Raw genomic sequence first — 56,101 nt, 5'->3', positions numbered from 1 at the left:
GTTATTAAAGAGGAGTATGCTAAGATTGCATTGCCTTGAATATTTATCACTGTAAAATACATAATAATCAAAAGCTCAGTTATGCTGCTCTTATATAGAGAGCATGGCTGAGCTTAGGTGGGCTAGTTTAATGACGCTTTGTAGTTAAGATTTTTTTCGACTAGACGAGATCAATGCTATGTTTCATATAAATAATTATTTTTTTTTGCATAAAATTATCTAAATTCTAATAATAAAAGACATTTGATTACTTATATATCTTCTTTCAAGGTAACCGTGAGGAATATCTTTCATCTTTAAAAAATCCTAAGCAGGAGATGCAGATCCAGCCTGGCGCATGGCTGGAGCAGGCACGCATCAGCCACGCGCGGGCTTTGCTGGATGCCGGTGAGCTGCCGCTCAAAGCGATCCCGGCGGCCTGCGGTTATCACAGTGCCGATGTGATGCGCCGCGCGTTTGTCAAAGTGACCGGCATGACGCCGTCGCTGTATCGCAAAATGTTCCCGCCGCCGCGCTGAGTGTGCCCCACTGTCTGCATTCTCGCCCGGCTGCGCCATCCAGCCGCTTATTCCAGCGTGTTGCTTTCCAGCTTATGCGTTGCAGTCCCGCGCGTTGACCACCAGCAGAGCAGCGAACCGAGACAAACCATCGCCGTGCCTTGCCAGAAGGAGAAGGTCAGGCTGGAGTCAAGGATAAAAGCGGCTATCAGCGATGAAATGATAGGGATAAAGTAGGAGGCTGCGGCTAACAGCGTGACATTGCCGTGCAGAATACCGACGTTCCACGCCGCATAGCCAAGCCCCATCGCCATCGCTGCCAGTGCCAGGCTGATGCACGCCTGCAGCGAAAACACCACGGGTGGCTGCGGTGATAGCAGCGATTTCAGCCACAGCGTCAGCGCAGTTAAGATGAAAAACAGCGTGATGCCGTTACTGCCTTTAGCGCTATTTTTTGTCACCACACAATAAACCGCCCAAATCATCGCACCGCCCAATGCCAGACCATAACTGAGCGGATTATCCATCACGTTGTCGATCATTTCGCCCAGTGAAAATCCCCGATCGCCGCTCAGTACCCGACAAATACCGGCGACGGCCAGCAGGAGGCCGGGAATAATCAACGGGCTGGTCTTTTGCCGGTTAACCATCACCGTTAAAACGATAGTCATCGCCGGCCACAGGTAATTAACCATGCCGACTTCAATCGCCTGATGGCCGCTATGAGTAAAACCCAGCGACAGCGACAGGCAGAGCTCATAGCAGACAAACAGCAGGCTGCCGATCAGCAAATAGCGTCGGGGAAACTGGCGCAGGTCAGGAAAACCCACGGTGAGCAGTAACAGCAGGGCGCTGGCGCTATAAATCAGCGCGGCACCGGTTACCGGACCGAAACTTTCACTGACGCTTTTTATTAATCCTACAATCGTGCTCCACAGCAGAATGGCCAGCAGACCAGTCAGGGTAGCTTTACTCTGCGGCATTACCCGTTACCTCAATGTGTGAAAAATCGCGGCGTGCTCGCCAGTGTGGCGGCTGGCGGGGACGCAGACAAGATGAATCTGCAGGTTGCCGATGTGACTGGCCGGAAAGCGCACCCGTCTGCAGGCAAAAATTTGGAAAAATATTCTGATTAAAATCAGTGTAATAGAGTAGTGATGTAAATCTTCGCTAAAAAATATCTTGCTATTAAATAGCGCACTATATAAATTCAATCTCAGTTCAGAACACGACCATCAAGTCATTATCATTTAAATAGCGTGCGATATAATCGCAAAAAATATTAAAGGAGTAACACCATGAAATTACAACACTCTCTGCTTGCCATGGCGATGGCTACTGCATCTGTTAATAGCTTTGCTGACGCACCACAACCTGAACGTCACGTGCAGCAGTTTTTACAGGCGCTGAACAGCAGCGGCGGCAAACCGATTGAGCAACTGTCACCGCAGGCGGCGCGCCAGGTCCTGATTGATGCGCAGAAGGGCGTAACGCTGCCGCCGGCCGACGTCACTGAAAAAACCATTCAGGTAAACGGCCAGCCCATTAAGCTGAATATCGTAAAACCGCAGGGTGCACAGGGTACGCTGCCGGTATTTATGTTCTTCCACGGCGGCGGCTGGATCCTCGGTGATTTCCCGACCCACGAACGTCTGGTGCGCGATCTGGTGGTGGAATCTGGCGCTGCGGCTGTGTTTGTGAACTATACGCCGTCACCCGAAGCGCATTATCCGCTGGCCATCAATCAGGCTTATGCGGCGACACGCTGGGTGGCGGAACACGGTAGTGAAATTGGTGTCGATGGCAAGCGCCTGGCGCTGGTTGGTAACAGCGTCGGCGGTAACATGGTGGCGGCGGTCGCGCTGCAGGCTAAACAGCAGCAAACGCCTGCGATTCGTTATGACATCATGCTGTGGCCGGTAACCGATGCGCGCTTTGATACCGCTTCGTATCACCAGTTTGCCAACGGATATTTCCTGTCGCGTAACATGATGAAATGGTTCTGGGACGCCTACACCACCAAACAGAGCGAGCGCGGCAATATTCTCGCTTCGCCGCTGCGCGCCACAAAAGAGCAGCTGCAGGGCTTACCGCCAACGCTGATTCAGACGGCAGAACTGGATGTGCTGCGTGATGAGGGTGAAGCCTTTGGTCGCAAACTGGATGCCGCCGGTGTGGATGTCACCGTGACGCGCTATAACGGTCTGATTCATGACTACGGCCTGCTCAATCCGCTGAGCGAGGTGCCGGCAGTCCGCACTGCGATTCGCCAGGCGGCGGAAGAGCTGAAAACCCATCTGCAGTAAGCTTCAGGCCAGGCGCGGTCGCGTCTGGCCCGTTTATTTATCCTCGCGTCACTTCCACTTCATCTCACCGGTATTCACCTTCGCGCTCAGCTCCAGCGAGCTGACATCCGCTAAGGTTGGCCACGCCTGTTTCATCGCCTGAATCACCGCCGCGGAGCCTTTGTGCTGTTGCAGCGCCCGCTCAAAACTTTGCAGATAATCCAGCGTAAAGGTGACCGCCTTATCGCCCGCCGGACGCGCACCCAGATAGTGGCCGGGAATCACCACCTGCGGCTTCAACTGCTGCATTTCTCGCAATACCTGACGCCACTCTGCGCGGCTGACTGCGGTCTGGGTGTCCGCGGTCCAGACGTGAATGCCGGAATCCACCACTGTGCCACCGAGTATTGCCTTACTGGAGGGAATCCACACGTAGGCTGATTTTTCTGCCGCGTGGCGCAGCTCGATGCGCTCACCATCGACGCTAAACCGCGTCTGGTGGGTAATCTGCGGCACATACAGCTGGTGCGGCGCAGCGCCGTTCATCTGCGGTCCCCAGTACTGCAGCTTGGCATCTTTGGTCGCTTCGATATGTTCCACTACCAGCGGCGAGGCGACAATTTTGGCCTGCGGGAACGCCTGCACCAGCGGCTCAAGACCGAAGTAGAAATCCGGATCGCCCGAGGTGATCACGATGTGAGTCAGCTGCTTGCCGCGCGCTTTAATCAGTTCCACCAGCTTCTCGCCATCTTTGGGGCTGAACTGCGCATCAAACAGAATCGCTTCATGCGGACCGGAGACCAGCGTCGACGAGACCGGAAAAATTCCCTGTTCCTGTGGGTTATACACGTCTAACTGCAACGGGGCGGCAAAAGCCGGCGCGGCGGCTAGGGTGACCAGCAGCGCGAGTGATTTCATCTTCATGGCATCTTCCTTTTTACGGCAACGTGCCGTCACTGAAAGACGCTATTGTAAGCAAATCGCCAGCTGGCAGAATTCCCGCAATCAGATATGATCAGTTGCATAAAACGATCAGATGGAGCCTGCATGGACAGAGTGACGGCAACGCGGGTGTTTAACCGGATTTGTGAACTGGGAAGCCTGAGCGCGGCGGCGCGCGCGCTGGATATTTCGCGCCCGATGGTCAGTCGCTATCTTGATGAAATGGAGAAGTGGGCGGGCGCACGCCTGCTGCACCGTTCTTCACGGCGGCTGACCATTACCCCGGCGGGTGAGCAGATTTTGCATAAGACACGCGCGCTGGCCCGGCTGGCCGACGAGATTGAACAGCAGGGCGATGAGGGCAAACCGCAGGGCACGTTGCGCGTGGCCTGTGCACATTCAACCGCCACCCACATTCTTGGACCGATAATTCCGGCGTTCCTCGCGCGTTACCCGGCGGTACGTATTGAGCTGGAGATCAATAATCAGCCGGTCAGCCTGGTGGGTGAGCGCATCGATGTGGCTATTCGCATTACCGACGACCCGGAGCCCGGCGCGATTGCCCGCAGGCTGGGTGAATGTGCCTCGGTAGTCTGCGCCGCGCCGGCCTATTTAACGCAGCAGGGCGAACCGCAGACGCCAGCGGATCTGGCTCAACATAATTGCCTGCACTACAGCCGCTTTGCCGGGCAGCGCTGGCAGTTTCACGATGCGCAAGGCGAGGCGGTTTCCGTGGTGGTGAGCGGCAATTTCAGCGCCGGTATTTCATCCGTGTTATGTGATGCCGCTATCGCCGGCTGTGGTGTTGCCATGGTGCCGGTAATGGAGGCGCAGGCTGCGCTGGCCAGCGGTCAGTTACGTTGCGTACTGCCCGGCTTTCAACCGCGCACCTTAGGCATTTATGGCCTGTATATGTCGCGCGAACGCCAGCCTGCGGTATTACGGGTATTTCTGGATGCGGTGATGCAGCAGTTGCGAAACCTCTGAATCATCACTGTGACAACGTCACTGGTGCCTGTCACGCGCTGTATGTGTTACGTAACAGCGTTTCGACCACCTGAACCGTGGCGTGAAGCGACAAATCCACTGCACAACTGCTACTATGCGCCGCGCCGCGGCAGTTGAGCAGCGCGCCGGGTTCCACTTTCACTCATTTTTACCTGCTTAACGGCATGGGGTAGCACCGTAATGTTTCACGATTTAGGCATCATCAATCTCTGGACTTTCCTGGCGGGCGCGCTGGTGATCATTCTATTACCCGGACCCAACAGCCTGTATGTGCTGCGCACCGGGATGAGTCGTGGGGCAAAGACGGCCTGTCAGGCGATAGCCGGGGTGATGGCGGGCGATTTGATTTTGATTTTTCTCGCCTGGGCGGGCGTCGCGACGCTGATCCGTACCAGTCCGCATATTTTTATGGTGGTGCGTTATCTTGGCGCCATGTTCCTGCTGTATCTCGGCGTGAAGATTATCATCGGCGCGCTGCGCAAACGCAGCGGCGATCAACCGGCTGAAGCGGTAAAACAGGAAAACTATTTCCTGCGTGCGCTGCTGCTTGGCGTAACCAATCCCAAGGCGATTCTGTTTTACGTTTCGTTCTTCATTCAGTTTATCGATCCGCGCGTAACCCATACCGCGCCGGCGTTTGCCACCCTGGGTGCGCTGATCCAGGTGATCAGTTTCAGCTACTATTCCCTGTTGCTGGTGGCTGGCGCGGTGATGGTGCGCTATCTGCGCAGCCGCACCCGCCTGGTTAAGCTGGCGAACATGCTGACCGGCATGCTGTTTTTTGGCTTCGCCGTGCGGTTAGTCAGCGCGCAAAGCTAACCCTTCTGACGCACGCCACGGCAGCAACGCCGCCTCCGCCGGCTGCACCCTAAAATGGCAACGCCATGATGCAGCGGTGCGCACAGTTTGTGCGTATTGCCTGCATCCGTATGACTGCCGCATCCATAAGTATTCCATCTTGTATCCCAGACCGTATCCCATCTGGCCCGGTGCATAACGGCCGCGCACACCACACTATTCTGGCACGCAAACTGCACTCCTCCCGGTAGCCAACTAACCCGGGAGAACGATCATGTTTGATGCACTGCTGGATGAAGATGCCACCCAGCTGGCGGCGCGGGTGCGCGACGGCGAGGTTTCCGCGCGCGAGTTAACCCAGGCGACGCTGGATCGCCTGGAACAGCGTGAGCCGCTGATTCAGGCGTTTTGTACGCTAACGCCGGAGCGGGCGCTGGCACAGGCAGAGCAGATCGACCGCCGTCGTGCGCGCGGCGAGCCGCTGGGCGCACTGGCGGGCGTGCCGCTGGCGGTAAAAGATTTGATCTGTACCGCCGGTGTGCGAACCACGTCAGGATCGGCCGCCTACGCCGATTTTATTCCCGAAGAAGATGACATCACCGTTGAGCGCCTGCTGGCGGCGGATGCCATCCTGCTGGGCAAAACCACCGCGCCGGAATTTGGCTACAGCGGTGTCGGCCATAATCCCCTGTTTCCCTCACCGCGTAATCCCTGGGATGTGAGCAAAACGCCGGGTGGATCGAGCGCGGGTTCCGGCGCGGCGCTGGCGGCGCGGCTGTGTCCGATTGCGCTCGGCAGTGATGGCGGAGGATCGGTACGAATTCCGGCAGCTCATTGCGGTGTCTATGGACTCAAGGCCTCGATGGGGCGGGTACCGCTGTGGCCGGGCTGCCGCGATGAGCGTTATCCTGGCGTTTCCAGCTGGGAATCGCTTGAACATATCGGTCCGATGACGCGTAGCGTGCGCGACAGCGCGCTGATGATGTCGGTGATGGCCGGTCCGGACATGCGCGACCGGCACTCCATTCCATGCAGCGATGTTGACTGGCTGGCCAGTCTGGATCGGCCACTGCAGGGGTTGCGCATCGCGTTCAGCGCCGACTTTGGCTATATCGCCGTCGATGCGGAAGTGCGCGCCGTGGTCACCGCGGCCGCGCGTCGTTTCGCTGCAGCGCTGGGCGCAGAGCTGGAAGAGGTGGATCCCGGCATCGCTGACGAAAGCGCCAGCTTTGCTGCGCTGGTGGCGTTCGAAAGCGATCTGAGCGGCATGCGCCAGATGCAGAGCGAGCTGGGTGCTGCGATGTCACCGCACCTGAGTGCCATGCTGCAGCGCGACTGGCGCGCGGAGCATTTCACCGACCCCAATACCAGGCGCAAAAAGCTCTGCAATCAGCTGTGGCGCTTTATGCAGCGCTACGATCTGCTGCTGTCGCCGACGCTGGCGGTACCGCCGTTTGCGCTGCACATGCAGGGCCCGGAAGTCATTGATGGCCGCCTGGTGCGCAGCGATCACTGGCTGTCGTTCTGCTTCCCGTTCAATTTTACCGGTCAGCCTGCCGCCTCGGTGCCTGCCGGCTTCACGGCCAGTGGTCTGCCGATCGGTATGCAAATTGTGGGTCGTCATCTGGACGATGGCCTGGTGCTGGCGGCCAGTGCCGCTTTTGAGCGCATCCAACCATGGAATCATCACTATCCTGCTGCTATTGGAGTTCTCCATGAGTAACAAATCTTCCCCTGCGCTGGAGCAGGAGTTCGAGCATGAGCCGGTGCCGCTTAGCCATCGCCACTCGACGGGTTCGGTGTCGGCGGTGTGGTTTGGCTTTCCGATGATCCTCACCAATGCGCTGTTCGGCGGCATTATCACCTGGCATCTTGGCTTCTGGCCGGCACTGCTGGCGATTTTGCTGGGTAACCTGGTGCTGTTTGCCTATGTCGGCGCACTTAGCTGGTTCGCCGGACATACCGGTATGAACTTCGCGCTGCAGGCGAAGCGGACTTTCGGCACCAAAGGCTATATTCTGGTGTCCGGCTTTCTTTCTACCGTGGTGATAGGCTGGTACGCCTTCCAGACCGGCCTGACCGGGACGGTGATCAACCAGACTTTTGGCTGGAATGCGCTGGCGGTCACCGCGTTTGCCATGGTGCTGTATACCGGCGTCACCTTTCTCGGGGTGCGGGCGCTTTCGGTGCTGGGAATGATTGCCGCTCCGCTGTTTGTGGTGCTGGGGCTGGTTGCGCTGTGGCTGGTGAGCAAGGATCATGATTTCACCACGCTGACCCAGTGGCAGGGCAGTCCGGCAGCCGCTGGTGCCATGAGCATGGGCACGGCGGTTACCATGGTGATTGCCGGCTTTGCGGATTCCGGCACCATGACAGCGGATTTCACCCGCTGGTCGAAGGACGGCAAATCAGCGGTGATCGCCGCGTTTTCCGCGTTCCCGCTGGCGAATGTGATTTCCTATCTGTTTGGCGTGGTGATTGTCGCCGTCGGCGCGGCGGTCGATCCGCTCAGTAACGGCGGTAACTTCCTGCCGCTGCTGATGGGGCACGGCATGCTGCTCTCCGTCATTGCCTTTCTGTTTGTGTTCATCAACCTCGGTTCGGTGTGCACGCACTGCCTGTATAACGGCGCGGTCGGTTTCAGCCATCTGTTCAGCAGCAAAATGCGCCTGTGGACGCTGATCCTCGGGGCCATCGGTGGCGTGCTGGCGCTGGCCGGCGTGTGGTCCTGGTTCCTCGAATGGCTCAGCCTGCTCGGCATGGTGGTGCCGCCTTTTGGCGCAGTGATGATTGTTGATCTGATCTTTATGGCAAAAATCAGCGAACAGCGTCAAACCCGGCGCCTGCGCGGCAGTGCGTTCGCCGCCTGGGCCATTGGTAGTCTCTGTGCGGTGATGGCCCACCTCGAATTCCCGCAGTTTGGTGAAGCGGTTATCGGCCTGGTCACCGCGGCACTGAGCTATACGCTGATCGTGAAATGGAAACCGGAAAGCAGCACGGCGGTAATGGAGAAAAGCAATGCCTGATTATATCGTTGATTCAACCCCCTATCCGTGGCCGTTTGACGGCAACTGCACGGTGCAAAACACCGCGCTGCTGGTGATTGATATGCAAACCGACTTCTGCGGCAAGGGCGGCTATGTTGACACTATGGGTTACGATATCTCCCTGACGCGTGCCCCCATCAAACCGCTGCAGCAGGTGTTAGCGCGCATGCGCGACTCCGGCTTCCCGATCATCCATACCCGTGAAGGCCATCGTCCGGACCTGAGCGATCTGCCGGCCAACAAGCGCTGGCGATCGCGGCGGATGCAGGCGGAGATTGGTGCACCAGGGCCCTGTGGCCGCATTCTGGTGCGCGGTGAGCCAGGCTGGGAAATCATTCCCGAGCTGGCGCCGCTACCGGATGAAGTGATTATTGATAAACCCGGCAAAGGCTCTTTTTACGCCACCGACCTTGAGCTGATTCTGCACAGTCGCGGTATCCGCAACTTAATCATCAGCGGCATCACCACCGACGTTTGCGTGCATACCACACTGCGCGAAGCCAACGATCGCGGTTTTGAATGTCTGGTGCTGAGCGACTGCTGCGCGGCGACGGAGTTGAAGCATCATGAGGCGGCGCTCAGCATGATTCATATGCAGGGCGGTATATTCGGCGCAGTGGCGGACTCGGCAACGCTGCTGGCCGCGCTGAACAGCCCGGCAGCGGCGCGCGTGAGCTAATCCGGCAACGGACGCGAACGGCGGGCTGGCCAGGCGTTGAGGTGCCGGGTCAGCCATAACCGCACACCAACCCTGCGCGGGCGTGATGATGCAGTCTGACCGGCCTCCGCCGGTCATGGCCAACCTCAGCCAACGTTGCCGGCAATCGTCAGATAGTCGGTATACATTTGCGGTGCGCCGGAGAACGAGGCCATGGTGCGCCATTCATCATACATACGCTCGCTCTCCTGATGGTTTTTCACAAACGTCAGCGATTTTTCGGTTGAGACGTCCATCGCCGGATGGAAGCTGTTGAGCGAGTCGAGGCTCTCGATCACCAGCATCACCGCATATTGCTCACTTCGATTACCGCCGGTGCCCTTCAGCATGTGAAACTTCCAGCCAGGATAGTCATCAATGCGCGCGACGTTCTCATTCATAAAGCGATCGAAGTCGGCAGCCGTCACGCCCGCGCGGAGCGCCAGATGATGAAAACCGACCACGCGTGCCACCGCAGGTTGAGCATCGGGCTGAAAGTTCGGGCCGGGCGGCAGTGAACTGTGGCGGTTTTCTGCCAGCAGCGAGAAGGTGGAGAAGAGTGTCGGTAACTCCCCGTAGGTGGCAAAGTTTTTCCACTCCTCAAGCAGCGCGCACGCCTCGGGCCGTTGTTGCCAGAAGGCGATGGCCTCAGCCGTGAGTTCGCCAGCCGGTGTGATATAGCGGTCATATTCTGCCTGGCTGGGAGCCTGATACAGCATCAGGTATTGTTCCTGGCGTTCGCCGCGCAGGCCTTTTAACAGCGACCATTGCCAGCCCGGATAAGCAGGAATCTGCGTGCCGCGCGCCTTGAGAAAGGCTTCGAAGGTCGCGGCATTAACGCCTTTCTTCAGATTGAGCCCGACGTAGTGCAGGCTGAACACCGGTTGCGTTGAGGTTGTCATAGAAACTCCTTGTGAATATGACAGGGCAGAGGCGCTACTTCGCTGTCAGAGCGAAACGCGCCGCGAAAGTCACCAGCAGCAACATCACGATGCCGGCGCTGAGCGTGGTTGTCAGGGACGTAAGCTGGGCGCTAAAGCCAATCAGCGCCGGGCCCAGCAGTAGCCCGGAGTAACCGCACAGCGTGACGGCCGGTATGGCGTAATGCGCGGCGACAGTGCGCTGGTTACCCGCCGCGTTGAATAAAATCGGCACGATATTGGCCAGACCGATACCCAACAGCACAAAGCCGAGCAGGGCACTCCACAGCCAGACGGAGAAAATCGCTAATGCCAGCCCTCCGCTGGCGACGAGACCGCCCAAGGTGAGCACGCGGCGACTGCCATAGTGATTAATCAGCCGATCGCCAAACAGGCGCAGCGTGGCGACAGCCGTGGCGTACAGCGTGAAGCTGAAACCGGCCAGTTGCATCGACATGGCGCGTTCACTGTTCATAAACACCGCTGACCAGTCGAGCATGGCGCCTTCGGTGAGGAACAGCAGGAAACACAGCAGGGCAATCAGCACCACGTTACGGTGCGTCAGGGCGCGCAGCGTACCGCGCGTTGGTTTTGCATCCGTGCGGCGACGGGGCAACAGGGCGGTATGGCTCATCAGCAGCAGCAATAAAATCAACGCACACAGCGGCAGTAGCGCCAGCAGGGGCGCAACCTGCAGCCACAGCAGCAGACTCACCGCGCCAGCGCCAGCAATGCTGCCAAGACTGTAAAAACCGTGAAAGCCTGACATCTTGCTGGCCCCGGCCTCACGCTCCACGATCACCGCCTGATAATTCATGCTGACATCCATCAGTCCGTTGATCGCGCCGAAGAGCAACAGCGCGCCCGCCATCGGCAGTGGTGAGGACAGCAGCATTAGCAGCGGCAGATCCAGTGCCAGTCCGGCACCGCACAGCAGCAGCAGCGTGCGACAGCCAAAGCGGGCAATCAGCGCGCCGGTAAAGGGCATGACTGACATGGAGCCTGCGGCGATACAGAACAGCAGCAGCCCCAGCATGCCGTCATTGATCGCCAGCTGCGCTTTGGCGAAAGGAATAAGCGGCGCCCAGGCGGCCATGCCCAGTCCGGCGATAAAAAATAGCGTGCGCGTCGCGCGCTGCTGGCGCAGGTTAAGCAGATTACTGGTCATCATCACATCCCGGTGTAGTACGGCGTTTCATTGCCTGGCCTTATCCATGGTCGGGCTACAGGTATACAGCAGCCCGTGCGGAGGCCCATAAAAACGTAATTAATATTTAACAGTAACAAGACTTGTCCTGGAAATGACGTAGCGTGTTCAGGTGGCTGTATTCAGTAGAGTTTATTTATTACATATACGGAAGGCATTTTAAAAAAGCGCGATGTGGGATGGGAACGGTAATGACGGATAAAGTAAATAATGACAATCTTATTTCAATGCGCTGAAATATATATAAATTTAACTGGGTCGATACAAGCATTGCGTGCACTGTGTAGCGGTGCAATTTATTGCACGATAAATCGCACCGCTATCTACCAGGATGGATTACCTGCACGTTGCTTAACTTAACAGCAGCGTAGATGTCATTAACCGGCAATTAATAATATAAATATAGTTAATGATTGCTCAGCACATTTAACAACCTGCAACCGTCAGCGCCAGGTCTCTTCACTTACTCATCCAGCTGTAAATAGCAGACACGCAGGCGGTGCCCGTCCGGGTCCAGCGCGGTAAAGGTGTAGCCAAAGTCCATGCGCACCGGTGACTGAATGATGGTGATTTCGCGCAGCACGCCCCATTCGTGATAAAGAAAATCGACATCGTCTTTGCGCGCGGTTTTAAACACAATTTCGCTACGCGCCGCACTGGCGGGCAGGGAGAGTGCGGGTTCAACGGTATACTGCGACCAGATACCCAGTTTAAAGCCGCTCTCAAACACAAACATGGCAAAGGTTGGGCTGAGTTCTGCGGGTTTGATGTCGAACAGCGCGGCATAAAAGTCAGCACTTTTCACGACGTTGGGCACATAAATAATGGTCATGTTAGCGGTAAGCATGGTGATCTCCTTGTGTGTTTACCGCTGCATAGTAGGGGGAGGCTGTGACAGATTTTGTCAGGAGTCGATGGGTTAACTGATAATTTTCAGATCGGCTTTACGGTGCTTTTTCTGTTCCTGATAGAAATTTTCATCGGGTCCGATATCCAGCAGATAAAGTTCCAGTTTATTTTCCACCCAGCTATAGCCCAACAGCGTCAGGCGGTTATTCAGCTGAAATTTGTGCACGCGTAAAAAGTTTAAGTCACCTTTTTTAAGCTCACCGATCTCAGGCGCGTCAACAATCCTGTCGATCTCATCCTCGACGATGGCACGCTGTGTATCGGGCAATTTATCGAGCGTTTTTTCAAAGCGGCGTGTTTGAAAAACCTCGATGCTATTTTGTGGTTTTGGATCGGGGTGTTCGGCGGACATACGGCGAAACCTTCTGATTATCGACTTCAGCCTGGGCGATCAATACTTCAGCGATGAAGCTATACGGTAAGTCCGGATTATCCTCAGCAATCCGGCCGATCTTCGCCCAATGCTCAATCTGCTTTGGAATGCTGCGGCTGGCGGCTTCAGCGTGAATTTTTACGTCGCTCACGAAGTCATCGTCTAAACGAATACTTGTGGCCATGAATATTACCTCGCGGATGAAAGCGGTGATGGACTGACTGTTGTAATGTTGAGTTTCGATTACTGCTGCACGTGGCTAAGTATGCGACATTTTGTCGCTTATGGCAACTTTATGTCGCTAGCGCGTCGCGCTGTCCACCGGGTGACGTAAATGGTGATAATCCCGCCAGCGTTTCAGCAACTGATGACGCGTGCCGGGATAGAGTTCGCTGCTGACGCTGATCGCTTCAATGCGGTCGACGCGGAAATTGCGGAACTCCTGGCGCAGTTCGCACCAACCGCACAGCAGGCGCACGCGATCAAAGTAGCCAATCACCACCGGCCAGATGATGCGCGTGGAGAGGTTATCCTGCAGATCTTTGTAGCGAAGGCTGATCTTGCTGCGCTGATGGATTGCCTGGCGAATCTGCGGCAGATGGGTTTCGAACAAGGCTTCGCCCTGGGAGGCGATCAGCAGCGACTGGTGATCGATACTCTGCGTGAGATGCGGCGGAATCACAGCCTGGACTTTAGCCAGCGCATGGCGCGCGGCGGACTTAAGCTCATCGTCGGTGTGTCGGGTGACCCAGTTGAGCCCAAGCACCAGCGCATCAATCTCCTGCCGGGAAAACATCAGCGGCGGCAAATGGCCGTCGGATTTCAGCAAATAGCCAACGCCCGCGCTGCCCTCAATCTCTACGCCCTGCTGCTGCAAACTAAGAATGTCACGATAGACGGTGCGCACGCTGATGTGCAGCTGTTCGGCGATACGCTGCGCGGTCAGCGGATAGCGATGACAGCGCAGCAATTGCAGCAGTTCAGGAAGCCGCTGAGTTTTAGACATGATACGCCAGCCTTAAGCGAAGAACGCGCGCCGCCAGGATTCAGGCGCGCAACAGTTGGCTTAATGTAGCCAAATCCGCCGTGCTTTGCAGCTCGCTGATAGCCAGTAACTGCTGCTGGCGCGCCGGCACTTCATGGCGCAGCGCCTGACGCAGTTTGGCCGCCACATCTACGCCATCCGCCAGCGACTGCTGCCGCGTGCGGCGCTGCTGCAGCTGACGACCCTCTTTCAGCGTCAGCGTGACGAGATGAAAACGCCGCGCCGGGTTGAGCGCATCGGGCGGCGCGGACGCATCCGGTGTGCGACGCACTTTGGCCGCCAGCGGCATCACCGCCGGATTAAGCGCACCTTCGGCAAAATCTTCCAGCCGCAAATCGTCATACATCAGCATGGCGGCAATCACGTACTCCAGGCTAAAGCGTGCTTCGATGCCGTTAGCCGGCACGCGAACCGCCGCCGCGATGTCACCACCCGGCGGGAAGGCGACCGTGATGTCATCAATATTTTCCAGCAGCGAGTCCAGCGAGTGGCCTTCCGCCAGCCAGGCGCGCCGCAGCAGACGTGCCGCTTCGGCAGCGCTGTGAGTTCCGGCGCAGGTGGGGAAGGGTTTGAACTCCAGACCGGGGGTACTAATGCGCCACGGCGCGCCCCAGTTTTCCACCAGCCGTTGCGGCTGCGCCTCGCCGTTACTGCTGGCGGCGAGAAACGCGTCGATCACGCCTTCATGCCGGCCATCGAATTTCGCCAGCGTCAGCTGCGCCGCCATCACTGCACGCTCTGCCGCCAGTCCGGCGTGCAGCGGCTTCACCGCCGAACCAAACTGAGCGCGCAGTCCGCTGGCCTGGGTCGCCGCGATGCCGATCAGCGTGGCGCAGTCGGTTGCATTAAGCCGCAGCAGACGTGCCAGCGCGGCCGCCGCCGCCAGCGTACCCAGCGTGGCCGTGTTGTGATAACCCAGCGCGTAGTGCTGCTGGCTGGCGGCCAGTCCCAGCCGGCCAGCCACTTCCACGCCGATGACATAAGCATCAAGGAACGCTTCGGCAGTGGCGGGCTGCTGCTGCTGCCAGGCAAACAGCGCGGGCAGAATCGCCACGCTGGGATGGCCGCGGAAATCGGCATGGAAATCATCGTAATCCAGCGCATGGCCGGCATAGCCCAGCAGCAACGCCTGTGAGCGTACGCTGCCGTCGCCATAAACCTGTCGCAGCGCCGGTAAGCCGCTGTCCGGCACCTGCTGCTGTAACACCGGCCAGCTCACGGCGAGAAAATCCTGTATGCCAGTGCGCGCGGCATCACGTGCCGCCGCATCCGGCTGGCTTTGCAGGATGCGCTCAGCCAGCGCGTGGCTCAGGTTCATGCCCGCTCCAGACTGCGCAGCGCCGCCACGGCGAGCTGCGCGAGGTAGCGTGAGGTGGGCAGTAACACCGCATCATTGATGCGAAAAGCCGGATGGTGCAGCGCAAAAGGTTCGCCAGTGCCAATCATCACAAAGGCGCCGGGCAGTTGTTGCTGATAAAAAGCAAAATCTTCGCCGATCGGGCTGGCTTCTACCACGCGCGCCTCAAGTCCGCTGGCGGTGGCCTGTTGCAGGGCAAAATCCGCCCAGTGCGCATCATTCACCACCGCAGGCGGACCGGCGTGCCAGTTAAACTCAACCTCTGCGGCAAAAGCCGCACCAAGGCCGAGCACGATTTCGCGGAAGCGCTGCTCCAGTCGCTCACGCGTGGACTGAGAGAAGGTGCGCACCGTGCCTTCCAGCCAGGCGCTGTCCGGAATAACGTTCCAGGTGCTGCCGCTGTGCAGCTGGGTGATCGACACCACTGCGTTGTCAGCGGAGGGGGCGTTACGGCTAATTAGCGTTTGCGCCGCGGAGACTATCTGCGCCGCGATAACGATCGGATCGTTGCCCTGATGCGGTTTGGCGGCATGGCTGCCGGTGCCGGTGATGCGGATATCGAAGCGATCCACCGCCGCGGTCAGCGCGCCGGCTTTGCTGCCCACCACGCCAGGCGGCAGCGACGGATCGTTATGAATGCCGAAAATCGCCACCGCCTCCTGCAGCGCGCCGGTGGCGATGACATCCGGCGCGCCCTGGCCGGTCTCTTCGGCGGCCTGGAACAGAATCCGCACGCGGCCGGGCAGCGTTGCCTCCTGCTGCTTAAGCAGAATCGCCGCGCCAAGTGCAGCGGAAGCGTGAAAATCGTGGCCGCAGGCGTGCATCACGCCGGGACGCTCCGAGCGAAAAGCAACGTCCGACTGCTCTTCAATCGGCAACGCATCAATATCCGAACGCAGCACAATCAGCGGTCCCTGTGCCGGGCCGACTTCCGCCACCAGACCGGTTTTCAGTGGCAAATCAACGATGCGAATCTGGTGCTGTTCCAGCTGCTGGCGCAGGCGGGCGGTGGTTTCGAACTCCTGATTAGAGAGTTCCGGAAAACGGTGCAGTTCGTGGCGAAAGGCGATCAGCTGCTCGCCCAGCGCTGTTTCATTCAGTTGGCTCATGCCTGGCTTCCTTGTGATGCCGCCTGGCGCGTCAGCCAGGCATCGTGCGCGGTTTCATCCAGCACTTTTTTCATATATTGCGTGATGTGGCCTTTGCCGAGATCGGTGGTGTGCATGAGCACAAAACCGCGCTTGCGATACATATCAATCAGCCACGGATGGCTGATGGCGGTACCGAGCGATACCGCCGGTGCGCGTAACTGGCCGCGTAAAATTTCCTGCTCCAGGCGATCCTGAACCTGGCGGCCAAACTGCTGCCCCGCATAGTCCGGGTGGGCGCCAAACCAGCCGATGTGCGGCAGGCCGAACGGACCCGGCAACGGGCCCCATGGATAACGCACGGTGACCGAGGAGACCATCACGCCCTGGGCATACAGCGCATACACGCCGTGGCTTTGCAGATGCCGCAGCGTCTTTTCGCGGTCGGCGGTGGCCGCATCAAATTTGATCCCCAGCGCCAGCGTGGGCGCATAGGCGGCATGCATCAGCGCCTGATAAGTGTCCACTTCGTCTTCAGTGACCTGACGAAACTCAAGTGTCATAGCTATCCCCGGAAAACCGCCCGGCGGGCGATAAAGAAAGAAGGCTCAGAGTAGCAGTAAAGCGCTGACGGGCTATATGTGAAATCCGGATAAGCTAATGCAAATTTGTGAAAATGAAATGGCGGCTTTTTCATTGCACAAATCGCCATTTACCGTAGTATGCATAAAATACATAGCGCTATAACTATTTCGCATTAATCCTCTGAAATATAACAATTTTGTTATGGCGTTTTTCCTAATCAGGGTGACAACGTGTTAGCGATTAAATCTCCGCGTGCCTACGCACACGAACCGGGACTGCGTGCGCGCACCGGTGAATTCATTAAACCTTATGCTACGCATATCCGTATTTTCACCTCTCCGCGCGCCTGGCAGGCGGTTAATCCGCAATTAACGCAAAGTCTGGAAACCTGTGGTATTCGCTGGGAAATCGAGTATTTGCACGGCGAATGCACCGACGCGGCCATTGATACGCTGAAAAGCAATTTGCAACAGCAGCAGGCTGAACTGCTGCTGGCAATTGGCGGCGGGCGCGTACTGGATGCGGCTAAAGCGGTCGGCAGCCAGTTACCGGAAATCACCGTCGTTAATTTCGCCACCGTCGCGGCGACCTGTGCCGCCTGGTCGCCGGTGGCGATTATTTATGACGCGCAGGGCGGCCACGTGCGCAGCCAGCCGCTGGGCAAAATGCCTGAACTGGTGCTGGTAGACAGCGAAGTGATTGCGCAAAGTGATGTGCGTTACCTCAAAGCGGGCATCGTTGACGCGCTGGCTAAATACTACGAGTTCTATCCTTATCTGCGGCACAACCCCCACGATCTCGCCCTCGATCTTAAAGTGATGACCGCGCAGCGCGCGCTGGATGTCTATCGCCAGCACGGTGCCGCCGCCGTGCTGGCCAACCAGCAACAGCAGGTGACGCCGGAACTGGTGAAGGTGATCGATGCCAGCATTGTGCTGGCCGGCCTGGCCAACAGCGTGCGTGACGTGCTGCCAACGCCAGGCTTTGCCCATGCCATTCATAACCGTCTGACCCATCAGCCGGAGCTGCACCACTGGCTGCACGGTGAAAAAGTCGGTTACAGCCTGCTGGTGCAGTCGCTGATTGAGCACGACGGTGAGCCGGACGCCGCGCTGCTGGCGCTGCTGCGGCAATATGATATGCCGCTGACCTTAGCGCCGCTGCACGGCGATCGTCGCGCAGCCATCAGAAGCATTGCTGAACAGATCAAATTCCCGGCGGCCAGCGCCGAACGTCTGCCGTTCCGCATCAGCGCGGATGCCTTAGAGCAGGCGCTGCTGGCGACCGAGAACGCCCTTAATTGTTATTGACCTTTTTATTGACCAGGAAAAAATATGGCTACTTCATCTTCACGCCGCATCCGTTTAGGGCTGTTTGTGCAACCGGTTGGACAGCACGTGAGCGGCTGGCGGCTGACGGAAAATCTGGGCGATCCGACGGATATTGACTGGCTGATCACCATCGCGAAAAAAGCCGAAGCCGGTAAGTTTGATCTGTTCTTCGTGGGTGATGCACTGGCGACCAGCATGTATCGTCTGCCTTCCACCATGGCGCGTCTGGAGCCGTTAACGCTGCTGTCGGCGCTGGCGGTCAACACCAAGCGTATTGGCCTGGCGGCGACCGCCTCGACTACCTTTAGCGACCCGTTCACCATGGCGCGCAGCTTCTCGTCGCTGGACCACATTAGCCGCGGCCGCGCCGCCTGGAACGTGGTGACGTCGTTCTCTACCGATGTGGCGCGTAACTTCAGCCGCAGCGATATGCCTAATCATGCGGAGCGCTATGCGCGCGCGCGTGAATTCCTCGATGTCACCTATAAGCTGTGGAACGGCTGGCAGGCGGGGGCGGTGCAGCCCAACAAAGAGACCGGTCAGTACTTCATTGATGACAAAATTCAGCCGATTAACCACGTCGGCGAGCACTTCCAGGTGCAGGGTCCGCTGAACATTACCCGCTCACCGCAGGGGCGTCCGGTGATTATCGAAGCCGGTTCTTCCAGCGATGGGCAGAAGCTGGCGGCAGAGACCGCCGAGGTGATTTTCACCGCCTCGGCCAGCCTGGAAGAAGCACAGAGCTTCTACCGTTCGCAGAAAGATCAGGTGATTGCCGCCGGACGCAATCCGGATCACGTGGTGATCATGCCTGGCGTGATGCCGATTGTGGGGCGCACGCGCGAAGAGGCCAAAGCGCTGTGGAAAGAGCTCAACACGCTGGTTGATATCGACAACGGTCTGCGTCAGCTCTCGCTGCGCTTCAATATGGATCTGAGCCAGTATCCGCTCGACGGTCCGGTGCCGGAAGTGCCGCTGGGTGAAGGCAACCAGAGCCGCGTGAAACTGATGACCGACATGGCGAAACGTGAAAATCTGACGCTGCGCGAACTGGCCGCGGTAGCCGCCGGATCGCGTGGTCACCGGGTAATCGTCGGTACCGCGCAGGATATTGCCGATGACTTTGAGTTGTGGCTCAACGAGGGCGGTGCCGATGGTTTCAACATCATGCCGGCGATCATGTCCGAGCAGCTGGATTTGTTTGTGGAGCTGGTGATTCCGGAACTACGCCGTCGCGGTCTGTTCCGCGAAGAGTACGAGTTCGCCACGCTGCGTGAAAACCTCGGCCTGCCGGTGGTGTGAGAGACAGGAGCGAAACATGATCACCCTATCGAAGCGCGTACAGTCTGTGTCGCTCTCGGCTAACGCGGCGGCACGTCAGCTGACGCGCCAGCTAAAAGAGCAGGGCGTGGATATTCTTGACCTCACCACCGGTGAGCCGGATTTTGATACGCCCGCGCACATCCGTGCCGCCGCCAGCGCCGCGATGGATGGCGGTGAAACCCGTTACACGCCGACCAATGGCACCACCGCGCTGCGTAAGGCGGTGCAGGCCAAACTGGCGCGCGAGAATCAGCAGCAGTACGCGCTGGGTCAAATCTGTATCGCCAACGGCGCAAAACAGATCATCTTCAACGCGTTTGCCGCGACGCTAAACGACGGCGACGAGGTGATTGTGCCCACGCCATATTGGCCAACTTTCCCGGACAGTGTGCGCTTCAACGGTGGCGAGGCGGTGCTGCTGCCTTGTCCGCTTGAGCAGCAGTACAAGCTGCAGCCGGCGCAACTGGCGCAGGCGATCACAGAGAAAACCCGCTGGCTGGTGCTGAACAATCCCGGCAATCCCTCTGGCATGGTGTACAGCGCCCAGGAGTTGCAGGCCCTGGCGACGGTGCTGCGCGATCATCCCAATGTGCTGATTATGCTGGATGAGCTGTACGAACATATCCTGTTTGACGATCGTCAGCACGTTAGTCTGCTGCAGGTGGCGCCGGATCTGGCTGAACGCGTTTTGCTGGTGGGAGGCGTGTCGAAAACCTATGCCATGACCGGCTGGCGCATTGGCTTTGCTGCCGGGCCGCAGCCGCTGATTGATGCCATGGTGGTGGTGCAGTCGCAGAACAGTTCTGGTGCCAGCGCCATCAGCCAGGCGGCGGCGGTTGCGGCCTTTAACGGTGGGCTCGATTTTCTGCCCCCGCAGCGCGCCGCGTATCAGGCGCGACGCGATGTCATTGTGCAGCAGTTGCAGCAGGTGGCCGGCATTGAAGTGCTGCAACCTCAGGGCGCATTTTTTGTCTTTTGTCGCTGTGCTGGCCTGCTGGGCAAAACCCGGCCTGACGGCGCCGTACTGCATGATGAACAGGATGTGCTGAATTATCTGCTGGAGAGCGGTGTGTCCGGCGTGGCGGGCAGTGCTTACGGCCTGTCGCCGTATTTCCGTTTATCGATCGCCACGGATATCGATAGCGTTGAGGAGGCGGGTAAACGCATTGCGCGCGCCTGTGCAGCGTTAATCTGACGGGCGGGTGTGGGAAGGCGTAATGGCCTGATCACCTCGCGGCACACTGTATGAAAGGAATGCATGAAAGGATTGCATGAAAGCATTTAGGGTGCCGCGATACAGGGGCGGTGATGCGGCAATTAGCCGGTTCCGCCCCGATTTCCTGCGACTGGATTAAATCAGAAAATCATCCAGCGAACCGCCAGCGTCAATCGCTGACTTTATCGGCGAGGGAGTACGACCCTGACCGGTCCAGAATTTCTCATTACCCTGTTCGTCGGTAAATTTATACTTCGCCGGACGCGGTGCACGTTTTGCTTTGCTCTTCGTTTCACCCTGATTTAATTGCGCCAGTTCATTAATTGTAATGCCGTCTTTGCGCAGCATCTCTTTATATAACGCCAGCTTCTCTTCTTTTTCGCGCTGTGCAGCACTCTCTGCCGCCGTCTCTTCGCGGCGTTCGGCGACCACCACGGCAAACTTCTCCAGCATTTCGTTTAATACCGCAACCTCAATATTACGTGCTTCAGCACGCAGCGTACGAAGATTGTTCAATGCCTTGAGTGCATCGCTCATGTATAAACCCTTATTACTGATATCACTGATTTGAAAGCGTGCATTCTACGGCAATTTTATTCAAATGGAAATATTCACCCGCCGACAGATTTGTCCGGAAATATGCCCCGACCTGTACAGTTTTTGATTGGGCGTAAAGATTTTTGTCTCTTCATTGATTACGCATAAACATGTTAGCGGCTGATTTAATATTACCAGTCACCTACGTTAAGCCGTTCATTTAACATCGCAGCATCTCACACAATATACGTCACGGCGATTTACAGCTTAATAAATGGCACCATGTTAACAACGCAGCGATTGCTGCAGGGATTAAAAGCGTAACTGGTCAGCCTTAGCGCAGAAAAGGAAACTTTATAAAACACCTTTCCTATCGGCAGCGTAATTATAAATCAATGGCGGTGACCGGGTACGAAGCTGGTACATGCGTGGTGTTCAGATGCCAGATCAGGATGCAGGCACAACCGTTCAGGCACCGGTTGACTGAGATTAAGGATGATTTCAGGCGTGATAGTTTCCTGTAAAGCAGCCTCAGGGCCGTTACTCCCTGAAGCATAAGATTTTTTCTCAGTGTAAAGGCGTCAGAAAGGCAGTAACAATTTCTTGCAATGTTAATCTTAATGCGTATATTTCTCATTTGCTTTCTTAACCACATGCTCACCACAAAATAACGATAAGCCGATTGAGGAATATTATGTCTTGCAAAGAGATGCGCGTCCGGAACGCAGGTCTTGCGCCGCAGCGCGCGCTGCGCCTGTCACTGCTGGCAGTGCTGGTTGCCTCGGGTGTCGCGCAGGCGGCCGATACGCAAAACAGTGAGGCCACCCTGACCGTTGATGCCAGCGCCAGCGCAGAAGCGCAGCAGGCGCAGGCCGCAGCGGATTACAGCGTACCGGTGACGCGGGCCGGCACCAAAATGGCGCTGACCGCACGTGATATTCCCCAGTCGGTCACCATCGTCAGCAAGCAGCGCATGCAGGATCAACAGCTGCAGTCGCTGAACGACGTACTGAGCAACACCACCGGCATCCACGGTGTAGCCGCCGATATGGACCGCATCAATTACTATTCACGCGGTTTCCTGATTGATAATTACATGACCGACGGGATTCCAACCGCGTTTGCCCAGCGCTGGAATCTGGGTGATGCGCAGACCGATACCGCGCTGTATGAACGCGTCGAAGTGGTGCGCGGTGCAACGGGCCTGCTGACCGGACCGGGCAATCCTTCCGCCGCCATCAACATGGTGCGTAAACATGCCGACAGTAAAGAGTTTACCGGTAGCCTTGAAGCGGGCTATGGCAGCTGGAATAAGCAGCGTTACGTCGCCGATCTCTCAGCACCGCTGTCACCGGAAGGCAACGTGCGCGGTCGCCTGGTGGCCGGCTATGAAGACAAAAACAGTTTTATTGAACGCTACGGCGCGGATAAGAAATTTATCTACGGTGTGATCGACGCGGATCTCACGGACGCCACCAGACTGTCTGTCGGTTATGAGTTCAGCCAGGTGAATACCGATTCACCGATGTGGGGCGGTGCGCCGCGCTGGTACACCGACGGCACGCAGATCCACTCGCGTCGCGGCTATAACACCGCACCTGAATGGGCTTACAACAACAAAGAAAATAAAAAGGTCTTTGTTAACCTGCAGCAGAATTTCGATAACGGCTGGAACATCACCCTTAACGGCACGCATAACGAGATGTTCCTCGACAGTAAGCAGCTGTATCTCGACGGTTACTTCGACAAAACCACTGGCGCAGGCGTCTCTGGTTATGCCGGCTATCCGGTGGTGGGCGGAACCGGCTACAACACCGGCAAACGTAAGGTGGATGCGGTCGATGCCTTCGCCAGCGGTCCTTATGAACTGCTGGGCCGCCAGCATGAGCTGATGGTCGGGGTGAACTACAGCCGTCAGGACAACAAATATTACAGCGCCTGGGCCAACATTTCGTCAGCCGAGCTGGGCAACTTCAACCAGTTTAACGGCGATTTCCCGGAAACCGACTGGAATCCGCGTGAACCCGCGGCCGACACCCAACTGGTGCGGCAGAAGTCAGCGTATCTCGCGACGCGCATCAATCTGGCCGATCCGCTGCACCTGATTGTCGGGGCGCGCTACACCAACTGGAACCGCCAGACGCTGACGGCAGAGATGGAGAAAAACAACATCACGCCGTACGGTGGGGTGATTTGGGACTTCTACGATAACTGGTCTGCCTACGCCAGCTACACTTCGGTGTTCCAGCCGCAGGATTATCAGGATGCGTCAGGCGCTTATCTCTCGCCGGTGATTGGCAAAAACTACGAAGCTGGCGTGAAATCTGACTGGTTCAACAGCCGTCTGACCACCTCGGTATCGATCTTCCGCACCGAACTGGATAACGTGGGTCAGAGCACCGGACAGACCAATGCGCAGACCGGTAATACCATTTACGTGGCGAAGAAGGGTGTGGTAAGTCGTGGCGTCGAGTTTGAGGTGAATGGGGCGCTGACCGATAACTGGCAGATGACCTTTGGCGGGACTTCGTATGTGGCGGAAGACGCCAACGGCGATCGCTATAATTCACAGCTGCCACGCACGTCGTTCAACCTGTTCACCAGCTATCGCCTGCCGATGCTGGACCAGCTGACGCTGGGCGGCGGGGTGAACTGGCAGGCGGGAACTTACGCGGATATCAGTGGCCCGGATGGCAATGGCACCTGGCGCACCCGTCAGGGCAGCTATGCGCTGGTGGATCTGTTCGCGCGCTACGACGTGACTAAAAACCTCAGCCTGCAGGCCAATCTGAATAACCTGTTCGACAAAGAGTACGACGAGAACGTCGACAGCACCGGCATCGTCTACGGCGAACCGCGTAATTTTATGCTGTCCGCGAAATACCGTTTCTGATCATTAAGCCCGTGCCCAAAGCGGCACTTAACGTTCCCTCTCCCGGGGAACAGGCCGCACCTGACGTCCCCTCTCCCGCGTGCGGGAGAGGGTTAGGGTGAGGGGAAAACCGCACCTTCCCCAAACCATGCACCTCAGCATCCCGCCGCAATATAATCCCCGTTGGCACTCACCGGCACCACGGTAAAAAACAGCACCAGCGCAAACATCACCAGCAATATCCCACCGGCGATCCGTACCGCTCTCAGCAGCGATGCCGCCTGCGGCGAGCGTTCTGCCAGCCACAGCTGTCCGGCGCGCTGACGGTAATGCTGCACAAACAGTGCCAGCGCCACCAGCGCCATGCCGGTACCGAGCGCCATACTCATCACCGCCAGCATGCCCCAGCGCGTAATGCCGATGACGCTGGCGAACAGCAGCACCGTCAGCGCACCGCTGCACGGCCGCACGCCGGTGGCAATAATAATACCCGCCCAGCTTTTCCAGTCGCTGCCGTGCCCAGCCGCGACGCCATGCGCGTGGCCGCAATGATCATGATGATGCTCCGCTGGCGGCCTGCGCCAGGCTTGCAGCAGCAGCATCACGCCCAGCCCGGCAATGAACACAGCGCTGGCTTTCTCCAGATACCAGCGGCTCAGGCTGAGATCGCCTGTGGTCAGGTTAAAACCAACCGCGAGGATAAAGACAAAGGCAATCGCGCTCAGGCCCTGCACCAGGCTGCCCAGCAGCGGCACGCTCAGCGCCACGCCGCGGGGGGGCTGATGGGTGGTCAGCCAGGTGGTAACGATAAATTTACCGTGTCCGGGACCCACCGCGTGCAGAATGCCGTAAATGAAGGTCACGGCCAGCAGCCACAGTCCGGCACTGTACTGGCCGCTATTGATTTGCAGTAAATGGGTAACCAGCAGCCGGTGCAGCTGAATCTGACTTTGCAGCGCCCATGCCTGAAACGCGCTCCAGTGCAACGACAGCAGCGTCAGCGCGCTCAGCAGCAGCACGCTCGCGCAGAGAAATCCGGTTTTGGTGGCGGTCATAGTAATGAAGAAAGTGGTCCTGAATGTCACCAGCATGCGGATTTCTGCCGCGTTGTAAAGCCACGGCGGTTAAACGGCAGCCGCTCTCCGCATCGTGACGCATTCCCCTGCCTTGTGCAGCTGACTATAATCTGCCGACAATTTCTCACGGATGCCTTTTATGTCTGCTGATTCTCCTTTGCTGGCGGTACAAGACGTCACGCTGGCCGTGCAGGGGCGCACCTTGCTGGCGCCGGTATCACTGCAGCTGTACGCAGGTGAAACGCTGTTGCTCACCGGCCCGTCCGGCAGCGGCAAAAGCACGTTGCTGAAAATTATTGCTTCACTGCTGGAGCCCGATAGCGGCCAGATCCTGTTTCAGCAGCGGGATATTCACTCGCTGAAAGTCGAACACTATCGCCAGCAGGTCTCCTACTGTTTCCAGACACCGCAACTGTTTGGTGACACGGTCTACGATAACCTGGCGCTGCCGTGGCAGCTGCGTCAGCAACAACCGTCGCGCGAGCAGCTGGAGGCGGCGTTGCGCAGTCTGCATTTATCCGGCGACCTGCTGGACAAAAACGTTGCCGGACTCTCTGGTGGTGAAAAGCAGCGGGTGGCTTTGCTGCGCAATCTGCAGTTTCTGCCACAGATATTGTTGCTGGACGAAGTGACCAGCGCACTGGACGAGCCCAATAAACAACGGGTTAACCAGCTGATTGCCGCGCTGGTGGCGGAAAAAGGGCTGGCGGTGATCCGTATCAGCCATGACGTACAGGAGATTGATGCCGCTAAGCGTATTCTGCGGCTGACCCCACCCGCAGCGGGAGAACAGCATGAATCAGCATAATATCAGCGACAGCTCGCTGCTGCTTTCACTCATGCTGGTGCTGGTGGCGCTGCTGATTAGCCAGAAAGAGAAGTTGGGGATGAGCAAAGACATTCTGTGGAGTGTCACGCGCGCCATTATCCAGCTGGTGATCGTCGGTTACGTGCTGAAGTCAATTTTCGATGTCAATAATGACTGGCTGACGCTACTGATGGTGCTGTTTATCTGCGTCAATGCAGCGCTGAATGCGCGCAAACGCAGCCGGCAGATCGATCATGGTTTTATCATCGCGCTGGTGGCGATTACCAGCGGTACGGCACTCACGCTAACGGTGCTGCTGCTGAGCGGCGCCATTGCCTTTGTTCCCATGCAGGTGATCCCCATTTCCGGCATGATTGCCGGTAACGCCATGGTCGCGGTCGGGCTGTGTTTCACCAACCTCAATCAGCGCTTTAGCGACAACCAGCAGAAAATCATGGAGATGCTCAGCCTGGGCGCGCCGATCAAACGCGCATCCGCCGGGCTGATGCGTGACAGTATTCGTGCCGCGATGATCCCCACCGTTGACGGCGCGAAAACGGTGGGGCTGGTAAGTCTGCCAGGCATGATGTCCGGGTTGATTTTTGCCGGGATCGATCCGGTAAAGGCCATCAAGTACCAGATCATGGTGACGTTTATGCTGATTGCCACCGCCAGCCTGTCGACCATCATCGCGGCGTATCTGTCCTACCGTCGTTTTTACACCGCGCGGGCGCAGCTCAAACCGTAGATCACGCCTGAAACCGCAGCGCCACGCCGCTGGCCTGTTCCGCGCTGACCATGATGGCGTCTGGCATTTCCTGCCAGCGACGATCAGCTAAAATCCGGGCAGGTTATCTGCGACATCAACTGCTGATAATGCTGATGCTTGCCCATCTTCAGCGCATCAGCCGCCTGCAGCAGCGCGTTGTGATTGCTCTTATCCGCCAGAAAGGTCTGCTTGATTTTTTCGTCGGCGATGGAGACCGGCACGCGGCAGTGAGTGCGCAGATCGTTGATCATGGTCTGCTGCCGCAGCGCCAGCGCCAGATTCTCATACGGCGATACCGCCAGCGCAGACGTGGCACTCAGGGTGAGCAGGGCGATCATGGCAGTGAAAAGTAATGTTTTCATTTTGCTTCTCCTTGATGAACGGAAACGGCGGCCGGGCACTGGGCGGGATCGAACACCGTACCCCAGTCCTGTTTCATATCGACAACGGTCCAGCCATAGTGCGCGGCCAGCCTGAGACCGTTAACCAGTTTGCCGCTGGCCGGCGGATGCGCATCGTAGGCGTATTCCCGCTGTGCATCGGTGTGACGCACCAGCAGGCCGAAGGTGCTGGCGGCAGGGTTGCCCGAGGTGTATTGCAGCATCGGCACATCGCCGTCGCTGTTGCCGAACGCTGCTACCGGGCGATGGCCCATGAACAGATGGATGGCCACCGGTTTGGCCGCTTCATCATCATAAAATGCACCATTCATGGTTTTCCGCAACTGCGTGCCGTTGTCGCTGAGTGAAAATTCCGCAAGGGAAAACGAGCCAACCACCTGCTCAGGTGGAATGCCGTACATCTGTTCCGCCAGCACGCGCATAAAATCGATGCCGCCGCCGGAGATAATCCAGGTGCGGAAACCGTGAGCGCGCAGATAATCCAGCAGCTGGCGCATCGGCAGATAGCCCATGCGATCGTAGCGGCAGCCAAAACGCGTATCCCGCTGCGTCGCCACCCAGTTCTGCACGCGCTGGGCAAACTCATCGGTGGTGATACCGCTGTGGGTCAGCGTCAGCAAATGCATCAGCCCCTTTTTCCCGCTGGCGGCAATAGCGGCCGTGTTGTTGCTGAGCACCGCCTGCACCAGCGCATCCTGCTGCCACTGCGGATGCTGCGGTGCCAGCCGTTTCACTTCATCGAGCGCAAACTGCAGCTGAAAGGTGAGCGGTGCTTCCGGCCATAGCGTGCCGTCATTATCGAACACCACGTAGCGCTGGTTAAGAGGAATAAAGTCAGCGCTGCCGGCGCGGGTGGTGTCATCCACCCACTGTGTAATGGCACGCTTTGCCGCACCCTCACGCCAGGCGGAGAGATCGTCAGCCTGACTGACGCTAGCGAGGCACAGCGTGAGGCCCGCCAGTATAGAAACAGTTTTCATCGGCGACTCCTGTGATGTGGAACGAGATCGGGCAGCGCATGAATACGCCACAGGCGGCTCCACGTATGGCCGGCAAACATCAGCGCCTGACGCAGTAAACGGCGGCCAGCCCACAGCACCGCGACGAGGAGAACCACGGTTGCGGCGAGCAGCAGCCACTGCCACCAGGGGCGTTCAGGCCCGGCACGCAGCACCTGTTCGCTGCCGGCCGTGCGCGCAGGCAGAATGTCATAGTGATGGGCGGGCAGCGTGGCGAGCTGCCATGTCTGTTGTCGGGTATCCCACCAGCGCAGCTGCACCGGCGGCAGCGTCAGGCTGCCGGCGCTGTCCGGCAGATAGCGCAGCCGCTCGCGTCGCTGGCTGCCAGTGATTTCACCGCGTCCGCTGGTCAGGACGCTAACCTCGGGCGTCAGCAGCTGGGTACTGGCACCGGGCAAATCGATCAGCACCGGTGGAATCTGTCCGGAGACCACACCACTGGCCTGCAGCGTAATCTGACGTTCCACCACGTCGCCTGCGTGTAGCGCATCGCCCTGCGCGGCACGATACAGTGTCACTTTTTCCTGCAGATGAAGCGTGGCGGCGGGCAGGAAGCGATCCGGCTGCTGCACACCCGGCGGCCAGCGCACATTTTTTTCCAGCGCTGGCAGCGTAACGGTCTGCGGCGGCTGGCCCGCGGATTGCAGGGTGATGTCCAGCGCCGGCAGCTGCAGTTTGCCCTGATCCCAGGCCATCAGCTGGCGCTCCATGCGGATGCCGCTCCAGCTGACACCGTCACGCTGACGCGATACCAGCTGATTGGGAATGGCCGCCGGCAACAGCGTGCCGTTGCTGACCGGGAAGTCAGGCCACTGTGGCGGCGGGTTAAACCAGCTATCGGTCCAGTAGGTTACCGCGACGCGCAGCGGCTGACCCGGCACCAAACGGTCATCGCCAACCAGCTCGCGCGTGATGTCCATCGCGGCGCGCGCGGGCCCGGTCAGCAGCAACAGGCAAATCAGCAGCGTTCTCATGGTGACTCCTGACGATAGAGATTTTCCAGCAGGCCACCGGGCGACAGGCTGAGATTGTCGTACCACTGACTGACCTGCGGTGCCGCGTGACCTGCAGGCTGCATGACCTGCTGCGCGACGCCCTGCTGTTTGTGCAGGTCTTTTTTGCTGCCGTCAGGATCGTAATCCTGCTCTTTTCCCTGTGCCGCCTGGCGATCGCGCTCCTGCTGACGAAGCTGCATCACAATGCGCGCGATGCTGGCGCGATTTTGCTGTGCCATTCGCCAGTCGGGACGCAGGCTCAGCGCCTGATCGTAATGCTGCAGCGCCTGCTGCCACTGTTTCTGCTGCGCCAGGCTGTTGCCCAGCCACAACAGCGATTCAGGCGTCACGGGTGCCTGACGAAAAGCGCCGCTGGCGGCGGAAAAATCACCGGCATAGTAGAGCGCAATGCCGCGGCGCAGCGGATCGACATAGTGCTGCGCCGCGCGCGCGTAATCCTGCCGTTGAAAGGCATGTTGCCCTTGCAGGTCGGGCGGGATAAACGCATCCAGCAGCGCGGCGGCCGCCGGCGGCGTTATCCCACCGAGCGGCAACACAATCAGCACGATCAGTATCTGACGACGCCACCACAGCAGCAGCAACAACATCGGCGCAATCAGCCAGTAGCCGCTGTTGTGCCACGGCAGATCCGCGCGACTGTTTTGCTGGGCGCTGAGGCTTTGCTGAATATGGCGTCTGATGGCAGGCAGATCGCTGTCATCGGGGGTGGCGAGCGTAACCGCCACGCCGTTGGCGCGTAGCTGCTGGAAGCGCGCCACGTTGAGGCGGGTATCAATAGCCTGACTGGCGCAAGCGGGCGGCAAGGGGCCGCCTGGCGCAGTGCCGGGCACCCACAGCTGCAGCGGCAGCGAGGTCTGGCCGAGCAACCGGGCATCCTCCTGGCGCAACGTATCGGCCACCAGCACAATGCTGCGCGGCGTGTCCGGCAGATTATCATCGGCCAGCCTGAGAGCGGCCGCCAGGCCATTGCCCTGACCGTCCGGCAGTAACGTTGGCTGCTGCGCCTGCAAGAACAGCGAGTAAAAGGCCGGATCGCTGGTCAGCGGCGTGGTCAGCCAGGCACCGCCGCGATACACCACAAGGCCAAAGTGGCTACCCGGCATCTGCTGCATCAGCTGAGCGATCTTATGCTGCATGCGCTGATGCCGGTCGGGCGGGAGATCCTGCGCCAGCATGCTGAGATCCTGTTGCAGAATCACCATCACGTTACTTTGCGGCGTAACGCCGCCCGGTAACGCCTTCTGCCATGACGGCCCTGCCAGCGCCAGCACGCCGAGCGCCAGCAGCCACGGTACGGGTGACAGCCGCTGCAGTCGCTTACCGGTAATCAGGGCGTGAAACGGCGCTGTCATAATGCGCTGCCAGGCGCTGCGCGGCGCGCGCAATAGCCACGCCAGTGCCAGACAAACCAGCAGCCCGGACAGCCACCACGGGTGCATAAAATGAAAGCCATTCATGCTGCACGCTCCCGCAGGCGCGCCAGCAACAACGTCGCGGTTAACAGCGTCAGCGCCGCGCCGAGCGGCCAGGCAAACAGCGGGCGCGTAAACGACAGACCGAGCGTCGCCACCTGCGCGGGCGTTTGGGCGTCAATGGTTTGCCAGACACGTTGTAGTGCGCTGCCTGAGGTAGCCGCCTGAAACGCGCTACCGCTGGTGATGCGGGCAATATCCTGCATCAGCGCGCTATCGACTTTGTCCTCGCCGCTGGCGTTAATATCGCCAAAGGCGATGGTATCAACCTGCACCTGATGCTCTGCTGCCAGCTGCGCAGCGAGGGCGGGCGGCAGCTGTGAAGCGGTATCGTTGCCGTCGGTAAGTAAAATCACCATGCGGCTGGCGTCCTGTTCCAGGCTGCTGTCCAGCAGTTTGACCGCCACCCCCAGCGCATCGCCGATGGCGGTTTGCTGGCCCACCATGCCGGGTGCCAGCTGGTTGATGCGCGCCAGCAGTGCCTGCTTATCGGCGCTGATCGGCGCAAATGGCCACGCCTGACTGGCAAAAATCACCAGCCCGATGCGATCGCGGGTTCGCTGCAGCACAAAATTGTGCACCGAGCGCTGCACCGCCTGCAGGCGAGTGGTGCCCGCGCCGGCGTCGTTTTTCGCCATCGAACCGGAAACATCCAGCACCAGCACCACATTGCGCATCGGCTTATGCTGTAGCTGCGGTGGCAACAGCAGCTCAGGGCGCGCCAGCGCGGCCAGTAACAGCAGCCACACCAGCCAGAACAGCAGCGTTTGAGGCCAGCGGCTGGCCGGTGGGGCATTCTCCAGACGCAACTCCCTCACCAGTTTCGGCAGGAACGGCACGCGCACCTCTTCGCTGACCGGCTGGCGTGGTGGTAGCAGAAAGCGCGTCAGCAGCGGCAGCGGCAGCAGGAGCCAGACCCACGGCCAGGCAAAATCGAAGCGGGTAAGCAGTTCAGACATCGGGCAGTGCCTCCAGCCAGCGCCGCAGCTGGCTGCGCAGGCGCTGCATTTCATCAGGCGACAGGCTATTGTCCGGCTGGCAGTAACCGTCAAGCAGCCGCTGATAGGTCGCGGCATCCAGCGGTAGCTCCTGCAGTAACTGGCTGAGGCTCAGTTCACTGACCTGAGCACGCGGCTGGTGCACCAGCCGCACCCGCTTAATCAGCCGCAGCCAGCTATCAATGCTGTTGTCGTGACGTAAAACCTGACGCGCTTCACGCCGCCAGCGATTGCGCCGCCAGCGCGCTGTGCGCCACAGCGCCAGCAGCACAAGCAGGGCCGCTAACGCGCCTGCCAGCCACCACCAGCCCGCAGGCAGCGGCAGCCAGGATATCGCGGGCGGCAGGTCAGGCTGCAGCAGTGGCGGAACGCTAAAGCCTTTTTCCAGCATGCTCGTCTCCCTGCGTCAGCTGACGCAATAACGGTTCACTCACCACAATGTGCTGCACGCGGATGCCGAGCCGCAGCAGTCGCGTCTGCTGCTGTGCCAGCCGGGCGGTGACCCGCTCGCTAATCTGCTGACGCAACGTGGGTGAAAGCGGCAGCGTAACGTGCTGATGCTGGTAATGCGCGGCGAGATAGCCCTGATGCGGAAGCCGCAGATGCAGATCGTCGAGCAGCACAAAGGCGGTGATATCACACCGGCGCGCCAGCGCCGCCAGCAGCGCGTCACTCTGAGCGTCAAGATCGTGGAAATCGCTGATCAGTGCCAGCCAGCTTCCGGCAGGCACCTGCGCCCGGATACGTTGCAGCACCTGATGGAGTGGCAGACTGCTGGCGGGCTCCTGCGGATAGCGCGCCGGCAGCTGATTATTCATTTGATGCAGGTCGTTCAGGCACGGCGCCAGGGCGAGTTTCGGCGAGCGGCAGCGCTGCAATCTCAGGGAATCATCGCTGAACACGGCGGCCCCGAGACGATCGCCATCGTGCCAGCTACGCCACGCCAGCAGCGCTGCCAGATGGGCGGCGGCGACCGATTTGGTGTGCCCGCGTGTGGCGAAATACATATCCAGGCGCTGATCGACCAGCAGAAATACCGGCCGCTCGCGCTCTTCGTTATACAAGCGCACCCAGGGTGTGCGCAGACGCGCGGTGGCCTGCCAGTCGATCAGCCGCACATCATCGCCCGGCTGATAGCGGCGCAGGCTGTCAAAATTGAGTCCGCGTCCCTGCTGACGCGACACGCGCTCGCCGGCCATCGCGCCGGGTGGCAGCTGAGCCGGCGGATTGCGCAGCTGCTGCGCTGCACCCGCCAGCGCCAGCAGGCCGGGCAGGGTGACGGCCAGTGCGGTATCCGTCATGCGACCACCGCATCCAGCAGCATGCGCACCACGTCATCGGCGGTCACCTGGTCGGCGCTGGCCTGATAACTCAGCAGCAGACGATGCCGCAGCACGGCCGGGGCAATGCGCTGAATATCGTCCGGCAACACCGCATCACGCCCTTCGAGCCACGCCTGCGCGCGCCCGGCGCGGTCCAGTGCCAGCGTGCCGCGCGGGCTGATACCCAGCGCCACATAACTGGCAAAGGTGTCGCTGACCTGCTGCGGCTGGCGCGTCATTTCCACCAGCGAGACGATGTAATCTTCCACCGTGGGCGCGACGTAAATGTCGGAGATGGCCTGCCAGCAGCAACCCATATCCGCCTGGCTGATTTTCACCGGCGGCGGCGCAGCGGCGCTGACGGCAGAGGTGTCCTGTTCGCGATATTTTGCCTGCTGTTCGGCGCGCACCAGCTGCATCACGCGCTGTTCATTCTCTTTCGAGGGATAGTGCACCAGCACTTTCATCAGGAAGCGATCCAGCTGCGCTTCCGGCAGAGGCCAGGTGCCTTCCTGATCAACCGGGTTTTGCGTCGCCAGCACCATAAATACGCCGGGCAGCGGCCAGCTGTTGCCCGCCACCGTGACATGACGCTCCTCCATGGCTTCCAGCAACGCCGACTGCACGCGGGCCGAGGCGCGGTTGATCTCATCGGCCAGAATCAGGTTGCCGAACACCGGGCCTGGCCGGAAACGAAACTGCTCCTCTTCACGCGTGGCGTGTTGCTGATAAATTTCGCTGCCGGTGATATCCGAGGGCAGCAGATCCGGTGTGAACTGAATACGGCTGAAGTCGCCTTCAATGTGGCGCGCCAGCTCACGCACGGCACGGGTTTTGGCCAGTCCGGGCAGTCCTTCCAGCAGAACGTGGCCGTCGCACAGCAGCGCGATAATCAGCATGCGCACCAGCTCTGGCTGACCCAGCACCTGCTGGTTCATGCTCGCTTCCAGGTCGAGAAACCGTTGCCGCAGGGTCATTGCGTCACTCCCTGTTTTTCCCGCTCAAGCAGCGTGGCGATACCTACCAGGATCGGCTGAGCATAGGAAAAAAACGCTTTGATGCCGGGACAGAGATAGTTAAGGCCGGGTTCACCCTCTGCGCTGCGCACGATGCGGTTTTTCGGGCATTCGCCCCAGCATAATTTGAGGTAAGGACAGCGTTTGCAGACGGCGGGCAGGGAGTCGCGTTTCCCGAGGCCAAACGCTTTTTGCCGTTCGGAAAACGCCAGGTGCGCCAGTTTAGTGTTGGCAATATTGCCCAGCTGATACTCCGGATAGACGTAGTGATCGCAGGCATAGATATCACCGTTTTTTTCAATGGCGAGGCCCTTGCCGCAGAACTCTGAGGTCACGCAGATCTGGCCCGGCAGGCCCAGGGTTTGCGCCACTGCCGTTTCAAACAGGTTAACCTGTACGCGGCCTAAATCATTGTTGACCCACTCTTCAAACACGGCGATGAGAAAGCATCCCCAGTCATCGGGATCAACCGACCAGTCGGTCACCACCGAGTCGAGATCGCCTGGCCGCGCGCGGCGGGAACCGCTCACCGGGATGCTGTCATCGCGCCAGAACTGCGGCGCGGTTTGGGTAAAATCGACCGGCTCGACGCAGGGATTGAATTGCAGATAGGTCGCGCCCAGTTCGCGCGTGAGAAAGCGGTACACCTGCAGCGGAAAGCGTGCATTGGTCCGGTTGACCGTGACCAGCGCGTTGAACGGTACGCCGTGGCGTTGCAGCGCCGCCACACCCGCCATCACTTTGTCGAAAGTCGGTTTACCGCTGCGTGTTACGCGATAGCGATCGTGCAACTCGCGCGGGCCATCAATCGACAGCCCGACCAGAAAGTGATGCTGCTTCAGAAAGCGCGCCCAGCTATCGTTCAGCAGGATGCCATTGGTTTGCAGATCATTCTCGATGCGTTGTCCTGGCTTCTGATACTTTTGCTGCAGCGCCACCACCTTTTCAAACCACGGCAACCCCATCAGCGTCGGTTCACCGCCTTGCCACGAGAACACCACCCGATCGCCATCCTGACTATCAATGTACTGGCGAATATAGTTCTCCAGCACTTCATCGGACATGCCGCTGTGATGATCCTGCTGCAGCAGCTGCTCTTTATGCAGGTAAAAACAGTAGTTGCAGTCGATATTGCAGCGCGAGCCGGTGGGTTTGGCCATTACGTGAAAGCGGCGTTTGTACGCCGGGCCGATGCCGTTGTATTTTTCCGCCGAGGGCAACGGGCGAACCGGCAGTGTGGTGCTGTATTTCATCAATGCCTCCGAATACCGGGCACGGCGTGCCCGGCTGTGAGTGATAACTCAGTTGGTGGCCGGGCTGCCTTCGTCAATCAGTTTCTGCACATCCGAAACGGTGAAAGAGCCGGGTTTCTGACGAGGCGGGAACTCTTTGAAGCTTTGCAGCATATCTGCGGCGTATTTCTGCGCGCCACCCAGCAGGAACAGACGGTCATAGAACCAGTGGTTGTAATCCATACCGCTGTCACCGCGCTCCAGCGGGTCGATCTCCAGGTCGAAGATCAGTGGCGTGCGCAGTTTAACGAACGGATATTTCCACAGGTCGAGGCCGGTGTGTTCCTGAATCATGAAATGCGCTTTCCAGCGACCGTAGCGCATCGCTAATAGATCGCCGTCATCGCTCCAGTAGAAGAACTCATTACGCTGGTCGGGCCCTTTGCCCTGCAGGAAATCCAGCTGGTTGTAACCGTCCAGATGCACTTTGTAGGTCATGGCGCTGGTCTTATAGCCTTTCAGCAGCTGCTGTTTGATATCCGGCACGCCCGCTGCGGCAACCAGCGTCGGGAACCAGTCGTTGCTGCCGAAAATATCGTTGATCATCGTGCCAGGCTTAATATGCCCCGGCCATTTGATCATCGCGGGTACGCGGAACCCGCCCTCCCAGCCGGTATTTTTCTCGCCACGGAATGGCGTCATGCCGGCATCAGGCCAGGTGGCGATCATCGGACCGTTGTCGGTGGTGTAAATCACGATGGTGTTATCTTCGATACCCAGATCTTTGATTTTCTTCAGCACCTCGCCGATCATTTTATCGTGCTCAACCATGCCGTCTGCGTAGTCGCCGAGGCCGGTCACGCCCTGATCCTGCGGTTTAATGTGCGTTTTGTTGTGCATGCGCGTGGTGTTGAACCAGGTAAAAAACGGTTTGCCCGCTTTGACCTGACGCTCCATGAAATCGTTGTTAGCGGCGAGGAACTCTTCATCCACCGTGCCCATACGTTTCACGTTCAGTGGCCCGGTATCTTCAACCTTGCCATCCGCGCTGGCTTTAATGACGCCGCGCGGACCAAACTGTTTACGGTACTCAGGATCTTTCGGATAGTCCGGGTTCTCGGGTTCTTCTTCGGCGTTCAGGTGATACAGATTGCCAAAGAACTCATCGAAGCCGTGTGCGGTAGGCAGGAATTCATTGCGATCGCCCAGATGGTTTTTACCAAACTGACCGGTGGCATAGCCGAGCTGCTTCAGGATCGAGGCAATGGTCGGATCTTCTTTCTGCAGACCCTGCGGCGCACCTGGCATACCGACTTTACTCATGCCGGTGCGGAACGGCATCTGCCCGGTGATAAACGACGAGCGTCCGGCGGTGGAGCTTTGCTCCGCGTAATACGAGGTGAATTTGGCGCCCTCGGCGGCAATACTGTCGATGTTGGGCGTTTTGTATCCCATGGTGCCCTGGTTATAGGAACTGATGTTCCAGTAGCCAATGTCATCGCCAAAAATCACCACGATGTTAGGCTTGCCCGAATTTTGCTCGGGCGCGGTAGAGGGCGTCGGGGATTGAGGAGCCGCATGGGCGCTCCAGGAACAGCAGGCCACAGATAGCATGGACGCTAATAGTGACTTGCTAAAAGGTAATCTGGACATTTCTGCACTCCGATAATTGTATTCCGACCAGGTCAGAATTTTTCCGACCGAATAAGTGCTGCGCAGACGGTTATTTCCTCCTTACCCTGAAAGGACGGCAGATGAATAAACGCATCTTTTTGATAGCTATTTCCCGGTGCGGAATGGCGGTGCTCAGTCAGTCTGATTATCTGTGATTTTAAATAGTTTTTATTAAAGCGTGGCCCGCTGCACGCAGGCTGCGTGCAGGCGAAAAATATGCGGTGTGCGAGAGGGTATAAGTAACCAAGGTATAAAAATGCAAAAAATGAGCAGGCTGTGTATCTGGTTATGTAGCAACCATAGCGGCTCATAACTGGAATGCCAAGTGCTATTTTAAAAATGTGAGCGGCAGAGTGATTTTTTTCTGCTGTATCGCACTGCTGCGCATTTCGGCTAAGGTATTTCTTATTTTAAATAAGCTGAATATTACTTAACCTATTGTAATATATAAATTATTTTTCTGTTGACTGAAAGTGGCTGGTTATTTTTTACGAGGCGGGTCATATTTTTTAGCGTTCAGGTTTGCGTTATTTTTATGGCTCACCTAAGCCTTAAAAGGCCATCCGGAACGGGATGGAATCAATTAATCTGGGGTGATTTATGAAAAAAATTACGGTAGCAATAATGTCATTGCTGGTGGCGTCAACTTTCTCTTTATCGGCTCTGGCAGCGCAGGAGATTACTAAAGAAGAGGCTAAGCAGTATCAGGAAGTTGGTAAGGTTAGTACCAATAATGAATACAGTTCACCGGCAGAGGCCATGGCTGAAATCTCGAAAAAGGCCGATGAGATGGGGGGTAAATATTTTGTGATCACCTCCGGTAAAGAAGGTAAGAAAATACAGGGTACGGCAACAGTGTATAAATAATAAATTATACGCTGCAAATCAGGCGTCATAGTCATTGCAACAGGCCGTTTTAATAACGGCCTGTTGTCGTGTTTCTATTTCTACAGTAAGCAATGAGATTAAGATCTGGTTCGCTTGCCAGGTCGTCAGCAGGCAATCTACTCCGACAATACTTTCATAGCTGAAACCTTAGCGCCACGCCGCTGGCCTGTTCCGCGCTGACCACGATGGCGTCTGGCTCTTCGCGGAAAGGCACATCGCCCAGCAGCAGGCTGGCTTTCACCCTGCGTAAGTCGCTGCTGCGCAGCGTCAGCGCGGCCATACGCGCACTGCCGTCATAATCGGGCGGCAGGCCGGTAAAGCGCTGCGTCACATAGTGCGCAGCGGCAAAGCGCACGGTGGCCACGCCCGCTTTCAGCACAAACGCGCCCTGCTGACAGGCGGTGAGATTATCAGCACCAAATAAACGACTGTAGGGCAGCGCGGCGGCTGCCGGATCCTGGGCCACCACCACAAACTCAATAATGTCGGTCACCGCGTTGGGATGCTGCTGCCACACTGGCTGCCAGACCGCCTGCGGTGTCTCATGCTGGCAGAAAAAACTGCGTCCGTTTGGCACCAGGGCGGGGCGCAGGCGAACGGTGCGAAAACGCGCCTGCTGTGCGCTGCCATCCGGCAACTGCACCGGCCGGTAAAAACTGGCGGCGGGATCGCCATCAATATCCTGACTTTCCAGATAGCGCCACACCGCATCGGCATCGCCGGTTTTCCATGCCAGACCGCTCAGGCCCGCCGGTGCCTGCCAGATATCCTGACGCTGGTGCGCACGCCCGGCTTCATAGCCCAGCAGTTCCAGATAATTATCACCAAACACCGCCAGATGATTACTGGAGCCAAGCGAATGATGGCCGCGTGGCGTGAGCTGGAAACCGAGCCGGCGATACAACGCGCTGGCGTCATCCAGCCGATCGGCAACATTGATCACTGCATGATCGAGCTGTGGAACGGGTACCGGTATCGCCATTATCTGCCTCCTGGTTCGCATCATTACGATGACCGCGGTGTCGCGCTGCGTTCGGCTTCGCGTTGCGGTTGCCAGGCGAGCTGCGCTTCGGCGCCGAACGCCCGGGCAATATGGCTGACCAGCGTCGCGGCCTGCGCCGATGATCGCTGGCGCGCGCTGGCATCCTCGCTGTGCAGCACGCCTTCCACGACGACCTCTGGCGGCAGCACGTTCCAGCTGTTGCCACCCTGAAAGCGGGTGACATCCAGGCCGGCGGCCGCCAGCGCGCTGACGATGTGGCTGCCGGTAACGATACTGTCGATGCCCTCATGCGGACGTGCAGCGTGAGCGCCTTTGCCGTGAATGGTGATATGAAAATGGTCAGTAAACGCTGCCTGTGTGGCAGATAACGTGTGTGTCATGGTCATCCCTGCGGCTGTTCAGGTAAGAAAGGTTCGCCCAGCGTTAGCATCAGGCGGTTGGCCCAGGCAAAAAATGCGGCGGACTGGATCAGGTCCAGCAGCTGCAGCGTATCCAGTCCGTGCTCGCGCAGCGCCTGCAGCTGGGTCTGGCTGCTGGCGACCGGGGTTAGCGATAAGGTGGCGACAAAATCGATAATCGCCGCCCAGCGCGCGGACTGGCCGTGTGCCAGCTCGGCGCCTGGCGCGACATTCAGGAGTTTTTGCACCGCAGTCTCATCTTTTGACAGCTGACTGGCTTTGCGGGCATGCACGGACGCGCAGTAAATGCAGCCGTTGACTTTACTCACCACCGTGGCCGCCAGTTCACGCTCGGCGCGAGGTAAACCGCCCGGCGTATAAAAAATGCCTTTATCCGTCAGCGTGCGTTGTTCCAGCAGCGGCAGATTGCGCGCCAGCAGACGGAAATAGTCGGACTCGCTATGACCGTTTTTTGCCAGCGTCGCCTGTTCTTCCGCCGTAAACTCGCTGAGCGGTTTGGCTGCCAGCCACGGCTCCCAGCCCAGCTCCTGCTGGGTAAACGCGGTGAGCGCAGTCTGACCGCTGGCCGTGAGCGGGGCGCTATGCCATTTGCCGGCCACCGCATGGGGCTGCGCGCGCGATGCTTCACCGCTCAGCAGGCGCAGGCCGGTCAGCAGGCGACTCTGAAAGCTGACAAATCCCACCAGCTGCGCCAGCGTGACGATGCCGCGCGGCGTCCAGCCGGCATGGCGCAGCGTGGTCAGTTGTTGCGGTGTGGCGTCGACCGGATGCAGGCTCAGCAGTTCAGCAAAGGCGCGACCGGCGGCAAAGCGCGTATCTGTCGGGGTTTCGCTGGATTGCTGCTGATAGTGTGCCTGCAATGATGTGACGCCGTGCCAGCCCGCGACCTGCCCGGCGAGCGCGTAACGCTGCGCCAGCGGGAAATCGTCGTCATCCTGGCCAAACAGCACCTCATAGCTGCCCTGGGCGTGTCGGGTCGCGGCCTGACGCACGCTGCGCGCCTCTGCCAGTTGCGCCGCCGGGTCGATATCGGCCAGCGCCGCCAGTAAATCTGTAGCCTGAGACATGATTTTCTCCTGTTAAGCGGTCCCCAGCGCACGCAGCGTGGGGGCAATATGTTCAGCAATTAACGCCACCGAACGCAGCGTATCGGCGTGCGGCGGATCGATAGAGTGCACCTGGAAGGTGATGTCGGTGGCGCGCGTCAGCGTGCTGTCGGCCAGCAGCGAAGCCAGCACCGCGTCCGCATCGCCGATATGTGCATCGAGCTGGCGCGCGTGGCTCTCCAGCGTGCTGCCGGTGATGTCGTGGCCCGCCTTGCGAAACTGCTCTGCCTGGCGCTGCAGACCGGGCGCGGCAAGGCGGCGCGCGTAGTCGTTCGAGTCGGCAACAAACACGGTGCGTGAAGCCAGGATGCGGGGCGCCACGCCCGACGGCAGCGCCGCGAGATAAGCATCGATCATCGGGTTTTGCAGCTGCTGCAGCGACAGGTCCGGCTGACCCGCCGGCCGCGGCTGGGTGCGCGATAACATCAGCCCGTGACCGGCCTGGCCGGCACGCGTCGCGCCTGCAACGGAAAAGGTGGCGATCCACACGCGCTGCGCCAGCTCCGGAGCCGGCGGATAGAGATGATTGTCCGGATGGGCCAGCGTGTCGCCGCGCCACGCGCTGAGCAGCGTATGCAACTGGTCGGCAAACACGCCAGCGCGCTGTTCGCTGGTCAGGCCAAACGGCAAAAATGAGGTTGGCGTGCCGCCGGAGCCGAGCCCCACCTCCAGTCGTCCGTCGCTCAGCAGGTCCAGCACCGCCGCGTCTTCGGCCACGCGCAGGGCATTTTCCAGCGGCAGGGTGATGATGCCGGTGCCGAGGCGGATATGACGGGTGTGCGCGGCCACGTGAGCAAGAAACACCAGCGGTGAGGGCAGCCCGCCTTCCTTTTCATGAAAGTGGTGCTGCGCGATCCAGGCACTGTCAAATCCGCAGCGTTCAGCGTGCTGAATTTGTTCCGTCGCCAGCCGGTAGCGCTGTTGCGCTGTGGTGTCGTCGAGCAGGCGGGTAAAAAAACCGATGCGTTTGCGCGTCATGCAGACTCCTTAATCAGCGGACGGAAAACCGGAATGGCGTCAATCAACGCGCGGGTGTAAGGGTGCTGCGGCGCATTGAACAGTGTGACGGTGTCACCTTGTTCAACCACTTCGCCTGCGCGTAGCACGGTAACGCTGTGTGCCAGTCGTCGTACGGTGGCCAAATCGTGGGTGATAAACAGATAGGTGAGGCCCAGCTCGCGCTGTAACTGTTGCAGCAATTGCAGAATCTGCGCCTGCACCGTGACGTCCAGCGCTGACGTCGCCTCATCCAGCACCAGGATCGCCGGTTGCGGGATCAACGCCCGTGCGATGGCGACGCGCTGACGCTGGCCGCCGGACAGCTCGCGCGGCTTGCGCGTCAGCGGATCCAGCGGCAGTGCCACCCGCTGCGCCACCTCGTGCACCCGCTGCTGGCGTGCGGCGGCGCTGAGCGAGCCAAAGTTGCGCAGCGGTTCTTCAATGATGTTAAACAGCGTCTGGCGCGGATCGAGCGAGGCGAACGGATTCTGGTAAACAAACTGGATTTTGCGCCGCAGCTGACGCAGCGCTTCGCCGCGCAGGCTGCTGGCATCAATGCCGTCGATCACCACTTTGCCGCGATCGGCGCGTTCAAAGCCAAGCAGAATGCGCGCCAGCGTGGTTTTGCCGGAGCCGGATTCACCCACCAGCGCGTGCGTCGTGCCGCGTGGCACCGTCAGGCTGACCGCTTTCGCCACCGTCAGCGTCTGCTGCCTGCCAAGCGCAAACTGTTTATCGATGGCGTTGAGCTGAATCGCCGGTGTGGAAAAACGGGCTGCGGACGGATAAGGCAGAGCGGCAGCATCGGGCACCGCGTCCTGTAACAGCTGGCGGGTGTAAGGATGCTGTGGCGCGCTGACCAGCGTCGCTGCGCTTCCCTGTTCCTGGATCTCGCCGTGACGAAACACCAGCAGACGGTCAGCGCGTTCCGCGGCCAGCGCCAGGTCGTGGGTGACAAACAGCACGGCGGTGGCGAACTCACGGCGTAGCTGGTCGAGCAGATCGAGAATGCGCTTTTGCACCGTGACATCGAGCGCGCTGGTTGGCTCATCGGCGATGATCAACTGTGGTTGCAGGGCGAGCGCGATGGCAATCAGCACGCGCTGCTTCATCCCGCCAGAGAGCTGATGCGGATATTGATGCAGGCGCTGCTCCGGATGGCTCAGCCCAACTTTTTGCAGCAGTTCCAGTACGCGCTGCTGGCGCGCGGTCCGGCTAAGCTTCTGATGCAGCTGCAGGATCTCGCCAACCTGATCGCCAATGCTCTTCACCGGATTAAGCGAATTACCGGGATCCTGCGGCACCAGGCTGATATGCACGCCGCGCACGCTGTCCATGCGCCGGGATGACCAGCCGGCGATATCGGTGCCGTTCAGCAAAATTTTACCGCTATCGCGCCGGGTATTGTCCGCCAGCAGACCGATAATCGCCTGGGCCGTGGTGGTTTTGCCTGAGCCGGATTCACCGACCAGCGCCACCATTTCGCCCGGCTGCAGGGTAAAGCTCACGTTATGCACCACTTCGCGCCACACGCCGCGCTGGCGATAGCTGAGACTGAGGTTTTCCACATTTAATAGCGCTGTCATGCGTCACCTCCTGCCAGCTGACGGCTGACGCGATTCGCCGCCAGCACCACGGCGACCACCACCACGCCGGGAAAGGTAGTCAGCCACCACGCGGTAGCCAGATAGTTGCGGCCTTCGGCGATCAGCAAACCCCATTCGGGGGTCGGTGGCGGCGTGCCATAGCCGAGAAAGCTGAGGGTTGAGAGCGCCAGAATGGCCTGACCAAACTGCAGCGCGGCGAAGGCAATCACCGCGGTCAGCGAGTTCGGGACAATGTGGCGCCACAGTACCTGCCAGAAACGGCCGCCACTGCCATAAGCCGCTTCCACATATTCACTGCGGCGTACCCGCACCACTTCGCCGCGCGCCAGCCGGGCAAAACTGGCAATCGAGGCGATGCCCACCGCCAGCGCAGCGTGCACGGTGCCAAAACCCAGCAGGATCAGCAGGCTTAATGACAGCAGCAGCGCCGGGATTGAAAGCAGCACATCAACCAGTCGCATCAGTGCCTGTTCACCGCGGCCGCCCACGGCCCCGGCCAGGACGCCCAGCGCGGTTCCGCCAGTGAGCCCCATCGCCACCGCTGCGACCGCCGCAGAGAGCGACTGCGAGGCGCCATAGACGATGCGCGCCAGCAGGTCGCGTCCGAGTTGATCGGTGCCGAGCCAGTGCGCACTGTGCGGCGCTAAGCGCTGCGCGCCGGCAATGCCTTCGGTCGGGCTATAGTGGGTAAACAGCTGCGGTGCCACGGCCGCCACAAACGCCAGCGCCAGCACCGTCCATGCCAGCCACAAGCCGGGCTGCAGGCGGCGGGCACGATCGCGCCGCAAGGCCGGCTGTCCCTGACGCGCGGTAGAGTAATCGACCAGACTCATGAATTTCCTCCGGCTACGGTTTGCAGACGTGGGTCGAACAGCGGCATCAGCAGATCGACCAGCAGGTTGATCAGTACAAACGCCAGTGCGGAGATCATTACTACCGCCTGTAACACCGCCACATCCTGATTGTTGACCGCCTGCTGGGTCAGCTGGCCGATGCCGCTTAAGCCGAACACGGTTTCGGTAATCAGCGCGCCCGCGATCAGTTCCCCCAGTAGCAAACCGGCCACATTGAGCACCGGCAGCAGCGCGTTGCGCATGATATGGCGCCACAGCACGTGTGGTGCGCTGGCACCTTTGGCGCGGGCCACGGCGACAAACGGCTGAGTAGCAACCTGATCGATGCTGCGCAGCAGAATCTGGGCCAGCGGGGCGGAGATGGGCACGGCGACGGTCAGCACCGGCAGAATCAGTCCCTGCAGGGGCGATGGGTTGATCACCGGGATCCAGCGCAGTTGAAAGGAGAACAGCTGAATCAGCGCGATGCCAAGCCAGAACGTCGGCAGCGAAATAAACAGTGCCGGCAGCGACTGCAATAGCGTACGCAGCAGGCGCAGCGCAGGCAGTCGCGCCAGCGCCGCCAGTGCGAAGGCCACCACGCAGGCAACGGCAAATCCCGCCAGCGCCAGCTGCAGCGTGGCGGGCAGATTGCTGCGCAGCAGATCGCTGACCGGCACACCTGCCTGCACCGAGTAGCCAAAGTCACCGCGCAGCATCGCCAGCAGCGTATGCAGATACTGCTGCCAGATCGGGCTATCGGCACCGTAGGCCTGCCGCATCTCTGCAATTTGCTGCGGGCTGAGACCCAGATCCGGATTCTGGAACTTGATCAGCACCGCATCGCCCGGCAGCACCTGCAGCAGCAGAAACGACAGGGTAAACGCCGCCCATAACACCAGCAGGCTTTGTCCCGCTCTATGCAGCAGTGCGTGTCGCATCATCATCCTCTCAATGTTTTTCCAGCCATGCGCCGTAGAACGACGGCCGGCCTACGGCTTCAAAACTCACGCCCTTCAGCCACGGCGCGCCGGCAAACACCTGCGGCTCTTCAAAGATCGGGATCACATAAGCCTGATCCAGCAGATAACGCTGGGCGTCACCGGTGAGCGCCAGACGTTTCGCCGGATCGACTTCGGCCGAGATTGCCACCAAAAGCTTGTTGAGTTGGTCGTCACGGAAATGCCGGACTTTGTCGCTGGAGCCGCCTTTTTGCAGCAGCGCATCGCGGTTGGCGGGGTAAAACATGCTCTTCACCACGTCCGGGTCGGCGCGGCCCACTTCCGAGACCGTGAGCGGGGTTTTTAGCGGATCGAGGTTGTCCAGCGTGCGGCTGCCAGCGTCACCGGCTTTCACCGTGAGCTGGACGCCAACCTGACGCCACTGCTGGGCCACCAGCTGCAGCACTTCTTTGTTCTGCGGCTGCGGCAGCGATTCATACACGGTCAGAGCCAGCTTTTGCCCCGCCTTAGCGCGGATGCCGTCGCTGCCGGGCTGCCAGCCAGCCTCATCAAGCAGTTGCCTGGCGCGGGCGGGATCGTATTTCAGTTTGTCCGCGAGGTTGACATACCCGGCGGCCGAGGCGGCGAGTACCGAGGTGGCCTGCGGATAGTTAGGTGAAAACAGGGTTTGCACCACCTGCTGCGCGTTGGTCGCGTGCAACAGCGCCTGACGTACACGCAGATCGCTGACCAGCGGGTTGTCCGGGCGGAAGCTGATGCTGTCGTTGACGCCACGCGTCGGCGCTGCGTAAACCGGGAACGCCTGCTGCTGCGCCTGTTTTTCGTCATACGCCTGCACCTGGCGAATAAAATCGGCCTGACCGGCCAGCAGCGCGCCGATGCGCACGCTATCTTCCGGTGTGACAATAAATTTGATGCCAGCCAGATTCGCCGGTCCCTGCTGGGTGCTGTTTTTCGGTCCCCACTGGTAATCTTTGCGCGCGGTTAAATCCACTTCCCGCCCAAGCTTTTCATCGCTGACCACAAATGGCCCGGAGCCAATAATATGGCGCGCATCGCCGAGCTGGTCGAAGCTGCGCTGCAGCGTGCTGAGGGAAACCAGTCCGGAGCCAATGGTGGCCGTGCCCTGTAAAAATCCAGGTGAGGGCTGTTTGAAATAAAACTTCACCGTCTGGGGATCAATCACTTCGCTGCGTTCGTAATTATTAATCACTTCAGACACCGGCAGGCGCTGGGCTTTATTACCGAGTCCGTAAGTATCAAAGTTTTTCGCCACGGCATTCGCATCCAGCGGCGTGCCATCGGAAAAGGTGACGCCAGGACGAATTTTAAAGGTGTATTCCGTTTTATCCGCGTTGCTGCTCCAGCTTTCGGCAATCCACGGTTCCACCTGCAGCGTTTTCGGATTTTGCCACGTCAGTTTGTCGGTGATCTGATTAAGAATGCCGCCGTTGGGATAAAACCCCCCAGCCGGCGGATAAAGATTGGTATGTGCCTGCTGTTCCAGATAAATCAGCGTGCCGCCTTTGACCGGCGTCTCCGCCGCGTGGGCGCTAAATATCCCTGTCAGCAGGGCTAAGCTCAGCGCCCGCAAGTGAAAATGCGTCTTCATGATGATTTCCTTTGTTATCAAGTGCCCGGTGGGCTGAAATCATCATCAAATGTGCAACCCGTGAGTTGAACCAATGAATTGCACTAAGCTTTTGCGAAAATAACAAAAGCGGAGAGTTAATTGTATGCCGCAATTACCGGGTTGTTTTCCTGGCTCGATAAAAATTGTTTTTTCTCAACCTGAAAACCTGCGCTGAGGTTATTGCTGCTGCGGATCATTACCGGCTCGCGTAATGTTAATCCGACAGAAAGCGAAATCCGCTTTACCAAAAATCAGGCTTTCACCAGCAAGTATTATGACTATTTCTCATTTCCTGAATCGCTTTGCCGATTTAGTTGTTTTACGAAATATAAATCTCCCCGCCACACTAAGCGCCATATTCATCGCAACCCTATTCATCGAAATAAGGAACAGGCGCATGTCATACCGACTGAGTTTGCTCGACAAATCACCGATTGCAGCAGGTGAGAGCGCCACGCAGGCCCTGCATCGCACACTGCAGCTGGCTCAGCGCGCGGAAGCCTGGGGTTATCACCGCTTCTGGCTGGCGGAACACCACAACAGCGACCAGCTGGCGAGTCCTTCGCCGGAATTGTTGATTGCCTGGATCATTGGCCAGACCCGGCATATCCGCGTGGGTTCCGGCGGCGTGATGTTGCAGCACTACAGCCCTTATAAAGTGGCGGAAAACTTCAACCTGCTGGCTGCGCTGGCACCTGGACGTATCGACCTGGGCGTGGGGAAAGCGCCCGGCGGACTGCCGCTTTCCACCCGCGCGCTGCAATTGGGGGTGCACCAGCAGGAGAAAGGCAGCTTTGCCGAACAGCTGGCGCTGCTGGATAGCTGGCTCAGTGTGCCGCCGGTGGGGGATGAGGAGATCCTGCGCGCCACGCCGCAGCCGCCGCGTCCGGCCAATCGCTTTCTGCTCGGGGCCAGCGAAGCGAGCGCCCGACTGGCGGCAGAGCTCGGCTGGCAGCTGGTGTTCGCCGCACACCACAACGGCGATCCGCAACTGATGGCGCAGGTGCTGAACAGCTATCGCCAGCACAGTCAGGGTCAGCGTGCGCTGGTGGCGGTACAGGTGGTGGTGGCGGATTCGCCGGCAGAAGCTGACCTGCTGGTCGACACACTGCGCATTTATCACGTCAGCGTGACGGGCGGACAGAGCGTTAACGTCGGCAGCATTGAACAGGCTGAGCGCTATGTGCGTCAGGGCGGTTTCAGTGATTACGTGATTGAGCCACGCACGCCGTCGCTGCTGAAAGGGACCGCGGCACAGGTGCACGCGCAGCTTGATGCGCTGCACCAGCGCTACGGCATTGAAGAGTTTGTTATTGATACGCCGGTGGCGGAGGAGCAGGCGCGGGTGAAATCCCTCGAACTGCTGGCGACGCATCGTCTGGTTAGCGCCTGACCGGGAGGTCCTGTGACGATAGTAAGCGAACAGCAGCTGATTGACTGGCGGCGCGAGCTGCACAGCTGGCCGGAACTCTCCGGTCATGAAGTGGAAACCAGCGCGCGGCTGCGCCGCTGGCTGCAGCAGGCTGACGTGCGCCTGCTGGATTATCCGCTGCACACCGGCGTGGTGGCGGAAGTGGGTCAGGGCGCGCCCCTGATCGCCCTGCGTGCCGATATCGATGCATTGCCGATTCATGAAGCCACCGGGCTGCCTTTTCGTTCACGGCAAGCCGGCGTTATGCACGCCTGCGGTCACGATGTGCACAGTGCGGTGATACTGGGTGCCACGCTGCAGCTGAAAGCACGGGAAGCTCAGCTAGCGGGGCGGGTGCGCATCCTGTTCCAGCCGGCGGAAGAGATTGCCCAGGGCGCGCGCCAGTTCATCAACGCGGGGGTGCTGGATCAGGTTCAGGCGATTTTTGGCATGCACAACGAACCGGGTTTGCCCACGGGCACCTTTGCCACGCGCAGCGGTGCGTTTTATGCCAACGCCGATAAATTTGTGGTGCGTGTGCACAGCACCCGCGCGGACGTGAACAGCATCCTGGTCGCCAGCCAGATTATTCAGGCGCTGCAATCCCTTACCAGCCGCAGCTTTAATACGCTGGACAGTCTGGTGCTGAGCGTCACGCGGATTGATGCGCACAGGCACCACGGTCTTCCGACGGCTGACGCGGAATTTGGCGGCACGGTGCGTACGCACGATAAACAGGTGCGCGCGCAGCTGGAGCAGCGTGCGCGCGAGGTGGTGGTCAATATCGCCGCCGCCAGCGGTGCCACGGCCACCTTTAGCTGGCATCCGGGGCCGCCGGTACTGGAGAACGACGCCCACTGGGCACAGTTTGCCAGTCAGGTGGCGCAGCAGGTGGGTTATCAGGTGCAACAGGCTGAGCTGCACCTTGGCGGCGAAGATTTCGCTTATTACCTGCAGCAGCTCCCTGGCGCGTTTGTCAGCATTGGCAGCGCCAGTGAATTTGGCCTGCATCACGGTGGCTTCAACCCCGATGAAGCGCTGATCGCCCCGGCGGCACACTACTTTAGTCAGCTGGCGCAACAGGCATTGCAGCAGCTAAACGCGCGATGTCGCGACGCCATCCTTAACTGATTTTCTTCCATTTCTGGCAGCGCTGTACGGCGATAAGGCTATCGCCGACAGGCTGCGCCATGAGCAAAGAGAGACGATTATGACTGCAAGACAACTGCGCCTCGGCACCATTCTGCACGGCGCATCCGGCAACATGTCCGCCTGGCGTCATCCGGCGGCGCAGGCGGATGCCAGCATCAGTTTTGATTACGCCCGCCGTATCGCCCGTAAAGCCGAGGCTGGCAAACTGGATTTCCTGTTTGTCGCCGATGGCCTGTTCATCAATGAGAAATCGATCCCGCACTTTCTTAACCGCTTCGAACCGCTGACGCTGCTGTCGGCGCTGGCCGGCGTCACCGAACATCTCGGTCTGGTCGGTACGGTGTCCACTTCCTACAGTGAGCCGTTCACCGTCGCCCGCCAGTTCGCCAGTCTCGACCATCTCAGCGGCGGGCGCGCGGGATGGAATGTGGTGACATCGCCGCTGGAGGGCTCGGCAAAAAACTTTTCGCGTCAGCAGCATCCCGAGCATGCGCTGCGCTACCGCATTGCCGACGAATATCTGCAGGTGGTGAAAGGGTTGTGGGATTCCTGGGAAGAGGGCGCGTTTGTGCGCAACAAAGCCAGCGGTCAGTTCTATGCACCTGACAAACTGCACACGCTGAATCATCACGGTGATTTTTTCCAGGTACAGGGGCCGCTGAACATTGAGCGCACCCCGCAGGGCCGGCCGATTATCTTTCAGGCGGGCGCCTCGGAAGATGGCCGCAAGCTGGCGGCGCGTCATGCTGACGCCATCTTCACCCATCAGCCAACGCGCGAAGAGGCGCAGGCGTTCTACCGGGATGTGAAGCAGCAGCTGGTGGCGAACGGGCGTGAACCGGGCGATCTGCACATTTTCCAGGGCGTCAGTGTGATCGTGGGGGAGAATGACGCAGACGTCGAGCGCCAGTACCAGACCACCGCGGCGCTGGTCTCGATTGAGGATTCACTCAACTACCTTGGTCGCTTCTTTGACCATCACGACTTCTCGCAGTATCCGCTCGACCAGCCGTTCCCGGACATTGGCGACATTGGCCAGAACAGTTTCCGTAGCACCACCGACGAAATCAAACGCAAAGCGCGTGAACACGGCCATACGCTGCGCCAGGCGGCGCTGGAAGCCGCGACGCCGCGTCCGCTGTTTCACGGCACGCCACAGCAGGTGGCGGATGGTCTGCAGCTGTGGTTCGAAACCGAAGCCACTGACGGTTTCATTATTCAGGGCGGCACGCCGGACACCTTCGAGCGTTTTGTTGATCAGGTGATTCCTGTTCTCCAGGCGCGCGGCCTGACGCGTCGCGAATACCCGGGCAGCACGCTACGCGCCAGCTTTGGTCTGAAACAACCGCTCAACCAGTTCACACCACAATAACGATGAGAAAACACGCTATGCAGAAAAAATCCCTGATTGTGCTGCTGTTACTGGGCCTGAGCAGTGCGGCACTGGCCGAGGACGTGGCCGTCAATGGTCAGCAGGTGAGCCTTGCCGCCAATAAAACGCCCATCAACACGCCAGAGAATCCTGCCGCCGTGGCGCAAATTCCGGCGGGCCACAAATTTGCCGTGCCGGGATCGTTCACCGTGGCGGTGGCGGCACTCAACTCGCCGCCGCTCACGGTATTCAGCGACGACAATAAAACGCTGCTGGGCAGTGAGGTGGATATCGCGCGTCTGGTGGCCGACAGCCTCGGGCTGAAGCTCAACATCGTGCCCACCTCGTGGGAGGACTGGCCGCTGGGCGTGGCATCGGGCAAATATGACGCGGCGATCACCAACGTGACGGTGACTAAAGATCGTAAACAGCGTTTTGATTTTGCCACCTACCGCAAAGATTCGCTGGGCTTCTATGTGAAAACCAGCAGCCCGATTACCTCGCTGAGCAAGGCAGAAGATATCGCCGGCCTGCGCATCATCGTCGGCTCCGGCACCAATCAGGAGGCCATCCTGCTGGCCTGGGATAAAGAGAATCAGGCTAAGGGACTGAAGCCTTTCACACCGGTTTATACCAAAGATGACGCTGCGCAGACGCTGGCGCTACAGGCCGGGCGCGCCGACGCTTACTTCGGCCCTAACGTGATTGGCGCGTGGAAAGCGGCGCTGACCAAAAAGACCCGGCTGGTGGGCAGTGTGGACGGCGGCTGGCCGAAGGCGGCGCACATCGCGGTGACGGTGAAGAAAGACAACGGGCTGGTGCAGCCAATTAACACCGCACTCAACGGCGTGATCAAAAACGGTGACTACGACAAGGTGCTGAACCGCTGGGGTGAAGGCGTGGAGCGTCTGGATCGTTCCGAGATCAATCCGCCCGGACTGGGCGATTAAGGAGGCGGCATGAGCCAGCAATTTTTCCGCGAAGTGTCACCGGAAGCGCCGGAGCTGCAGCCGATTCTTGACGGTCTGTTTGGTGAATATGCAGCACGCTACGGCGATTTCTTCAGGAAACACAATGAAGTTGAGCTGACCGAGTGGTATCTGCCGCCGCGCGGGCTGTTCATCGTGCTGGAGCGCGACGGTGAGATCATCGCCATGGGCGCCTACAAACCGTGGGATGCTACCACCGCCGAACTGAAGCGCATCTGGACGCGGCGTGACCTGCGCCGTCAGGGACTGGCACTGTTGATCCTGCAGGAGCTGGAGCGCCGGGCGCTGCGCGCAGGCTATCAGCGCGTGTTTCTCACCACCGGTTTCCGTCAGCCGGAAGCGGTACAGCTGTATATCGGCCACGGCTATCAGCCGCAGTTTGAGCTGCGCGAAGATATGGAGATTTACGGCCAGCCGCCGCACGATGGCCGGCTGCGTTTTCTCAAAGTGATTGATGTGCACAACGTGGCGCAGGCCAGCTAAGGAGAGCCACCATGAGTAAGCAACAACCTTTGACCGTGGTGCCGGCACGCTATCCGGCGCGTACCGTCGGTGCCATCATCGCGCTATTTATCCTTGCGGCGGTGATCGATTCCGTGGCCTTTAATCCGCGCTGGGAGTGGAGCGTGTTTGCCCGCTGGTTTTTCGATCCGGTGATCCTTAATGGCCTGGGGCAAACGCTGCTGCTGACGCTGTGCGGCACGCTGCTGAGCCTGATATTCGGCGGCCTGCTGGCCCTGGCGCGGCTCTCGTCATCGTGGCTGCTGAGCACGCTGGCGTTTGGCTATATCTGGCTGTTTCGCTCGCTGCCGCTGATTGTGGTGCTGATCATTCTGTATAACTTCTCGTACCTGTACGACACGCTGTCGTTCGGTATTCCGTTCACCGCTCTGTCGTGGGGGCACTTCCAGACCATCAACGTGCTCGGCCAGTTCCCGGCGGCGGTGATTGGCCTGACGCTGGTGCAGAGCGCGTATAGCGCGGAGATTATTCGCGGCGGATTTCTCGGCGTCGATCACGGCCAGTTTGAAGCCGCTTCGGCGCTGGGATTATCGTCGTCGCGCCGCACGTTTCGCATCATTCTGCCGCAGGCGCTGCGCGCGATTATTCCCACCACCTTTAATGAGATCATCAGCCTCGCCAAGGGCACCTCAATGGTGTACGTGCTGGCGATGCCCGAGCTGTTTTACACCATCCAGATGATCTACAACCGCACCCAGCAGGTGATCCCGCTGCTGATGGTCGGAGCCGCCTGGTATCTGATCATCACCACCGTGCTGTCGCTGCTGCAGCACAGCGTCGAGCGCTGGCTGGCACGCAGCGTCACGCGTGAACCGCAACCTTCGCGCTGGCGCCAGTGGCGCAACCGCAGCGTGAACCCTGCCGTCAACGAGGAGCTGTCTCATGTCCGAAGCCATTGATTACCGCTATCTGCATACCACCGGCGCCATCAGTATTACCGGCGTCAGCAAGACGTTTGGCCGGTATAAAGCGCTGGATGAGGTGTCGCTTGAGCTGGCTCCCGGTTCGGTAACGGTGATCCTCGGGCCGTCCGGTTCTGGCAAATCGACGCTGCTGCGCACCATCAATCATCTGGAGCGCGTGGATGAAGGCTTTATTCAGATCGATGGCGATTACATCGGCTATCAGCGGCGCGGCGATAAACTCTATGAGCTGAAAGAGAAGGCGATTTTGCGGCAGCGCATCAACGTCGGCTATGTGTTCCAGAACTTCAATCTGTTTCCGCACCTGACGGTGCTGGAAAATCTGATTGAAGCGCCGATTGCCCATCGTCAGCTGTCGCGCCGGGCAGCGATCGATCGCGCCGGTGAGCTGCTGGATGTGGTCGGCCTGCGGCACAAAGCCGATGCCTGGCCGCGGCATCTCTCTGGCGGTCAGCAGCAGCGCATTGCGATTGCGCGTGCGCTGATGCTCAACCCGCGCGTGATGCTGTTTGATGAGCCGACTTCGGCGCTCGACCCGGAACTGGTGGGCGAAGTGCTGGATGTGATTAAAAAACTGGCGCGATCCGGCACCACGCTGGTGATTGTCACGCACGAGATCGGCTTTGCGCGTGAAGTGGCGGATAATGTGGTGTTTATGGTTGACGGGCGCGTGGTTGAGCAGGGCAGCAGCCAGCAGGTGCTGAATCAGCCGCGTCATGAGCGCACCAAACGTTTCCTCGCCAGGGTGCTGTAATGAAGCCGGTGATTATAGTCGCGCTGGCGGGTGCGGTGCTGGCGGCATCCGCGGCAGGCGCGCAACAGCTGGACGCCAGTCATAACGAAACGCCGATCACCATGGCGGCCAATCCGCAGGCGATCGCGAAGATCCCCGCCGGATTTCATTTTGTTCACCCCGGCTATTTAACCGTCGCCACCTCAGCCAATAATTCACCGCCAATTGGCCTCTGGGCGTCCGATAATAAAACGCTGATCGGCAGCGACCCGGACATTGCGCGCCTGCTGGCCGACAGCCTCGGTCTGAAACTCAGGCTGGTGCCGGCGGCGTGGGAGGACTGGCCGCTGGGCATCACGGCAGGGCGCTATGATGTGGCGATGTTCAATATCGCGGTGACCGAGGAGCGCAAGCAGAAGTTTGATTTCGCCACCTATCGCGCGGATAACCATGCCTTCGCGGTGAAAGCGGACAGTAAAATCAGCGCGATTCGTCGCCGGGAAGACGTGGCCGGCAAACGGATTATTGTGGGCTCCGGTACCAATCAGGAGCGAATATTACTGAGCTGGGATGCGAAGAATCGGGCGCAGGGCCTGGCCCCGGTGCAGCCGATTTATCTCAACGATGATGCTTCCGCCACGCTGGCGCTGCTCTCTGGCCGGGCCGATGCGTCATTTGGCCCGCAGGCCATGGCGGCGTGGAAAGTGGCTTCGCGCGGGCAAACCAAAATTGTCGGACACGGGCCGTTTCGCGCCTGGGTAGCGGTCACCACGAAGAAGGGCAATGGCCTGGACGTCGCGCTGCAGCAGGCGATCAACGGCGCTATCGCTGGCGGCCAGTATCACCAGGTGCTGGCAAGATGGGGTGAAGAGGGCGAGGCAGTGGAGATTTCGCAGGTTAATCCGCCCGGGATTGTTTATCAGGATAATTAGGGCGGGGTGGCAGAGCGGCGAGATGAGTTTTCACCCGTTCAACAACACAGGCAATAGCGGTAACGGCGCAATTCATTGCGCTATGTCGGGATGGGCATGGCGCTTCTGAACATCAGCGCGATAAATCGCGCCGCTACAGGATGTGCGGTTTACAAGTACCGGAATGACACTTCGCACGTAGCGTAGCGGCGCAATTTATTGCGCTATGCCGGGATGGGCATGGCGCTTCTGAACATTCGCGCGATGAATCGCGCCGCTACAGTTTCGTGCAATGTGATGTATTGCGTGAGGACACAGCAATCCGTCCATACGTCATCCCGCCCGGTTTATCCTGCTTTTTTTATCCACTGCAATGCTTCGGCGGCGGGCAGCGGGCGGGCAAAATGGTAACCCTGGAATAAATGGCAGCCCTTATTGCGCAGGTGCTCGAAATACTCCTCGCTCTCAATCCCTTCCGCCAGCACGTTCAGCCCCATCGCGCGCGACAGCTCAATGGTCTTTTGCACCACAATCGCTGCCGATTCGTTTTCAAAAATGTGCATGATCAGGGACTTATCAATCTTAATATCATCAATAGCGAAATCACTCAGCGACTTAAGCGAAGAGTAGCCGACGCCGAAATCGTCGATCGCCCATTTAATCCCTAACTGGCTGAAGTGGTTGATGACATCCCCAATGCGCTGCTGATCGTAAATAAAAGTGGTCTCGGTAATTTCAAACTTTAGCCGCTCGGGACGGATTTTGTAATGCGACAGCGTCAGCAGCGTGTCATGGGTGAAGTCGCGGTGCATCAACTGCAGCGGGCTGATATTGATGGAAAACACCAGCGGGGGCAGCCGCAGCACGCGATCCCACTCGACGATTTGCTGCAGCATGCGCTCCAGCACCCACTTGCCAATATCGATAATCAGCCCGCTTTTTTCGGCTACCGGAATAAACACCTCCGGCGAGATAAAGCCTTTCTCCGGGTGCTTCCAGCGCAGCAGCGCTTCAAAACCGATGAGATTTTTGTCGCCATCGACCTGCGGCTGATAATAGAGCTCCAGCTGCTGGCGCTCGATGGCGGACGCGAGTTCGCGCTTGATAAGATCGGTGGCGGAATAATTGCCGCCATAGGTAAACACGGTCGACAGCAGTGCCGTCACCGGCACTGCACAATTGAAAACGGTAAAAACGGCTTCCTGCGGAATATTGAGATGAAAACGATTATTTTCCCAGATCAGACCGGTGGTGACAAAAAACAGATAACACAGCAGGCACAGCAGCGGAAATATTTTACTCAGATAAAAGGATTGCTGGCGCAACACCAGTGCCGAACCGACGATCAAGGCCACCAGATAGTTATATTCTGAACGCTTGCCGGCAGCGTGGTGATTATCCACCAGCAACAGCACGATGATGGTAAATAATAACGCATGGGTAATGACCGCCAGATGCCGCTCCAGCCGGTCGCTGAAGGCGCCGATGATGATGTAGCCCCCCAGCGCTATACTGGCGATATACAGACAGCCAATGTCATGATGACCGCGACTGAAATTCAGTGTTGCCATAAAGATACCAGCCACGATACTGGCGACGCCGGCAATCAGCAGCGTCAGGCGGAGCTTTTTTTCCGGGCTATCACCCTGCAAAATGAAGGGCAGATTACGGATGCGCGACCAGGCTGAACTCAACAAAGGGTTCATAAACGGTTCCGGGTTTTATTGTCATGACGCGTGAAGGTGTAAACGCCACATAATATATTTAAGCGAGACGACTGTCATAATTGTTTTCAGAT

General features: G+C 58.9%; 55 protein-coding genes (1 of these 55 running past the window's edge). 23 read left to right on the top strand and 32 right to left on the bottom strand.

Features of this window, described 5'->3' with window-relative positions; all coding sequences use genetic code 11:
- Both H7K56_RS07900 and H7K56_RS07895 read left to right on the top strand, forming a co-directional pair.
- Positions 1–39 carry the 3' portion of an HNH endonuclease gene (locus H7K56_RS07900; RefSeq protein WP_150360040.1) on the top strand. Its footprint begins 597 nt before the window's first position, so the window shows 39 of its 636 coding nt (coding positions 598–636); its start codon lies beyond the left edge, outside the window; its stop codon occupies positions 37–39.
- Positions 40–317: 278 nt separating this feature from the next.
- Positions 318–518, top strand: coding sequence for a helix-turn-helix domain-containing protein (locus tag H7K56_RS07895; protein WP_150360039.1), 201 nt, complete (start codon positions 318–320; stop codon positions 516–518).
- A 47-nt stretch (positions 519–565) separates the two neighbouring features.
- Here H7K56_RS07895 and yddG read toward each other — a convergent pair whose 3' ends face one another.
- Positions 566–1,480, bottom strand: a complete 915-nt coding sequence (yddG, locus tag H7K56_RS07890) for an aromatic amino acid DMT transporter YddG (RefSeq protein WP_150360038.1) — start codon at positions 1,478–1,480, stop codon at positions 566–568.
- Between the two features lie 342 nt (positions 1,481–1,822).
- On the opposite strand from yddG, the gene H7K56_RS07885 reads away from it, so the two are divergent.
- Positions 1,823–2,803 carry an alpha/beta hydrolase gene (locus H7K56_RS07885; protein WP_375140412.1) on the top strand — a complete coding sequence of 327 codons (981 nt, stop codon included), beginning with the start codon at positions 1,823–1,825 and terminating at the stop codon, positions 2,801–2,803.
- A 48-nt stretch (positions 2,804–2,851) separates the two neighbouring features.
- On the opposite strand, the gene H7K56_RS07880 is transcribed toward H7K56_RS07885, so the two are convergent.
- Positions 2,852–3,706, bottom strand: a complete 855-nt coding sequence (locus H7K56_RS07880) for a Vmh family MBL fold metallo-hydrolase (protein WP_150360036.1) — start codon at positions 3,704–3,706, stop codon at positions 2,852–2,854.
- Between the two features lie 123 nt (positions 3,707–3,829).
- On the opposite strand from H7K56_RS07880, the gene H7K56_RS07875 reads away from it, so the two are divergent.
- From H7K56_RS07875 to biuH, 5 genes are all read left to right on the top strand, one after another.
- Complete coding sequence (locus H7K56_RS07875; RefSeq protein WP_150360035.1) at positions 3,830–4,711, top strand: LysR family transcriptional regulator; 882 nt, start codon at positions 3,830–3,832, stop codon at positions 4,709–4,711.
- A gap of 201 nt (positions 4,712–4,912) precedes the next feature.
- On the top strand, positions 4,913–5,551 hold the full coding sequence (gene leuE / locus H7K56_RS07870; protein ID WP_150360034.1) for a leucine efflux protein LeuE: 639 nt from the start codon (positions 4,913–4,915) through the stop codon (positions 5,549–5,551).
- Between the two features lie 253 nt (positions 5,552–5,804).
- Positions 5,805–7,253 carry an amidase gene (locus tag H7K56_RS07865; RefSeq protein ID WP_150360033.1) on the top strand — a complete coding sequence of 483 codons (1,449 nt, stop codon included), beginning with the start codon at positions 5,805–5,807 and terminating at the stop codon, positions 7,251–7,253.
- A complete protein-coding gene (locus tag H7K56_RS07860; RefSeq protein WP_021509019.1) occupies positions 7,246–8,556 on the top strand; it encodes a purine-cytosine permease family protein in 1,311 nt (436 codons plus the stop codon). Before H7K56_RS07865 ends, H7K56_RS07860 begins: the two co-directional genes overlap by 8 nt.
- Positions 8,549–9,256 (top strand): biuret amidohydrolase, encoded by a 708-nt coding sequence (gene biuH, locus H7K56_RS07855; RefSeq protein WP_150360032.1) that lies wholly within the window; start codon positions 8,549–8,551, stop codon positions 9,254–9,256. The genes H7K56_RS07860 and biuH overlap by 8 nt, the downstream gene beginning before the upstream one ends.
- 125 nt (positions 9,257–9,381) lie before the next feature.
- Here biuH and H7K56_RS07850 read toward each other — a convergent pair whose 3' ends face one another.
- From H7K56_RS07850 to H7K56_RS07810, 9 genes are all read right to left on the bottom strand, one after another.
- Positions 9,382–10,176 carry a hypothetical protein gene (locus H7K56_RS07850; RefSeq protein ID WP_150360031.1) on the bottom strand — a complete coding sequence of 265 codons (795 nt, stop codon included), beginning with the start codon at positions 10,174–10,176 and terminating at the stop codon, positions 9,382–9,384.
- A 34-nt stretch (positions 10,177–10,210) separates the two neighbouring features.
- On the bottom strand, positions 10,211–11,362 hold the full coding sequence (locus H7K56_RS07845) for an MFS transporter (protein ID WP_211368503.1): 1,152 nt from the start codon (positions 11,360–11,362) through the stop codon (positions 10,211–10,213).
- A gap of 502 nt (positions 11,363–11,864) precedes the next feature.
- A complete protein-coding gene (locus H7K56_RS07840; RefSeq protein WP_058759086.1) occupies positions 11,865–12,248 on the bottom strand; it encodes a VOC family protein in 384 nt (127 codons plus the stop codon).
- Positions 12,249–12,320: 72 nt separating this feature from the next.
- The gene (locus H7K56_RS07835; RefSeq protein WP_150360029.1) at positions 12,321–12,662 is read right to left on the bottom strand and encodes a type II toxin-antitoxin system RelE/ParE family toxin; all 342 of its coding nucleotides are present in this window, start codon (positions 12,660–12,662) and stop codon (positions 12,321–12,323) included.
- Positions 12,625–12,867, bottom strand: a complete 243-nt coding sequence (locus H7K56_RS07830; RefSeq protein ID WP_071813632.1) for a ParD-like family protein — start codon at positions 12,865–12,867, stop codon at positions 12,625–12,627. The genes H7K56_RS07835 and H7K56_RS07830 overlap by 38 nt, the downstream gene beginning before the upstream one ends.
- A 117-nt stretch (positions 12,868–12,984) precedes the next feature.
- A complete protein-coding gene (locus H7K56_RS07825) occupies positions 12,985–13,689 on the bottom strand; it encodes a helix-turn-helix transcriptional regulator (RefSeq protein WP_150360028.1) in 705 nt (234 codons plus the stop codon).
- Between the two features lie 40 nt (positions 13,690–13,729).
- Entirely contained in the window at positions 13,730–15,046 is a 1,317-nt protein-coding gene (locus H7K56_RS07820; RefSeq protein ID WP_150360027.1) for an MmgE/PrpD family protein, read from the bottom strand.
- Complete coding sequence (locus H7K56_RS07815) at positions 15,043–16,194, bottom strand: amidohydrolase (protein WP_150360026.1); 1,152 nt, start codon at positions 16,192–16,194, stop codon at positions 15,043–15,045. The genes H7K56_RS07820 and H7K56_RS07815 overlap by 4 nt, the downstream gene beginning before the upstream one ends.
- Positions 16,191–16,736: a GNAT family N-acetyltransferase gene (locus H7K56_RS07810; RefSeq protein ID WP_021509027.1), complete on the bottom strand. Its 546-nt coding sequence runs from the start codon at positions 16,734–16,736 to the stop codon at positions 16,191–16,193. The genes H7K56_RS07815 and H7K56_RS07810 overlap by 4 nt, the downstream gene beginning before the upstream one ends.
- Positions 16,737–16,988: 252 nt before the next feature.
- On the opposite strand from H7K56_RS07810, the gene H7K56_RS07805 reads away from it, so the two are divergent.
- The 3 genes from H7K56_RS07805 to H7K56_RS07795 are packed head-to-tail and all read left to right on the top strand — an operon-like array spanning position 16,989 to position 20,607.
- Positions 16,989–18,068: an iron-containing alcohol dehydrogenase family protein gene (locus H7K56_RS07805; RefSeq protein ID WP_150360025.1), complete on the top strand. Its 1,080-nt coding sequence runs from the start codon at positions 16,989–16,991 to the stop codon at positions 18,066–18,068.
- A gap of 24 nt (positions 18,069–18,092) precedes the next feature.
- A complete protein-coding gene (locus H7K56_RS07800; protein ID WP_150360024.1) occupies positions 18,093–19,391 on the top strand; it encodes an LLM class flavin-dependent oxidoreductase in 1,299 nt (432 codons plus the stop codon).
- 16 nt (positions 19,392–19,407) lie between these two features.
- Positions 19,408–20,607, top strand: a complete 1,200-nt coding sequence (locus H7K56_RS07795) for an aminotransferase class I/II-fold pyridoxal phosphate-dependent enzyme (protein WP_150360023.1) — start codon at positions 19,408–19,410, stop codon at positions 20,605–20,607.
- Positions 20,608–20,763: 156 nt separating this feature from the next.
- On the opposite strand, the gene H7K56_RS07790 is transcribed toward H7K56_RS07795, so the two are convergent.
- On the bottom strand, positions 20,764–21,165 hold the full coding sequence (locus H7K56_RS07790; RefSeq protein WP_021509031.1) for an H-NS family histone-like protein: 402 nt from the start codon (positions 21,163–21,165) through the stop codon (positions 20,764–20,766).
- 694 nt (positions 21,166–21,859) lie between these two features.
- Between H7K56_RS07790 and fhuE the strand changes: the two genes are divergently transcribed.
- On the top strand, positions 21,860–24,058 hold the full coding sequence (fhuE, locus tag H7K56_RS07785) for a ferric-rhodotorulic acid/ferric-coprogen receptor FhuE (protein WP_150360022.1): 2,199 nt from the start codon (positions 21,860–21,862) through the stop codon (positions 24,056–24,058).
- 134 nt (positions 24,059–24,192) lie between these two features.
- On the opposite strand, the gene H7K56_RS07780 is transcribed toward fhuE, so the two are convergent.
- Complete coding sequence (locus tag H7K56_RS07780) at positions 24,193–25,092, bottom strand: nickel/cobalt transporter (RefSeq protein WP_031279999.1); 900 nt, start codon at positions 25,090–25,092, stop codon at positions 24,193–24,195.
- Between the two features lie 160 nt (positions 25,093–25,252).
- On the opposite strand from H7K56_RS07780, the gene fetA reads away from it, so the two are divergent.
- Both fetA and fetB read left to right on the top strand, forming a co-directional pair.
- Complete coding sequence (gene fetA / locus H7K56_RS07775; protein ID WP_150360021.1) at positions 25,253–25,921, top strand: iron efflux ABC transporter ATP-binding subunit FetA; 669 nt, start codon at positions 25,253–25,255, stop codon at positions 25,919–25,921.
- On the top strand, positions 25,908–26,669 hold the full coding sequence (gene fetB, locus H7K56_RS07770) for an iron efflux ABC transporter permease subunit FetB (protein WP_058775936.1): 762 nt from the start codon (positions 25,908–25,910) through the stop codon (positions 26,667–26,669). Before fetA ends, fetB begins: the two co-directional genes overlap by 14 nt.
- A gap of 83 nt (positions 26,670–26,752) precedes the next feature.
- On the opposite strand, the gene H7K56_RS07765 is transcribed toward fetB, so the two are convergent.
- From H7K56_RS07765 to H7K56_RS07720, 10 genes are read right to left on the bottom strand one after another with little or no spacing between them, the layout of a single operon-like run.
- Entirely contained in the window at positions 26,753–27,052 is a 300-nt protein-coding gene (locus H7K56_RS07765; protein ID WP_150360020.1) for a YicS family protein, read from the bottom strand.
- A complete protein-coding gene (locus H7K56_RS07760) occupies positions 27,049–28,071 on the bottom strand; it encodes an HAD family hydrolase (protein ID WP_150360019.1) in 1,023 nt (340 codons plus the stop codon). Before H7K56_RS07760 ends, H7K56_RS07765 begins: the two co-directional genes overlap by 4 nt.
- On the bottom strand, positions 28,068–29,084 hold the full coding sequence (locus H7K56_RS07755; protein WP_182688985.1) for a BatD family protein: 1,017 nt from the start codon (positions 29,082–29,084) through the stop codon (positions 28,068–28,070). Before H7K56_RS07755 ends, H7K56_RS07760 begins: the two co-directional genes overlap by 4 nt.
- Positions 29,081–30,583: a VWA domain-containing protein gene (locus tag H7K56_RS07750; RefSeq protein WP_150360017.1), complete on the bottom strand. Its 1,503-nt coding sequence runs from the start codon at positions 30,581–30,583 to the stop codon at positions 29,081–29,083. Before H7K56_RS07750 ends, H7K56_RS07755 begins: the two co-directional genes overlap by 4 nt.
- Complete coding sequence (locus H7K56_RS07745; protein ID WP_150360016.1) at positions 30,580–31,557, bottom strand: VWA domain-containing protein; 978 nt, start codon at positions 31,555–31,557, stop codon at positions 30,580–30,582. The genes H7K56_RS07750 and H7K56_RS07745 overlap by 4 nt, the downstream gene beginning before the upstream one ends.
- The gene (locus H7K56_RS07740) at positions 31,550–31,987 is read right to left on the bottom strand and encodes a DUF4381 family protein (protein WP_150058955.1); all 438 of its coding nucleotides are present in this window, start codon (positions 31,985–31,987) and stop codon (positions 31,550–31,552) included. The genes H7K56_RS07745 and H7K56_RS07740 overlap by 8 nt, the downstream gene beginning before the upstream one ends.
- Positions 31,968–32,897 (bottom strand): DUF58 domain-containing protein, encoded by a 930-nt coding sequence (locus tag H7K56_RS07735; protein WP_182688984.1) that lies wholly within the window; start codon positions 32,895–32,897, stop codon positions 31,968–31,970. The genes H7K56_RS07740 and H7K56_RS07735 overlap by 20 nt, the downstream gene beginning before the upstream one ends.
- Positions 32,894–33,895, bottom strand: a complete 1,002-nt coding sequence (locus H7K56_RS07730) for an AAA family ATPase (RefSeq protein WP_059012126.1) — start codon at positions 33,893–33,895, stop codon at positions 32,894–32,896. Before H7K56_RS07730 ends, H7K56_RS07735 begins: the two co-directional genes overlap by 4 nt.
- Positions 33,892–35,187, bottom strand: a complete 1,296-nt coding sequence (locus H7K56_RS07725; RefSeq protein WP_150360329.1) for an anaerobic sulfatase maturase — start codon at positions 35,185–35,187, stop codon at positions 33,892–33,894. The genes H7K56_RS07730 and H7K56_RS07725 overlap by 4 nt, the downstream gene beginning before the upstream one ends.
- Before the next feature lie 48 nt (positions 35,188–35,235).
- Positions 35,236–36,819, bottom strand: a complete 1,584-nt coding sequence (locus H7K56_RS07720) for an arylsulfatase (RefSeq protein WP_150360328.1) — start codon at positions 36,817–36,819, stop codon at positions 35,236–35,238.
- A 621-nt stretch (positions 36,820–37,440) separates the two neighbouring features.
- On the opposite strand from H7K56_RS07720, the gene H7K56_RS07715 reads away from it, so the two are divergent.
- Positions 37,441–37,707: a YdgH/BhsA/McbA-like domain containing protein gene (locus tag H7K56_RS07715; protein ID WP_058770242.1), complete on the top strand. Its 267-nt coding sequence runs from the start codon at positions 37,441–37,443 to the stop codon at positions 37,705–37,707.
- 154 nt (positions 37,708–37,861) lie between these two features.
- Here H7K56_RS07715 and H7K56_RS07710 read toward each other — a convergent pair whose 3' ends face one another.
- The 8 genes from H7K56_RS07710 to H7K56_RS07675 are packed head-to-tail and all read right to left on the bottom strand — an operon-like array spanning position 37,862 to position 46,269.
- Positions 37,862–38,710: a VOC family protein gene (locus H7K56_RS07710; RefSeq protein WP_150360327.1), complete on the bottom strand. Its 849-nt coding sequence runs from the start codon at positions 38,708–38,710 to the stop codon at positions 37,862–37,864.
- Positions 38,711–38,733: 23 nt separating this feature from the next.
- A complete protein-coding gene (locus H7K56_RS07705; RefSeq protein WP_058775934.1) occupies positions 38,734–39,111 on the bottom strand; it encodes a peptidase dimerization domain-containing protein in 378 nt (125 codons plus the stop codon).
- Positions 39,112–39,113: 2 nt separating this feature from the next.
- The gene (locus H7K56_RS07700) at positions 39,114–40,217 is read right to left on the bottom strand and encodes an alkylhydroperoxidase domain protein (protein WP_150360326.1); all 1,104 of its coding nucleotides are present in this window, start codon (positions 40,215–40,217) and stop codon (positions 39,114–39,116) included.
- A 12-nt stretch (positions 40,218–40,229) separates the two neighbouring features.
- Positions 40,230–41,234 (bottom strand): putative FMN-dependent luciferase-like monooxygenase, encoded by a 1,005-nt coding sequence (locus H7K56_RS07695; protein ID WP_150360325.1) that lies wholly within the window; start codon positions 41,232–41,234, stop codon positions 40,230–40,232.
- Complete coding sequence (locus H7K56_RS07690; RefSeq protein ID WP_150360324.1) at positions 41,231–42,841, bottom strand: dipeptide ABC transporter ATP-binding protein; 1,611 nt, start codon at positions 42,839–42,841, stop codon at positions 41,231–41,233. The genes H7K56_RS07695 and H7K56_RS07690 overlap by 4 nt, the downstream gene beginning before the upstream one ends.
- The gene (locus tag H7K56_RS07685; protein ID WP_150360323.1) at positions 42,838–43,695 is read right to left on the bottom strand and encodes an ABC transporter permease; all 858 of its coding nucleotides are present in this window, start codon (positions 43,693–43,695) and stop codon (positions 42,838–42,840) included. The genes H7K56_RS07690 and H7K56_RS07685 overlap by 4 nt, the downstream gene beginning before the upstream one ends.
- Positions 43,692–44,636, bottom strand: a complete 945-nt coding sequence (locus tag H7K56_RS07680) for an ABC transporter permease (protein ID WP_182688999.1) — start codon at positions 44,634–44,636, stop codon at positions 43,692–43,694. Before H7K56_RS07680 ends, H7K56_RS07685 begins: the two co-directional genes overlap by 4 nt.
- 10 nt (positions 44,637–44,646) lie before the next feature.
- Positions 44,647–46,269: a TIGR04028 family ABC transporter substrate-binding protein gene (locus tag H7K56_RS07675; protein WP_104093335.1), complete on the bottom strand. Its 1,623-nt coding sequence runs from the start codon at positions 46,267–46,269 to the stop codon at positions 44,647–44,649.
- Positions 46,270–46,687: 418 nt separating this feature from the next.
- Here H7K56_RS07675 and H7K56_RS07670 point away from each other — a divergent pair, with 418 nt between their 5' ends.
- The 8 genes from H7K56_RS07670 to H7K56_RS07635 all read left to right on the top strand — a co-directional run bounded on the left by H7K56_RS07670 (position 46,688) and on the right by H7K56_RS07635 (position 54,324).
- Complete coding sequence (locus H7K56_RS07670; RefSeq protein WP_058770234.1) at positions 46,688–47,683, top strand: MsnO8 family LLM class oxidoreductase; 996 nt, start codon at positions 46,688–46,690, stop codon at positions 47,681–47,683.
- Positions 47,684–47,695: 12 nt separating this feature from the next.
- A complete protein-coding gene (locus H7K56_RS07665; protein ID WP_150360322.1) occupies positions 47,696–48,832 on the top strand; it encodes an amidohydrolase in 1,137 nt (378 codons plus the stop codon).
- 79 nt (positions 48,833–48,911) lie between these two features.
- Positions 48,912–50,225, top strand: coding sequence for an LLM class flavin-dependent oxidoreductase (locus H7K56_RS07660; protein ID WP_150360321.1), 1,314 nt, complete (start codon positions 48,912–48,914; stop codon positions 50,223–50,225).
- Positions 50,226–50,242: 17 nt separating this feature from the next.
- Complete coding sequence (locus tag H7K56_RS07655; RefSeq protein ID WP_150360320.1) at positions 50,243–51,175, top strand: ABC transporter substrate-binding protein; 933 nt, start codon at positions 50,243–50,245, stop codon at positions 51,173–51,175.
- A gap of 9 nt (positions 51,176–51,184) precedes the next feature.
- Positions 51,185–51,697 (top strand): GNAT family N-acetyltransferase, encoded by a 513-nt coding sequence (locus H7K56_RS07650; RefSeq protein WP_021509059.1) that lies wholly within the window; start codon positions 51,185–51,187, stop codon positions 51,695–51,697.
- A gap of 11 nt (positions 51,698–51,708) precedes the next feature.
- Positions 51,709–52,635, top strand: coding sequence for an amino acid ABC transporter permease (locus tag H7K56_RS07645; protein ID WP_021509060.1), 927 nt, complete (start codon positions 51,709–51,711; stop codon positions 52,633–52,635).
- A complete protein-coding gene (locus tag H7K56_RS07640) occupies positions 52,619–53,413 on the top strand; it encodes an amino acid ABC transporter ATP-binding protein (RefSeq protein WP_150360319.1) in 795 nt (264 codons plus the stop codon). Before H7K56_RS07645 ends, H7K56_RS07640 begins: the two co-directional genes overlap by 17 nt.
- Positions 53,413–54,324 (top strand): ABC transporter substrate-binding protein, encoded by a 912-nt coding sequence (locus H7K56_RS07635; protein ID WP_150360318.1) that lies wholly within the window; start codon positions 53,413–53,415, stop codon positions 54,322–54,324. The genes H7K56_RS07640 and H7K56_RS07635 overlap by 1 nt, the downstream gene beginning before the upstream one ends.
- 326 nt (positions 54,325–54,650) lie before the next feature.
- On the opposite strand, the gene H7K56_RS07630 is transcribed toward H7K56_RS07635, so the two are convergent.
- A complete protein-coding gene (locus H7K56_RS07630; RefSeq protein WP_132463059.1) occupies positions 54,651–56,009 on the bottom strand; it encodes a putative bifunctional diguanylate cyclase/phosphodiesterase in 1,359 nt (452 codons plus the stop codon).
- Positions 56,010–56,101 lie beyond the last annotated feature (92 nt).

Source organism: Pantoea dispersa (genome assembly GCF_014155765.1).
GTDB lineage: Bacteria > Pseudomonadota > Gammaproteobacteria > Enterobacterales > Enterobacteriaceae > Pantoea > Pantoea dispersa.
This window is presented reverse-complemented; position numbering and strand designations above follow the sequence as displayed.

Bases quoted from the DNA above. Each gene is read 5' to 3' on its own strand.
- H7K56_RS07895 (WP_150360039.1), top strand. From the start codon at position 318: ATGCAGATCCAGCCTGGCGCATGGCTGGAGCAGGCACGCATCAGCCAC.
- yddG (WP_150360038.1), bottom strand. From the start codon at position 1,480: ATGCCGCAGAGTAAAGCTACCCTGACTGGTCTGCTGGCCATTCTGCTG.
- H7K56_RS07885 (WP_375140412.1), top strand. From the start codon at position 1,823: ATGGCGATGGCTACTGCATCTGTTAATAGCTTTGCTGACGCACCACAA.
- H7K56_RS07880 (WP_150360036.1), bottom strand. From the start codon at position 3,706: ATGAAGATGAAATCACTCGCGCTGCTGGTCACCCTAGCCGCCGCGCCG.
- H7K56_RS07875 (WP_150360035.1), top strand. From the start codon at position 3,830: ATGGACAGAGTGACGGCAACGCGGGTGTTTAACCGGATTTGTGAACTG.
- leuE (WP_150360034.1), top strand. From the start codon at position 4,913: ATGTTTCACGATTTAGGCATCATCAATCTCTGGACTTTCCTGGCGGGC.
- H7K56_RS07865 (WP_150360033.1), top strand. From the start codon at position 5,805: ATGTTTGATGCACTGCTGGATGAAGATGCCACCCAGCTGGCGGCGCGG.
- H7K56_RS07860 (WP_021509019.1), top strand. From the start codon at position 7,246: ATGAGTAACAAATCTTCCCCTGCGCTGGAGCAGGAGTTCGAGCATGAG.
- biuH (WP_150360032.1), top strand. From the start codon at position 8,549: ATGCCTGATTATATCGTTGATTCAACCCCCTATCCGTGGCCGTTTGAC.
- H7K56_RS07850 (WP_150360031.1), bottom strand. From the start codon at position 10,176: ATGACAACCTCAACGCAACCGGTGTTCAGCCTGCACTACGTCGGGCTC.
- H7K56_RS07845 (WP_211368503.1), bottom strand. From the start codon at position 11,362: ATGACCAGTAATCTGCTTAACCTGCGCCAGCAGCGCGCGACGCGCACG.
- H7K56_RS07840 (WP_058759086.1), bottom strand. From the start codon at position 12,248: ATGCTTACCGCTAACATGACCATTATTTATGTGCCCAACGTCGTGAAA.
- H7K56_RS07835 (WP_150360029.1), bottom strand. From the start codon at position 12,662: ATGTCCGCCGAACACCCCGATCCAAAACCACAAAATAGCATCGAGGTT.
- H7K56_RS07830 (WP_071813632.1), bottom strand. From the start codon at position 12,867: ATGGCCACAAGTATTCGTTTAGACGATGACTTCGTGAGCGACGTAAAA.
- H7K56_RS07825 (WP_150360028.1), bottom strand. From the start codon at position 13,689: ATGTCTAAAACTCAGCGGCTTCCTGAACTGCTGCAATTGCTGCGCTGT.
- H7K56_RS07820 (WP_150360027.1), bottom strand. From the start codon at position 15,046: ATGAACCTGAGCCACGCGCTGGCTGAGCGCATCCTGCAAAGCCAGCCG.
- H7K56_RS07815 (WP_150360026.1), bottom strand. From the start codon at position 16,194: ATGAGCCAACTGAATGAAACAGCGCTGGGCGAGCAGCTGATCGCCTTT.
- H7K56_RS07810 (WP_021509027.1), bottom strand. From the start codon at position 16,736: ATGACACTTGAGTTTCGTCAGGTCACTGAAGACGAAGTGGACACTTAT.
- H7K56_RS07800 (WP_150360024.1), top strand. From the start codon at position 18,093: ATGGCTACTTCATCTTCACGCCGCATCCGTTTAGGGCTGTTTGTGCAA.
- H7K56_RS07795 (WP_150360023.1), top strand. From the start codon at position 19,408: ATGATCACCCTATCGAAGCGCGTACAGTCTGTGTCGCTCTCGGCTAAC.
- H7K56_RS07790 (WP_021509031.1), bottom strand. From the start codon at position 21,165: ATGAGCGATGCACTCAAGGCATTGAACAATCTTCGTACGCTGCGTGCT.
- fhuE (WP_150360022.1), top strand. From the start codon at position 21,860: ATGTCTTGCAAAGAGATGCGCGTCCGGAACGCAGGTCTTGCGCCGCAG.
- H7K56_RS07780 (WP_031279999.1), bottom strand. From the start codon at position 25,092: ATGACCGCCACCAAAACCGGATTTCTCTGCGCGAGCGTGCTGCTGCTG.
- fetA (WP_150360021.1), top strand. From the start codon at position 25,253: ATGTCTGCTGATTCTCCTTTGCTGGCGGTACAAGACGTCACGCTGGCC.
- fetB (WP_058775936.1), top strand. From the start codon at position 25,908: ATGAATCAGCATAATATCAGCGACAGCTCGCTGCTGCTTTCACTCATG.
- H7K56_RS07765 (WP_150360020.1), bottom strand. From the start codon at position 27,052: ATGAAAACATTACTTTTCACTGCCATGATCGCCCTGCTCACCCTGAGT.
- H7K56_RS07760 (WP_150360019.1), bottom strand. From the start codon at position 28,071: ATGAAAACTGTTTCTATACTGGCGGGCCTCACGCTGTGCCTCGCTAGC.
- H7K56_RS07755 (WP_182688985.1), bottom strand. From the start codon at position 29,084: ATGAGAACGCTGCTGATTTGCCTGTTGCTGCTGACCGGGCCCGCGCGC.
- H7K56_RS07750 (WP_150360017.1), bottom strand. From the start codon at position 30,583: ATGAATGGCTTTCATTTTATGCACCCGTGGTGGCTGTCCGGGCTGCTG.
- H7K56_RS07745 (WP_150360016.1), bottom strand. From the start codon at position 31,557: ATGTCTGAACTGCTTACCCGCTTCGATTTTGCCTGGCCGTGGGTCTGG.
- H7K56_RS07740 (WP_150058955.1), bottom strand. From the start codon at position 31,987: ATGCTGGAAAAAGGCTTTAGCGTTCCGCCACTGCTGCAGCCTGACCTG.
- H7K56_RS07735 (WP_182688984.1), bottom strand. From the start codon at position 32,897: ATGACGGATACCGCACTGGCCGTCACCCTGCCCGGCCTGCTGGCGCTG.
- H7K56_RS07730 (WP_059012126.1), bottom strand. From the start codon at position 33,895: ATGACCCTGCGGCAACGGTTTCTCGACCTGGAAGCGAGCATGAACCAG.
- H7K56_RS07725 (WP_150360329.1), bottom strand. From the start codon at position 35,187: ATGAAATACAGCACCACACTGCCGGTTCGCCCGTTGCCCTCGGCGGAA.
- H7K56_RS07720 (WP_150360328.1), bottom strand. From the start codon at position 36,819: ATGTCCAGATTACCTTTTAGCAAGTCACTATTAGCGTCCATGCTATCT.
- H7K56_RS07715 (WP_058770242.1), top strand. From the start codon at position 37,441: ATGAAAAAAATTACGGTAGCAATAATGTCATTGCTGGTGGCGTCAACT.
- H7K56_RS07710 (WP_150360327.1), bottom strand. From the start codon at position 38,710: ATGGCGATACCGGTACCCGTTCCACAGCTCGATCATGCAGTGATCAAT.
- H7K56_RS07705 (WP_058775934.1), bottom strand. From the start codon at position 39,111: ATGACACACACGTTATCTGCCACACAGGCAGCGTTTACTGACCATTTT.
- H7K56_RS07700 (WP_150360326.1), bottom strand. From the start codon at position 40,217: ATGTCTCAGGCTACAGATTTACTGGCGGCGCTGGCCGATATCGACCCG.
- H7K56_RS07695 (WP_150360325.1), bottom strand. From the start codon at position 41,234: ATGACGCGCAAACGCATCGGTTTTTTTACCCGCCTGCTCGACGACACC.
- H7K56_RS07690 (WP_150360324.1), bottom strand. From the start codon at position 42,841: ATGACAGCGCTATTAAATGTGGAAAACCTCAGTCTCAGCTATCGCCAG.
- H7K56_RS07685 (WP_150360323.1), bottom strand. From the start codon at position 43,695: ATGAGTCTGGTCGATTACTCTACCGCGCGTCAGGGACAGCCGGCCTTG.
- H7K56_RS07680 (WP_182688999.1), bottom strand. From the start codon at position 44,636: ATGCGACACGCACTGCTGCATAGAGCGGGACAAAGCCTGCTGGTGTTA.
- H7K56_RS07675 (WP_104093335.1), bottom strand. From the start codon at position 46,269: ATGAAGACGCATTTTCACTTGCGGGCGCTGAGCTTAGCCCTGCTGACA.
- H7K56_RS07670 (WP_058770234.1), top strand. From the start codon at position 46,688: ATGTCATACCGACTGAGTTTGCTCGACAAATCACCGATTGCAGCAGGT.
- H7K56_RS07660 (WP_150360321.1), top strand. From the start codon at position 48,912: ATGACTGCAAGACAACTGCGCCTCGGCACCATTCTGCACGGCGCATCC.
- H7K56_RS07655 (WP_150360320.1), top strand. From the start codon at position 50,243: ATGCAGAAAAAATCCCTGATTGTGCTGCTGTTACTGGGCCTGAGCAGT.
- H7K56_RS07650 (WP_021509059.1), top strand. From the start codon at position 51,185: ATGAGCCAGCAATTTTTCCGCGAAGTGTCACCGGAAGCGCCGGAGCTG.
- H7K56_RS07645 (WP_021509060.1), top strand. From the start codon at position 51,709: ATGAGTAAGCAACAACCTTTGACCGTGGTGCCGGCACGCTATCCGGCG.
- H7K56_RS07640 (WP_150360319.1), top strand. From the start codon at position 52,619: ATGTCCGAAGCCATTGATTACCGCTATCTGCATACCACCGGCGCCATC.
- H7K56_RS07635 (WP_150360318.1), top strand. From the start codon at position 53,413: ATGAAGCCGGTGATTATAGTCGCGCTGGCGGGTGCGGTGCTGGCGGCA.
- H7K56_RS07630 (WP_132463059.1), bottom strand. From the start codon at position 56,009: ATGAACCCTTTGTTGAGTTCAGCCTGGTCGCGCATCCGTAATCTGCCC.